This is a genomic window from Mesorhizobium sp. CO1-1-11 (assembly GCF_020164995.1).
GTDB lineage: Bacteria > Pseudomonadota > Alphaproteobacteria > Rhizobiales > Rhizobiaceae > Mesorhizobium > Mesorhizobium australicum.
Genome location: NZ_JAIUHE010000026.1, coordinates 1 through 53,842, shown reverse-complemented (window position 1 = coordinate 53,842; position 53,842 = coordinate 1). Strand labels below are relative to the sequence as shown.

The 53,842-nt window shown below is 63.1% G+C and carries 62 protein-coding genes and 1 other RNA gene (1 of these 63 cut by a window edge); 41 read left to right on the top strand and 22 right to left on the bottom strand.

Annotated features, from left to right (window positions below; genetic code table 11):
* Positions 1-657, bottom strand: the 5' portion of a protein-coding gene (locus tag LB554_RS25730; protein ID WP_051041241.1) for a GntR family transcriptional regulator. The gene continues 36 nt to the left of window position 1, outside the view; 657 of the gene's 693 nt are visible here — the first part of the coding sequence; its start codon is at positions 655-657; the stop codon falls past the left edge of the window.
* 69 nt (positions 658-726) lie between these two features.
* Between LB554_RS25730 and LB554_RS25725 the strand changes: the two genes are divergently transcribed.
* The 13 genes from LB554_RS25725 to LB554_RS25665 all read left to right on the top strand — a co-directional run bounded on the left by LB554_RS25725 (position 727) and on the right by LB554_RS25665 (position 15,617).
* Positions 727-1,620, top strand: coding sequence for a dihydrodipicolinate synthase family protein (locus LB554_RS25725; protein ID WP_224587600.1), 894 nt, complete (start codon positions 727-729; stop codon positions 1,618-1,620).
* Positions 1,621-1,639: 19 nt separating this feature from the next.
* Positions 1,640-2,977 (top strand): NAD(P)/FAD-dependent oxidoreductase, encoded by a 1,338-nt coding sequence (locus LB554_RS25720; RefSeq protein ID WP_224587599.1) that lies wholly within the window; start codon positions 1,640-1,642, stop codon positions 2,975-2,977.
* A gap of 14 nt (positions 2,978-2,991) precedes the next feature.
* Positions 2,992-3,993: a 4-hydroxyproline epimerase gene (locus LB554_RS25715; protein WP_224587598.1), complete on the top strand. Its 1,002-nt coding sequence runs from the start codon at positions 2,992-2,994 to the stop codon at positions 3,991-3,993.
* A 335-nt stretch (positions 3,994-4,328) separates the two neighbouring features.
* Complete coding sequence (locus tag LB554_RS25710) at positions 4,329-5,231, top strand: branched-chain amino acid ABC transporter permease (protein ID WP_015315217.1); 903 nt, start codon at positions 4,329-4,331, stop codon at positions 5,229-5,231.
* Positions 5,232-5,235: 4 nt separating this feature from the next.
* Positions 5,236-6,831, top strand: coding sequence for a high-affinity branched-chain amino acid ABC transporter permease LivM (gene livM / locus LB554_RS25705; RefSeq protein ID WP_015315218.1), 1,596 nt, complete (start codon positions 5,236-5,238; stop codon positions 6,829-6,831).
* Positions 6,831-8,312: an ATP-binding cassette domain-containing protein gene (locus LB554_RS25700; protein ID WP_224587596.1), complete on the top strand. Its 1,482-nt coding sequence runs from the start codon at positions 6,831-6,833 to the stop codon at positions 8,310-8,312. Before livM ends, LB554_RS25700 begins: the two co-directional genes overlap by 1 nt.
* The gene (locus LB554_RS25695; RefSeq protein WP_015315220.1) at positions 8,312-9,040 is read left to right on the top strand and encodes an ABC transporter ATP-binding protein; all 729 of its coding nucleotides are present in this window, start codon (positions 8,312-8,314) and stop codon (positions 9,038-9,040) included. Before LB554_RS25700 ends, LB554_RS25695 begins: the two co-directional genes overlap by 1 nt.
* Before the next feature lie 16 nt (positions 9,041-9,056).
* Positions 9,057-9,404 (top strand): DUF6867 family protein, encoded by a 348-nt coding sequence (locus LB554_RS25690; protein WP_013892487.1) that lies wholly within the window; start codon positions 9,057-9,059, stop codon positions 9,402-9,404.
* Between the two features lie 137 nt (positions 9,405-9,541).
* Entirely contained in the window at positions 9,542-10,660 is a 1,119-nt protein-coding gene (locus tag LB554_RS25685; RefSeq protein WP_015315221.1) for a branched-chain amino acid ABC transporter substrate-binding protein, read from the top strand.
* A 288-nt stretch (positions 10,661-10,948) separates the two neighbouring features.
* A complete protein-coding gene (gene pyc / locus LB554_RS25680) occupies positions 10,949-14,407 on the top strand; it encodes a pyruvate carboxylase (protein WP_015315222.1) in 3,459 nt (1,152 codons plus the stop codon).
* Between the two features lie 159 nt (positions 14,408-14,566).
* Positions 14,567-14,827: a DUF2312 domain-containing protein gene (locus tag LB554_RS25675; RefSeq protein WP_015315223.1), complete on the top strand. Its 261-nt coding sequence runs from the start codon at positions 14,567-14,569 to the stop codon at positions 14,825-14,827.
* 49 nt (positions 14,828-14,876) lie between these two features.
* The gene (locus LB554_RS25670; protein WP_140616613.1) at positions 14,877-15,317 is read left to right on the top strand and encodes a hypothetical protein; all 441 of its coding nucleotides are present in this window, start codon (positions 14,877-14,879) and stop codon (positions 15,315-15,317) included.
* Positions 15,318-15,617 (top strand): hypothetical protein, encoded by a 300-nt coding sequence (locus tag LB554_RS25665; RefSeq protein WP_224587594.1) that lies wholly within the window; start codon positions 15,318-15,320, stop codon positions 15,615-15,617.
* A gap of 64 nt (positions 15,618-15,681) precedes the next feature.
* Here LB554_RS25665 and msrB read toward each other — a convergent pair whose 3' ends face one another.
* From msrB to LB554_RS25645, 4 genes are all read right to left on the bottom strand, one after another.
* The gene (msrB, locus tag LB554_RS25660) at positions 15,682-16,086 is read right to left on the bottom strand and encodes a peptide-methionine (R)-S-oxide reductase MsrB (protein WP_140793055.1); all 405 of its coding nucleotides are present in this window, start codon (positions 16,084-16,086) and stop codon (positions 15,682-15,684) included.
* A 103-nt stretch (positions 16,087-16,189) separates the two neighbouring features.
* Entirely contained in the window at positions 16,190-17,380 is a 1,191-nt protein-coding gene (locus LB554_RS25655; RefSeq protein WP_224587592.1) for a vWA domain-containing protein, read from the bottom strand.
* 6 nt (positions 17,381-17,386) lie between these two features.
* On the bottom strand, positions 17,387-17,833 hold the full coding sequence (locus tag LB554_RS25650) for a GNAT family N-acetyltransferase (RefSeq protein WP_140712555.1): 447 nt from the start codon (positions 17,831-17,833) through the stop codon (positions 17,387-17,389).
* Positions 17,834-17,917: 84 nt separating this feature from the next.
* On the bottom strand, positions 17,918-18,757 hold the full coding sequence (locus LB554_RS25645) for an AAA family ATPase (RefSeq protein WP_140719974.1): 840 nt from the start codon (positions 18,755-18,757) through the stop codon (positions 17,918-17,920).
* A gap of 136 nt (positions 18,758-18,893) precedes the next feature.
* Here LB554_RS25645 and ssrS point away from each other — a divergent pair.
* From ssrS to LB554_RS25625, 4 genes are all read left to right on the top strand, one after another.
* Positions 18,894-19,049: non-coding RNA, 6S RNA (gene ssrS / locus LB554_RS25640), on the top strand.
* Positions 19,050-19,145: 96 nt separating this feature from the next.
* Positions 19,146-19,733: a 5-formyltetrahydrofolate cyclo-ligase gene (locus tag LB554_RS25635; protein ID WP_041163649.1), complete on the top strand. Its 588-nt coding sequence runs from the start codon at positions 19,146-19,148 to the stop codon at positions 19,731-19,733.
* Positions 19,734-19,796: 63 nt separating this feature from the next.
* Positions 19,797-20,621: a YmdB family metallophosphoesterase gene (locus LB554_RS25630; protein WP_224587591.1), complete on the top strand. Its 825-nt coding sequence runs from the start codon at positions 19,797-19,799 to the stop codon at positions 20,619-20,621.
* Positions 20,622-20,689: 68 nt separating this feature from the next.
* Positions 20,690-21,457: a TerC family protein gene (locus LB554_RS25625; RefSeq protein WP_140712561.1), complete on the top strand. Its 768-nt coding sequence runs from the start codon at positions 20,690-20,692 to the stop codon at positions 21,455-21,457.
* A 21-nt stretch (positions 21,458-21,478) separates the two neighbouring features.
* On the opposite strand, the gene LB554_RS25620 is transcribed toward LB554_RS25625, so the two are convergent.
* Genes LB554_RS25620 through LB554_RS25610 form a run of 3 tightly spaced genes read right to left on the bottom strand, consistent with a single transcriptional unit; the run spans position 21,479 to position 22,832 of the window.
* On the bottom strand, positions 21,479-21,946 hold the full coding sequence (locus tag LB554_RS25620; RefSeq protein ID WP_140662614.1) for an SRPBCC family protein: 468 nt from the start codon (positions 21,944-21,946) through the stop codon (positions 21,479-21,481).
* Positions 21,947-21,970: 24 nt separating this feature from the next.
* Entirely contained in the window at positions 21,971-22,333 is a 363-nt protein-coding gene (locus LB554_RS25615; protein ID WP_224587589.1) for a hypothetical protein, read from the bottom strand.
* Between the two features lie 16 nt (positions 22,334-22,349).
* The gene (locus tag LB554_RS25610) at positions 22,350-22,832 is read right to left on the bottom strand and encodes an SRPBCC domain-containing protein (RefSeq protein WP_224587587.1); all 483 of its coding nucleotides are present in this window, start codon (positions 22,830-22,832) and stop codon (positions 22,350-22,352) included.
* 51 nt (positions 22,833-22,883) lie between these two features.
* Here LB554_RS25610 and LB554_RS25605 point away from each other — a divergent pair, with 51 nt between their 5' ends.
* The 3 genes from LB554_RS25605 (at position 22,884) to LB554_RS25595 (ending at position 24,514) form a co-directional block, all read left to right on the top strand.
* The gene (locus LB554_RS25605) at positions 22,884-23,207 is read left to right on the top strand and encodes an ArsR/SmtB family transcription factor (RefSeq protein ID WP_224587584.1); all 324 of its coding nucleotides are present in this window, start codon (positions 22,884-22,886) and stop codon (positions 23,205-23,207) included.
* Positions 23,208-23,427: 220 nt separating this feature from the next.
* A complete protein-coding gene (locus LB554_RS25600; RefSeq protein WP_015315237.1) occupies positions 23,428-24,177 on the top strand; it encodes a YebC/PmpR family DNA-binding transcriptional regulator in 750 nt (249 codons plus the stop codon).
* A gap of 16 nt (positions 24,178-24,193) precedes the next feature.
* On the top strand, positions 24,194-24,514 hold the full coding sequence (locus LB554_RS25595; RefSeq protein WP_015315238.1) for a SelT/SelW/SelH family protein: 321 nt from the start codon (positions 24,194-24,196) through the stop codon (positions 24,512-24,514).
* Between the two features lie 30 nt (positions 24,515-24,544).
* Here LB554_RS25595 and LB554_RS25590 read toward each other — a convergent pair whose 3' ends face one another.
* The gene (locus LB554_RS25590; protein WP_224587583.1) at positions 24,545-25,021 is read right to left on the bottom strand and encodes a DUF1772 domain-containing protein; all 477 of its coding nucleotides are present in this window, start codon (positions 25,019-25,021) and stop codon (positions 24,545-24,547) included.
* A gap of 147 nt (positions 25,022-25,168) precedes the next feature.
* Between LB554_RS25590 and LB554_RS25585 the strand changes: the two genes are divergently transcribed.
* The gene (locus LB554_RS25585; RefSeq protein WP_224587581.1) at positions 25,169-25,798 is read left to right on the top strand and encodes a TetR/AcrR family transcriptional regulator; all 630 of its coding nucleotides are present in this window, start codon (positions 25,169-25,171) and stop codon (positions 25,796-25,798) included.
* 83 nt (positions 25,799-25,881) lie between these two features.
* Here LB554_RS25585 and rpmE read toward each other — a convergent pair whose 3' ends face one another.
* The gene (gene rpmE / locus LB554_RS25580) at positions 25,882-26,103 is read right to left on the bottom strand and encodes a 50S ribosomal protein L31 (RefSeq protein ID WP_010912060.1); all 222 of its coding nucleotides are present in this window, start codon (positions 26,101-26,103) and stop codon (positions 25,882-25,884) included.
* A gap of 205 nt (positions 26,104-26,308) precedes the next feature.
* On the opposite strand from rpmE, the gene LB554_RS25575 reads away from it, so the two are divergent.
* Positions 26,309-28,108, top strand: a complete 1,800-nt coding sequence (locus LB554_RS25575) for an ABC transporter transmembrane domain-containing protein (protein ID WP_224587578.1) — start codon at positions 26,309-26,311, stop codon at positions 28,106-28,108.
* Between the two features lie 50 nt (positions 28,109-28,158).
* Here the strand turns inward: LB554_RS25575 and LB554_RS25570 are convergent, their stop codons facing one another.
* Positions 28,159-29,643 (bottom strand): carboxypeptidase M32, encoded by a 1,485-nt coding sequence (locus LB554_RS25570; RefSeq protein ID WP_224587576.1) that lies wholly within the window; start codon positions 29,641-29,643, stop codon positions 28,159-28,161.
* Between the two features lie 142 nt (positions 29,644-29,785).
* Between LB554_RS25570 and LB554_RS25565 the strand changes: the two genes are divergently transcribed.
* Positions 29,786-30,139, top strand: coding sequence for a DUF1304 domain-containing protein (locus tag LB554_RS25565; protein ID WP_140719981.1), 354 nt, complete (start codon positions 29,786-29,788; stop codon positions 30,137-30,139).
* A gap of 103 nt (positions 30,140-30,242) precedes the next feature.
* Here LB554_RS25565 and LB554_RS25560 read toward each other — a convergent pair whose 3' ends face one another.
* From LB554_RS25560 to LB554_RS25520, 9 genes are all read right to left on the bottom strand, one after another.
* Entirely contained in the window at positions 30,243-30,668 is a 426-nt protein-coding gene (locus tag LB554_RS25560) for a hypothetical protein (protein ID WP_140719983.1), read from the bottom strand.
* Between the two features lie 251 nt (positions 30,669-30,919).
* Complete coding sequence (locus LB554_RS25555; protein WP_109664719.1) at positions 30,920-31,951, bottom strand: peptidoglycan -binding protein; 1,032 nt, start codon at positions 31,949-31,951, stop codon at positions 30,920-30,922.
* A gap of 1 nt (position 31,952) precedes the next feature.
* On the bottom strand, positions 31,953-32,978 hold the full coding sequence (locus LB554_RS25550) for a MotA/TolQ/ExbB proton channel family protein (protein ID WP_041163650.1): 1,026 nt from the start codon (positions 32,976-32,978) through the stop codon (positions 31,953-31,955).
* 120 nt (positions 32,979-33,098) lie between these two features.
* A complete protein-coding gene (gene trhA, locus LB554_RS25545) occupies positions 33,099-33,785 on the bottom strand; it encodes a PAQR family membrane homeostasis protein TrhA (protein ID WP_224587574.1) in 687 nt (228 codons plus the stop codon).
* 133 nt (positions 33,786-33,918) lie between these two features.
* Entirely contained in the window at positions 33,919-34,719 is an 801-nt protein-coding gene (locus tag LB554_RS25540) for an inositol monophosphatase family protein (protein ID WP_140874755.1), read from the bottom strand.
* Between the two features lie 89 nt (positions 34,720-34,808).
* Positions 34,809-35,375: an elongation factor P gene (efp, locus tag LB554_RS25535; RefSeq protein ID WP_015315249.1), complete on the bottom strand. Its 567-nt coding sequence runs from the start codon at positions 35,373-35,375 to the stop codon at positions 34,809-34,811.
* 154 nt (positions 35,376-35,529) lie between these two features.
* Positions 35,530-36,525, bottom strand: a complete 996-nt coding sequence (locus tag LB554_RS25530; protein WP_263486015.1) for a tetratricopeptide repeat protein — start codon at positions 36,523-36,525, stop codon at positions 35,530-35,532.
* 46 nt (positions 36,526-36,571) lie between these two features.
* Positions 36,572-37,219 (bottom strand): thiamine phosphate synthase, encoded by a 648-nt coding sequence (locus tag LB554_RS25525; protein ID WP_224587562.1) that lies wholly within the window; start codon positions 37,217-37,219, stop codon positions 36,572-36,574.
* A 133-nt stretch (positions 37,220-37,352) separates the two neighbouring features.
* The gene (locus tag LB554_RS25520; protein ID WP_224587560.1) at positions 37,353-38,258 is read right to left on the bottom strand and encodes a DMT family transporter; all 906 of its coding nucleotides are present in this window, start codon (positions 38,256-38,258) and stop codon (positions 37,353-37,355) included.
* Positions 38,259-38,390: 132 nt separating this feature from the next.
* Here LB554_RS25520 and LB554_RS25515 point away from each other — a divergent pair, with 132 nt between their 5' ends.
* The 3 genes from LB554_RS25515 (at position 38,391) to LB554_RS25505 (ending at position 40,538) form a co-directional block, all read left to right on the top strand.
* The gene (locus tag LB554_RS25515) at positions 38,391-38,843 is read left to right on the top strand and encodes an Lrp/AsnC family transcriptional regulator (RefSeq protein ID WP_015315253.1); all 453 of its coding nucleotides are present in this window, start codon (positions 38,391-38,393) and stop codon (positions 38,841-38,843) included.
* A gap of 90 nt (positions 38,844-38,933) precedes the next feature.
* Positions 38,934-39,662, top strand: coding sequence for a class I SAM-dependent methyltransferase (locus tag LB554_RS25510; RefSeq protein WP_224587558.1), 729 nt, complete (start codon positions 38,934-38,936; stop codon positions 39,660-39,662).
* Positions 39,663-39,767: 105 nt separating this feature from the next.
* On the top strand, positions 39,768-40,538 hold the full coding sequence (locus tag LB554_RS25505; protein ID WP_015315255.1) for a sulfite exporter TauE/SafE family protein: 771 nt from the start codon (positions 39,768-39,770) through the stop codon (positions 40,536-40,538).
* Between the two features lie 13 nt (positions 40,539-40,551).
* Here LB554_RS25505 and LB554_RS25500 read toward each other — a convergent pair whose 3' ends face one another.
* Complete coding sequence (locus LB554_RS25500) at positions 40,552-41,103, bottom strand: DUF2269 family protein (RefSeq protein WP_140616634.1); 552 nt, start codon at positions 41,101-41,103, stop codon at positions 40,552-40,554.
* A 327-nt stretch (positions 41,104-41,430) separates the two neighbouring features.
* On the opposite strand from LB554_RS25500, the gene LB554_RS25495 reads away from it, so the two are divergent.
* The 8 genes from LB554_RS25495 to LB554_RS25460 all read left to right on the top strand — a co-directional run bounded on the left by LB554_RS25495 (position 41,431) and on the right by LB554_RS25460 (position 46,887).
* Positions 41,431-41,823: a hypothetical protein gene (locus LB554_RS25495; protein ID WP_015315257.1), complete on the top strand. Its 393-nt coding sequence runs from the start codon at positions 41,431-41,433 to the stop codon at positions 41,821-41,823.
* Positions 41,824-42,196: 373 nt separating this feature from the next.
* The gene (locus tag LB554_RS25490; RefSeq protein WP_224587555.1) at positions 42,197-42,730 is read left to right on the top strand and encodes a DUF1465 family protein; all 534 of its coding nucleotides are present in this window, start codon (positions 42,197-42,199) and stop codon (positions 42,728-42,730) included.
* A gap of 88 nt (positions 42,731-42,818) precedes the next feature.
* The gene (gene ruvC, locus LB554_RS25485; RefSeq protein WP_140719994.1) at positions 42,819-43,328 is read left to right on the top strand and encodes a crossover junction endodeoxyribonuclease RuvC; all 510 of its coding nucleotides are present in this window, start codon (positions 42,819-42,821) and stop codon (positions 43,326-43,328) included.
* A 55-nt stretch (positions 43,329-43,383) separates the two neighbouring features.
* Positions 43,384-43,653 (top strand): AbrB/MazE/SpoVT family DNA-binding domain-containing protein, encoded by a 270-nt coding sequence (locus LB554_RS25480; RefSeq protein ID WP_015315260.1) that lies wholly within the window; start codon positions 43,384-43,386, stop codon positions 43,651-43,653.
* Positions 43,631-44,050, top strand: coding sequence for a type II toxin-antitoxin system VapC family toxin (locus LB554_RS25475; protein ID WP_140822584.1), 420 nt, complete (start codon positions 43,631-43,633; stop codon positions 44,048-44,050). The genes LB554_RS25480 and LB554_RS25475 overlap by 23 nt, the downstream gene beginning before the upstream one ends.
* Before the next feature lie 28 nt (positions 44,051-44,078).
* Positions 44,079-44,699: a Holliday junction branch migration protein RuvA gene (gene ruvA / locus LB554_RS25470; RefSeq protein ID WP_015315262.1), complete on the top strand. Its 621-nt coding sequence runs from the start codon at positions 44,079-44,081 to the stop codon at positions 44,697-44,699.
* A 43-nt stretch (positions 44,700-44,742) separates the two neighbouring features.
* Positions 44,743-45,780 (top strand): Holliday junction branch migration DNA helicase RuvB, encoded by a 1,038-nt coding sequence (ruvB, locus tag LB554_RS25465; RefSeq protein ID WP_015315263.1) that lies wholly within the window; start codon positions 44,743-44,745, stop codon positions 45,778-45,780.
* Positions 45,781-45,990: 210 nt separating this feature from the next.
* Entirely contained in the window at positions 45,991-46,887 is an 897-nt protein-coding gene (locus LB554_RS25460; RefSeq protein WP_140874763.1) for a metallophosphoesterase, read from the top strand.
* 8 nt (positions 46,888-46,895) lie between these two features.
* Here the strand turns inward: LB554_RS25460 and LB554_RS25455 are convergent, their stop codons facing one another.
* Complete coding sequence (locus tag LB554_RS25455; RefSeq protein ID WP_224587553.1) at positions 46,896-48,146, bottom strand: glycoside hydrolase family 5 protein; 1,251 nt, start codon at positions 48,144-48,146, stop codon at positions 46,896-46,898.
* A 54-nt stretch (positions 48,147-48,200) separates the two neighbouring features.
* On the opposite strand from LB554_RS25455, the gene ybgC reads away from it, so the two are divergent.
* From ybgC to pal, 7 genes are all read left to right on the top strand, one after another.
* Positions 48,201-48,680 carry a tol-pal system-associated acyl-CoA thioesterase gene (gene ybgC, locus LB554_RS25450; protein ID WP_224587551.1) on the top strand — a complete coding sequence of 160 codons (480 nt, stop codon included), beginning with the start codon at positions 48,201-48,203 and terminating at the stop codon, positions 48,678-48,680.
* Positions 48,681-48,950: 270 nt separating this feature from the next.
* Positions 48,951-49,661, top strand: coding sequence for a protein TolQ (tolQ, locus tag LB554_RS25445; RefSeq protein WP_015315267.1), 711 nt, complete (start codon positions 48,951-48,953; stop codon positions 49,659-49,661).
* A gap of 9 nt (positions 49,662-49,670) precedes the next feature.
* Positions 49,671-50,126, top strand: a complete 456-nt coding sequence (gene tolR, locus LB554_RS25440) for a protein TolR (RefSeq protein WP_140712589.1) — start codon at positions 49,671-49,673, stop codon at positions 50,124-50,126.
* A 7-nt stretch (positions 50,127-50,133) separates the two neighbouring features.
* A complete protein-coding gene (locus tag LB554_RS25435) occupies positions 50,134-51,291 on the top strand; it encodes a TonB family protein (protein WP_015315269.1) in 1,158 nt (385 codons plus the stop codon).
* Positions 51,292-51,369: 78 nt separating this feature from the next.
* Positions 51,370-52,641 carry a Tol-Pal system beta propeller repeat protein TolB gene (gene tolB, locus LB554_RS25430; RefSeq protein WP_224587625.1) on the top strand — a complete coding sequence of 424 codons (1,272 nt, stop codon included), beginning with the start codon at positions 51,370-51,372 and terminating at the stop codon, positions 52,639-52,641.
* 32 nt (positions 52,642-52,673) lie between these two features.
* Positions 52,674-53,051, top strand: coding sequence for a four helix bundle protein (locus tag LB554_RS25425; protein WP_140662648.1), 378 nt, complete (start codon positions 52,674-52,676; stop codon positions 53,049-53,051).
* A 258-nt stretch (positions 53,052-53,309) separates the two neighbouring features.
* Positions 53,310-53,816, top strand: coding sequence for a peptidoglycan-associated lipoprotein Pal (pal, locus tag LB554_RS25420; protein WP_015315272.1), 507 nt, complete (start codon positions 53,310-53,312; stop codon positions 53,814-53,816).
* Positions 53,817-53,842 lie beyond the last annotated feature (26 nt).

Below are 53,842 nucleotides of genomic sequence, written 5' to 3'. Positions count from 1 at the left end.
CAGTGCCATCAGTTTCTTGGCGTCCTTGGCGGCGCCTTCCTCATCGCCGTCCAGGATCGAGCGGATCAATGCAACATGGTGCTCGGCGGACTCCGCCAGCCCGGTGTCGGCCTTGTAGCGGAACCAGAAGCGGCGGCTGTGGGTCTGCAGGGGGGCGGCCAGCCGGGCGGCGAACGGGTTGTCGGCGGCCAGCGCCAGCGCCTCGTCAAGCGCCTTGTCGGCCTGGATGAAGGCGAGCACATTGCCTGATATCACTGCTTTCTGCATGGCGAGCGCCGCCTCGTGGAACAGGTCGGCGGCCTCGCGGGTGACGAAGCGTGCGGCCGAACGGGCGAGCACCACCTCGACGCCGCGCCTTGCGTCGAGCACGCGCAGCCAGTCGCCGGGGTGCAGTGGCGCGATCGCGATGCCGGCGCGGGGCCTGACGTCTAGCAATCCCTCCCAGGCCAGCCGCTGGATCGCCTCGCGCACCGGCGTGCGGCCGAGCGCCAGCCGCTCGATCAGGGACCCCTCGGTGACAAAACTCGCCGGGGCCAGTTCGAGCGTGACGATCATGTTTTCGAGGACGCGATAGGCCTTGGTCGCCGCGGGCTCCGACACGATGCTTGCTTCCATGGATATCAAAGGCTCTCTCCTGATATATCTAGAATATATCATAACAGGTTCCGCATTGACAGCAGCTTTCCTAGCAGATATACGTCTGATATATCAGATGGAGAGATAGCTATGTGGACCGGAGTTTTCCCCGCCGTCACGACCAAATTCACCGCCGACGACCGGCTCGATCACGCCGAGATGGAGCGCTGCTTCAGCCTGCAAATGGATGCCGGCTGCGATGGCATCATCGTCTGCGGCTCGCTGGGCGAGGGACCGATGCTGTCGCCTGACGAGAAGATCGAGGTGCTGAAGACCGCGCAGAAGATCGCTGGCAAGAAGCCGGTGCTGCTGACGGTCAACGAGGCCGGCACCCGCGAGGCCGCCAGTATCGCCAAGCGCGCCGCCAAGGAAGGCGCCAATGGCCTGATGGTGGTGCCGAGCCCGATCTACCACACCAACGCGGAAGAGACGGTGGCGGCGCTGCGCGCAGTGGCGGAAGCCGGCGACTTGCCGGTCATGATCTATTCCAACCGACTCGCCTACCGCGTCGATGTAAGCGTCGACCAAATGGAGGAGCTGGCGTCGGACAAGCGCTTCGTCGCCATCAAGGAATCCTCTGACGACATCCGCCGCTCGACCGAGATCATCAACCGCCTGGGCAGCCGCTACGACCTGTTCACCGGCGTCGACAACCTGGCCTTCGAGGCGCTCTCCGTGGGTGCCATCGGCTGGGTGGCCGGTCTGGTCACCGCCTTCCCGCGCGAGACCGTCGCCATCTACCAGCTTATGAAGCAGGGGCGCCGCGAAGAGGCGCTCGCCATCTACCGCTGGTTCCGGCCGCTGCTCGATCTCGATGTCTCGACCTATCTGGTGCAGAACATCAAGCTTGCCGAAGTGTTCGCAATCAACACCAATGACCGCGTGCGCATGCCGCGCATGCCGCTGTCGGGCGAACGCCGCAAGGCTGTCGAGAAGATCATCAAGGATGCGCTGGCGGCGCGGCCGACACTGCCGCAGTTCTAAAGAGGGTGGCGGCAGCCAGATGAGAGGCAGCGCCCAGGTGCAAGGAAAGTCCAAATCGACAGACAAGGGGCGGCGCTCCTCATCCGCCCTGCGGGCACCTTCTCCCCGTGAACGGGGAGAAGGGAGAGACATCGCCATCGTCGGTGGCGGCATCATCGGCATTTGCGCGGCTGCCTTCCTTGCCGAGGCGGGACTGGACGTCACGCTCTTCGACCGCACGGGCATCTGCGAGGAGACGAGCTCCGGCAACGCGGCCGCCTTTGCCTTCTCCGACGTGCTGCCGCTGGCGCACAAGGGCATGATCCGGCAGCTGCCAAAATGGCTCGCCGATCCACTCGGCCCGCTCAGCATTCCGCCCGCCTACCTGCCGAAGCTGCTACCCTGGCTGATCCGGTTCTGGCGCGCCGGCGCGCCTGGAAAATATGAGGCGAGCCTGACGGCGCAGGCCGGCATGATGAAGCTTGCCGAGGCCGAATGGATGGATCTGCTCGATCGTTCCGGCACCCGGCCGATGCTGCGCGAGGACGGTTCGCTCGAACTCTACGAAGGCGAGGCCGAGTTCCGCGCCTCGCTGTCGGGCTGGGCGGCGCGCGAGCGCTTCGGCATCGGCTTCCGCCATGTCGAGGGCGAGAACCTAGCGGACCTGCAGCCGGGGCTGTCACCGCGCTTCGTCAAGGGCACTTTCGTGCCTGGATGGAAGACCGTCGCCGATCCAAAACTGCTCGGCAAGGCGGTGTGGGCGTACGCGCAGTCCAAGGGCGCCCGCTTCGAGATGGCCCGCATCGACTACGTCGCGGCGGATCAGGATGGCGCGACACTGACGCTGGCCGACGGCACGACGAGGCAAGCCGGTCACATAGTCATTGCGGCGGGCGCCTGGTCGCATCTGCTGACGCGGCAACTCGGCGATCGCATTCCGCTGGAGACCGAACGCGGCTACAACACGACGCTGCCGACGAGCGCCTTCGACGTGAGGCGACAGTTGATCTTTTCCGGCCATGGCTTCGTCATCACCCCGCTCGAAACCGGCCTGCGTGTCGGCGGTGCCGTGGAACTCGGCGGCATCGAGCGGCCGCCCAATTTCAACAGGTCGAAAGCGCTCTTGCGGAAGGCGCGGGAATTCCTGCCGGGGCTCGATCCCTCGGGCGGGCGCGAATGGATGGGGTTCCGGCCCTCCCTGCCGGATTCGGTGCCCGTCGTCGGCAAGGCGGCGCGAAGCCAGTCCGTGATCTACGCCTTCGGCCACGGCCATCTCGGCCTGACGCAGGCCGCGGCAACCGGGCGGTTGATCAGGGAATTCGTTCTGGGGCAGACTTCATCCGTTGATCTGGCCCCCTTCAGTCCACAACGGTTTTGATCTCGAGGAGCGACATGGCCAAGAAATCCTTCTTCTGCATCGACGGCCACACTTGCGGCAACCCGGTGCGGCTGGTCGCCGGCGGCGGCCCGCTGCTGCAGGGCTCGACCATGATGGAGCGACGGGCGCATTTCCTGGCCGAATACGACTGGATCCGCACCGGCCTGATGTTCGAACCGCGCGGCCATGACGTGATGTCCGGCTCGATCCTCTACCCGCCGACCCGTGAGGATTGCGACATCGCCATCCTGTTCATCGAGACGTCCGGCTGCCTGCCGATGTGCGGTCACGGCACCATCGGCACGGTGACGATGGCGATCGAACATGGGCTGATCAAGCCGAAGACGCCGGGTGTGCTGCGGCTCGACACGCCCGCCGGCCTGGTCATCGCGGAATACAAGCAGGTCGGCGAGTATGTCGAGGAGGTGCGCATCACCAACGTGCCATCCTTCCTTTATGCCGAAGGACTGGCGGTAGAATGTCCGGGGCTCGGCGAGATCACCGTCGATGTCGCCTATGGCGGCAATTTCTACGCCATCGTGGAGCCGCAGGCGAACTATCGCGATATGGCCGACTATTCCGCCGGCGACCTCATCGCCTGGAGCCCAGTGGTGCGGCAGCGGCTCAACGAGAAGTATTCCTTCGTGCATCCGGAGAATCCCGGGATCACCGGGTTGTCGCACATGCTGTGGACCGGCAAGCCGACGGTCGAGGGAGCCGATGCCCGCAATGCCGTCTTCTACGGCGACAAGGCGATCGACCGCTCTCCATGCGGCACCGGCACCTCGGCGCGCATGGCGCAACTCCATGCCAAGGGCAAGCTCAAGGCGGGGGATGCGTTCGTCCATGAATCGATCATCGGCTCGCTGTTCAAGGGCAAGGTTGAAAAGGACGTCACCGTCGCCGGCAAGCCGGCCATCATCCCTTCGATCGGCGGCTGGGCCCGCATGACTGGACTGAACACGATCTTCATCGACGACCGCGATCCGTTCGCGCTGGGTTTCGTGGTCAAGTAGGAGAATCCTGACCCTGCGGAAAGGAGTGTGACGAAAAAACGAACCGTGTCAGGAACGCAACGATTCCTCTCATCACCTAATTTTGACGGTGATTTCTTCGAAACGAAGCGCATGATGCGGCTCAATCGTCAAAGACATTGCGTTATGCCAATGATAGGGTCCGCGATAGTCCAGGGGCTGGGTGCGAAAAACGGGCGATCGGGAAGACGTGACTTGCAAACACGCGGAGCGGTCAAAAAAATCACGTTGCAATCCGGGCTCGAAACTTTACGACTAGGGGAAATACGAAAAGGAATGCGTCTGCATGGGCGACATTCCAGGGGAGCCATGTACACATGCAGTACTTTGTCCAGCAGCTTATCAATGGGCTGACGCTGGGATCGATCTATGGGCTGATCGCGATCGGCTACACGATGGTCTACGGCATCATCGGCATGATCAATTTCGCCCATGGCGACATCTTCATGGTGGGCGCTTTCACGGCGCTGATCGTCTTCCTCATCCTCGGCGCGCTGTTTTATTCGGTGCCCGTGGTCATCGCGCTGCTGGTCATGATGATCGTGGCGATGCTGCTCACCAGCCTCTACAATTGGACGATCGAGAAAGTGGCCTACCGGCCGCTGCGCGGTTCCTTCCGGCTGGCGCCGCTGATCACCGCCATCGGCATGTCGATCGCGCTGTCGAACTTCGTCCAGGTGACGCAAGGCCCGCGCAACAAGCCGATCCCGCCGATGGTCAGCCAAGTTTACAACATCAACGGCGTCAGCGTTTCGCTGAAGCAGATCATCATCGTCATCGTCACGGCTTTGCTGTTGGCGCTGTTCTGGTACCTGGTCAACAAGACCTCGCTTGGCCGGGCGCAACGCGCCTGCGAGCAGGACCGCAAGATGGCCGCACTGCTGGGCATCGACGTCGACCGCACCATCTCGATCACGTTCATCATGGGCGCCGCTCTTGCCGCTGTCGCCGGCACGCTGTTCCTGATGTACTACGGCGTCATCGCCTTCTCGGACGGCTTTACCCCCGGGGTCAAAGCATTCACGGCGGCGGTTCTTGGCGGCATCGGCTCATTGCCAGGTGCGGTGCTGGGCGGCCTCCTGATCGGCTTCATCGAGAGCATGTGGTCGGCCTATTTCTCGATCGACTACAAGGACGTCGCCGCGTTCTCGATCCTGGCAATCGTGCTGATCTTCCTGCCTTCCGGCATATTGGGCCGGCCAGAAGTCGAAAAGGTCTGAGACCATGGCCGTGACCGTATCTCCAGAGCGCGACACCGTCGCCAGCCCCATGCAGCGCGCGCTGCGCGAGGGCTTCTATGCCGGCGCCATCTCGCTTGGCCTGTTCGTGCTGTTCATCGGCCTCAAGACAGACCAGAACATCTCCAATGAACTGGTCCTGGTGAAGCGCTGGGGCCTCTTGGCCGCCGTGGTGATCGCCACGGCTATCGGCCGTTTCCTTTATGTCGCCTATGGTCAACCCTTCATGGCCAACCAGAAGATCGCCGATGTCGCCACCGGCCTGTTGCCGGCCAGTGCGGCGTCGCGCTTCTTCCTGTTGCCGGCGTTTGTCGTGGCGATCATCGCGGTGGTGCTGCTGTTCGTGTTCAACGGCTCGCTTCCCGGATGGATAGGAGCAGAGGCGGCCGGCTATCTGCAGTTCCTGCGCGCGCTCGCAATCATCTATGCGCTGGCCTGCGTGATCTACTATTACCGCGGCTTCATCCACGCCAACTTCACCAAGCTCGGCATTGCCGCGCTGGTGCTCTATCCGATCCTTGTCATCGTCGTGCTGTCGCTGATGTCGTGGTCGGTCGCCACCGGATTGCAGGGCTCGCTGAAATGGGTCGACAATTTCGGCATCCAGATCCTGATCTACGTGATGCTGGCCTGGGGGCTGAACATCGTCGTCGGCCTCGCCGGCCTGCTCGATCTGGGCTACGTCGCCTTCTACGCCGTCGGGGCCTACGCCTATGCGCTGCTTGGCACAACCTACGGCCTGTCGTTCTGGATCCTGCTTCCGGCGGCCGGCGCCATGGCCGCGTTCTGGGGCGTGCTGCTCGGCTTTCCGGTGCTGCGCCTGCGCGGCGATTACCTGGCGATCGTCACCCTTGCCTTCGGGGAGATCATCCGCCTGGTGCTGATCAACTGGCGCGATGTGACCAACGGTTCGGCCGGTATCTCCGGCATTCCGAAAGTCACCTTTTTCGGCCTGATGACCTTCAACGTCTCGGACCCCAACTACATCGCCAAGGTCCTGCACCTCGCGACCTCGAGCGCCTACTACAAGATCTTCCTCTATTACCTGATCCTGGCGCTTTGCATGCTCACCGCCTTCGTCACCATCAGGCTGAGGCGCATGCCCGTCGGGCGTGCCTGGGAAGCGCTGCGCGAGGACGAGATCGCCTGCCGCTCGCTCGGCATCAACACCACCACGACCAAGCTGACGGCGTTTGCCACCGGTGCCATGTTCGGCGGTTTTGCCGGGGCATTCTTCGCCGCCAGGCAAGGCTTCGTCAGCCCGGAATCCTTCGTCTTCCTGGAATCGGCCATCATCCTGGCCATCGTCGTCCTTGGCGGCATGGGGTCGCTGGTCGGCATCGCCGTCGCCGCGATGGTGATGATCGGCGGCACCGAGGCGCTGCGCGAGCTCGACTTCCTCAAACAGGTCTTCGGGCAAGACTTCACCCCCGAACTCTACCGCATGCTTCTGTTCGGCATGGCCATGGTCATCGTCATGCTGTGGAAGCCGCGGGGCTTTGTCGGCAGTCGTGAACCGACAGCCTTCCTCAAGGAGCGAAGGGCTGTCTCAAGCTCCTTCACCAAGGAGGGTCACGGCTGATGAATGCGAACGCACAAATGAACGACGCCATCCTGCAGGTCGATCATCTGTCGATGAAGTTCGGCGGCCTGGTCGCCATCGGCGACCTGTCCTTCACTGCCAGGCGCGGCGAAATCACCGCGCTGATCGGCCCCAACGGCGCCGGCAAGACCACCGTGTTCAATTGCATCACCGGCTTCTACAAGCCGTCGGAAGGCATGATCACGCTCAACCGGGCCGACGGCTCCAGTTACCTGCTGGAACGGCTGCCCAACCATGAGATCCCGGCGCGCGCCAAGGTGGCGCGCACCTTCCAGAACATCCGCCTGTTCTCGGGCATGACGCTGCTGGAGAACCTGCTCGTCGCCCAGCACAACAAGCTGATGAAGGCGTCCGGGTATACGATCCTGGGCCTGTTCGGCTTCAGCGGCTACCGCAAGGCCTCGGCCGAATCGGTGGAGCTTGCCAAGCACTGGCTGGAAAAGGCCGATCTCGTCGATCGCGCCGACGATCCGGCCGGCGACTTGCCCTACGGCGCACAGCGGCGGCTCGAGATCGCGCGCGCCATGTGCACCGGTCCCGAGCTTCTGTGCCTCGACGAACCGGCGGCCGGCCTCAACCCGAAGGAATCGGCGGCTCTCAACGAACTGCTGATGGGGATCAAGCACACGACAGGCACCTCGATCCTCCTGATCGAGCACGACATGTCGGTGGTCATGCAGATCTCCGACCATGTCGTGGTGCTGGAATATGGCCGCAAGATCTCCGACGGCAATCCGCAGTCGGTGCGCACCGACCCGCGCGTCATCGCTGCCTATCTTGGCGTCGACGACGAGGAGGTCGAGACCGTACTTACCGAAGTCGGCGACGAGGACGTCATCGAACAGCTCGACATCGGCCCCGATTCCGCGCATGGCCCGGGGACATCGTCGTCGTATCTGGCCGGGCCGGTGAGCGACACCGTCGGCCATAGCCAAGGCGAACGCGTAACCGTGTCGAAAGGCGCCTCGAAGGCAGCGCAGGTCGATGCCCGCGCCGCCAGCGTGGCAAGCAGGCCTGTTGCCCCGACACCGGCGCCGGCCAAGCCCGCCGCGAAGAAAGCGGCACCACGGAAAACGGCCGCCAAGGCGCCTGCCGCGAAGGCCGAAGGCGTTTCGAACCGCCTCGCTGCCCCCCGTGGCGGCAAGGCCGACAATCTGACCCGCATCAAGGGCATCGGCACGGTCAACGAGAAGAAGCTCAACGAACACGGCATCTTCCACTTCGACCAGATCGGCGCCTGGAAGAAGGCAGACGTCGAGGCGGTCGAGGCCTATCTCGCCTTTGACGGACGCATCGCGCGCGAGGAGTGGGTCAAGCAGGCCAAGCTGCTCGGCCAAGGCAAGGATACGGAATTCTCGCGCCGCGTCGATGCAGGCAAGGTGACGACCAGTCACGTGTCCGGCAAAGCCAAGGCGAGCACAGCCAAGCCCGTTCAGGGCAAGCGTGGAGGGGGCAAGTGATGGCCACGACAACGCTGCTCGATATCAAGGGCGTGGAGACCTACTACGGCAATATCCGTGCGCTGAACGGCGTCAATGTCAGCGTCAAGCAAGGTGAGATCGTGGCGCTGATCGGCGCCAACGGCGCCGGCAAGTCGACGCTGATGATGACCATCTTCGGGGCTCCACGCGCCCGCACGGGCACCATCACCTTCAACGGGACCGATATCACCCAGTTGCCGACACACGAAATCGCGCGCATGCGCATTGCCCAGTCGCCCGAGGGCCGGCGCATCTTTCCGCGCATGACGGTGATGGAAAACCTGCAGATGGGCGCCAGCCTCGACAACCTCAAATATTATGGCGAGGACGTCGAGAAGGTGTTCACGCTGTTTCCCAGGCTGAAGGAGCGCATCGCCCAGCGTGGCGGGACGCTGTCGGGCGGCGAACAGCAGATGCTGTCGATCGGACGCGCACTGATGGCGCGGCCGAAACTGCTTCTGCTCGACGAGCCGTCGCTGGGCCTGGCGCCGCTGATCGTCAAGCAGATCTTCGATGCCATTCGTGAGTTGAACCGCACCCAAGGGCTGACCGTATTCCTAGTCGAGCAGAACGCGTTCGGCGCGCTCAAGCTCGCCACGCGCGGCTATGTCATGGTCAACGGCAATGTGACGATGAGCGGCACCGGCAAGGAGCTGCTCGCCAATCCGGAAGTGCGCGCCGCCTATCTCGAAGGCGGACATCACTGAGTTCAGGAGACTTCCCATGCAAGGCATTCTCTACGAGGAACCGTCGATCTGGCAGTTCTTCTTCGTCACCTGCCTGCTCGGCGGATGGGCGGCCTGGATGACCGGCAAGGCCAGTGCCCAGACATGGCGCAGCTTCATCCAGCTGTTTGCCTATCTGCTCGGGCTCGGCATTGGAATCCGCTTCATCCATCACGCGCTGTTCGACGGCACGATGTTCTCGCTGCATTACTATATCGTCGACACCATCGTGCTGATGATACTGGGCTTCGTCGGCTATCAATACACACGAACCAACCAGATGGTCACACAGTATAATTGGCTCTACGAAAGAGCTTCAATCTTGAGCTGGAAACCGAAAGGTTGACGTTCATCATTAACGCCGCGTCAGGGATGAATCGGCGTGACAAGTGCCTGAAAATCGGCAAACTATGCTTTCTGCGATAAGGGTGGGCATCGCATGAAAGCTTCATCCACGCCCACTCCGTTAATGGGAGCGTTTAAATGAAAAAGTCACTTTTGTCCGCCGTGGCCCTGACCGCGCTCGTCGCGTTCGGCGGCAACGCGTGGGCTGATGTAATGTTCGCCGTCGCCGGGCCGATCACCGGTCCGAACGCGGCCTTCGGCGCACAGCTGCAGAAGGGCGCCGAAGCGGCGGTCGCCGAGATCAATGCCAAGGGCGGCATCAATGGCGAGCAGATCAAGCTCGAAGTCGGCGACGATGTCTCCGATCCGAAGCAGGGCATCTCGGTCGCCAACAAGTTCGTCGGCGACGGCGTCAAGTTCGTGATCGGCCACTTCAACTCGGGCGTGTCGATCCCGGCCTCCGAAGTGTACGCCGAAAACAACATCGTCGAAATCACGCCGGCCGCAACCAACCCGAAGTTTACCGAGCGCGGCTTGTGGAATGTGTTCCGTACCTGCGGACGCGACGACCAGCAGGGCAGCATCGCTGGCGCCTATATCGCCGCGAACTTCAAGGATGCCAAAGTCGCCGTGATCCATGACAAGACCCCTTATGGCCAGGGCCTCGCGGACGAAACCAAGAAGGCGATGAACGCCGCCGGCATCAAGGAAGTGATGTATGAAGGCGTCAATGTCGGCGACAAGGACTTCTCGGCGCTGATCGCCAAGATGAAGGAAGCCGGCGTCACCCTGATCTACTGGGGTGGCCTGCATACCGAAGCCGGTCTGATCATCCGTCAATCGGCGGACCAGGGCCTCAAGGCCCCGATGATGTCGGGTGACGGCATCGTGACGGACGAACTCGCCGCCATCGCGGGCGACGCTGTCGCCGGCACCCTCAACACGTTCGGCCCCGACCCGCGCCTGATCCCAGCCAATAAGGAACTCGTCGAGAAGTTCCGCGCGCAGGGTTTCGAGCCGGAAGCCTACACGCTCTACGCCTATGCCGCCGTGCAGGTGGTCGCCGAGGCGGCCGCTGCCGCCAAGACGAACGATCCGCAGGCGGTCGCCAAGGCGATGCATGAAAGCGGACCGTTCCCGACCGTTCTGGGCGATCTCGCCTATGACGCCAAGGGCGATCCGAAGCTGCCGGGCTACATCATGTACGAATGGAAGAAGAAGGACGACGGGAAGTATTCCTGGTTCCCGAAGTCGTAATTCATTCGGATCCGAAACCAACGATGCCCGGCGCCTCGCGCCGGGCATTTTCTTTTGATGCGCGGCGGCAGCCGGGTCACGTCACGGTGAGCCCCCTTAGCCAGGAAGATCGCATCCAGGATCGAAATTGTCGCCATTGTTCCGTCCGTTCGAACCGATGCATGCGAGTGTTGGCCGGACAATCGATCTAAATCGGTTTAAATCAGCGTCGATTTTGTTTGCACTGCAGCATTTTCGCGCTAATCATTGCCCCGATTTCCCGTTCCTTCCGCTGCTGGAGCCCAGTCCTTGGCCATCACGAAGATCCTCGTCGCCAACCGGTCAGAAATCGCCATCCGCGTCTTTCGCGCGGCCAACGAGCTGGGCCTCAAAACCGTGGCGATCTGGGCCGAGGAAGACAAATACTCGCTGCACCGCTTCAAGGCCGATGAGAGCTACCAGGTCGGGCGCGGCCCGCATCTCGGCAAGGACATGGGTCCGATCGAGAGCTATCTGTCGATCGAGGAGGTGATCCGCGTCGCCAGACTTTCAGGCGCCGATGCCATCCACCCCGGCTACGGGCTGCTGTCGGAAAGCCCCGAATTCGCCGAGGCCTGCGCGCAAGCAGGCATCACGTTCATCGGTCCCAAGCCCGACACGATGCGCCGGCTGGGCAACAAGGTTGCCGCGCGCAATCTAGCCATCGAGGTCGGCGTGCCCGTGGTGCCGGCGACCGATCCGTTGCCGGACGATATGGAGGCGGTCAAGGAACTCGCGAAGACGGTCGGTTATCCGGTCATGCTGAAAGCCTCGTGGGGTGGCGGTGGCCGCGGCATGCGCGCCATTCGCTCCGAGGCCGACCTCGCCCGCGAGGTCATGGAAGGCAAGCGCGAGGCGAAGGCCGCCTTCGGAAAGGACGAGGTCTATCTCGAAAAGCTGATCGAGCGCGCCCGCCATGTCGAGGTGCAGGTGCTTGGCGACACACACGGCAATGCAGTGCACCTGTTCGAGCGCGACTGCTCGATCCAGCGCCGCAACCAGAAGGTCGTCGAGCGCGCGCCGGCGCCCTATCTTAGCGAGGACCTGCGCCAGGAACTTTGCGGCTACGCGCTGAAGATCGCGCGCGAGACCAGCTATATCGGCGCTGGCACCGTCGAATTCCTGCAGGACGCGGATACCGGCAAGTTCTACTTCATCGAGGTCAATCCGCGCATCCAGGTCGAGCACACCGTCACCGAAATGGTGACCGGCATCGACATTGTGAAGGCGCAGATCCACATCCTCGACGGTTTCGCCATCGGCACGCCGGAATCGGGTGTGCCGGCGCAGAGGGATATCCGGCTGAACGGCCATGCCTTGCAGTGCCGCATCACCACGGAAGATCCCGAACACAATTTCATTCCGGACTACGGCCGCATCACCGCCTATCGCGGCGCCACCGGCTTCGGCATCCGCCTCGATGGCGGCACGGCCTATTCCGGCGCGGTCATCACCCGCTTCTACGATCCGCTGCTGGAGAAGGTCACGGCGTGGGCGCCGACGCCGGCCGAGACGATCGCCCGCATGAACCGCGCTCTGCGCGAGTTCCGCATCCGCGGCGTCGCCACCAACCTCACCTTCCTCGAAGCGATCATCAATCACCCGAGCTTCGCCGACAATTCCTATACGACCAGGTTCATCGACACGACGCCGGAGCTGTTCCAGCAGGTCAAGCGCCAGGACCGCGCCACCAAGCTGCTCAACTACCTGGCCGACGTCAGCGTCAACGGCCATCCCGAGACGCGCGGTCGGCCGACGCCAAAGGCCGACGCGGCGCCGCCCGTGGTGCCCTATCTCAACGGCAATGTGCCGAGCGGCAGCAAGCAGAAGCTCGACGTGCTCGGGCCGGAAAAGTTCGCCGCCTGGATGCGCGAGCAGAAGGAAGTGCTGGTCACCGACACGACGATGCGCGACGGCCACCAGTCGCTGCTCGCCACCCGTGTGCGCACGCATGACATTGCCGGCATCGCCGGCACCTATGCGCGCGCCTTGCCGCAGTTGCTGTCGCTCGAATGCTGGGGTGGGGCCACTTTCGACGTCGCCATGCGCTTCCTCACCGAGGATCCATGGGAGCGGCTGTCGCTGGTGCGGGAAGCCGCCCCCAACCTGTTGCTGCAGATGCTGCTGCGCGGCGCCAACGGCGTCGGCTATACCAATTATCCCGACAATGTCGTGCAGCATTTCGTCAAGCAGGCGGCGTCGGGCGGCGTCGACCTGTTCCGCGTCTTCGACTGCCTGAACTGGGTCGAGAACATGCGCGTCGCCATGGACGCGGTCGGCGCCGAGGGCAAGCTGATCGAAGCGGCGATGTGCTATACCGGCGACATCCTCGATCCGGCGAGGGCCAAGTACGACCTGAAATACTATGTCGGGCTCGCCAGGGAATTGCAGGCCGCCGGCGCCCATATCATCGCCGTCAAGGACATGGCCGGCCTGTTGAAGCCGAGTGCGGCCCGCGTGCTGTTCAAGGCGCTGCGCGAGGCGACCGACCTGCCGATCCATTTTCACACCCACGACACATCGGGTCTGTCGGCGGCAACCGTGCTGGCGGCCGTGGAAAGCGGTGTCGACGCCATCGACGCGGCGATGGACGCCTTCTCCGGCAACACCTCGCAGCCGTGCCTGGGTTCAATCGTCGAAGCGCTGAAAGGCACCGAGCGCGATCCAGGCCTCGACCCGCAATGGATCCGAAAGATCTCGTTCTACTGGGAAGCCGTTCGCAATCAGTACGCTGCTTTCGAGAGCGACCTGAAAGGCCCGGCTTCCGAGGTCTACCTGCACGAAATGCCGGGCGGGCAGTTCACCAATTTGAAGGAACAGGCGCGTTCGCTGGGGCTGGAGACACGCTGGCACGAGGTGGCGCAGACCTATCACGACGTCAACCTGATGTTCGGCGACATCGTCAAGGTGACGCCGTCCTCCAAGGTCGTGGGCGACATGGCGTTGATGATGGTGAGCCAGGACCTGACCGTTGCCGATGTCGAGAACCCGGCCCGCGACATCGCCTTCCCGGACTCGGTGGTTTCGATGCTGCGCGGCGATCTTGGCCAATCCCCTGGCGGCTGGCCGCAGGCGTTGCAGAAGAAGGCACTCAAGGGCGACAAGCCGATCACGGCGCGGCCCGGCTCATTGCTCAAGCCGGCCGACCTCGAGAAGAGCCGCAAGGAGATCGAGGACAAGCTCGAGCGCAAGCTGTCGGAATACGAGTTCGCCTCGTGGCTGATGTATCCGAAGGTGTTTTCCGACTTCGTCGCCGCGCAGGAGACCTACGGCCCGGTCAGCGTTCTGCCGACGCCGACCTATTTCTACGGCATGAAATCGGAAGACGAGATTTTCGTCGATATCGAAAGGGGCAAGACCTTGGTCGTGCGCTGCCAGGCGTTCGGCGATGTCGACGACAAGGGCATGGTCACGGTGTTCTTCGAGCTCAACGGCCAGCCGCGGCGCGTGAAGGTGCCCGATCGCGCGCATGGCGCGTCGGCGGCCAAGGCGCGTCGCAAGGCGGAGCCCGGCAACGAGGCGCATGTCGGGGCGCCGATGCCGGGTGTGGTCTCCGCACTTTCGGTCGCCGCCGGCCAGGCGGTCAAGGCCGGCGACGTGCTGCTCTCCATCGAAGCGATGAAGATGGAGACGGCGCTGCACGCCGAGCGCGACGGGACGGTCGCCGAGGTGCTGGTGAAGGCCGGCGACCAGATCGATGCGAAGGATCTCCTGATCGCCTTCAACTGAGAGCTCGCAAGGAACGGGCAGGCTGTCGGCTCATGACGGCAGGCCTTGGCGAGCTGTTCGATAACGGCTTGACCCGCCGGCTCCGGTCGGGCATCGAACCGCTGAAATTCGTCGCGGCACGTTCCCCGAGTCGCGGCGCGGAACCGATTTGGAGAAAACATGGCCGACGATATCACCGAGACCAGCCAGACTGTTGCCGCCGGCCAGCTGCGTGCCTTGATCGAGCGCATCGAGCGGCTCGAGGAAGAAAAGAAGACGATCTCCGACGACATCAAGGAAGTCTTCGCCGAAGCCAAGGGCACCGGCTTCGACACCAAGGCAATCCGCACCATCATCCGTCTGCGCAAGAAGGACCAGGCCGAGCGCCAGGAGGAGGACGCCATCCTCGATCTGTACATGGCCGCCCTCGGCATGGTGTAAGACTAACCGGCCGGTGCCCGACGCGGTTGCCGGTGATACGGTTCGAACCATGAGCGAATTCGACTTCGGCGGCCGCCGCGCCTCGGAATTCCGCCATCGCGGCTTCTGGTCGCTGTTTGCCGAACGGCATCCGGAAGAAAGAGCCCGGCTGGCGCGACGCGGACCCTGGTTCTGGCAGCGCGGACTGCCCGATTTCGCTCTGGTACTTTCCATGTATGTCGCGCCGGCGCAGAACCATGTCGGTGTCTTCTTCGGCCGCAACGAGAAGTTCGGCGCCACGCAAAGCTGGTCGCGGCTGAAGCCGTTCCGACCAGCGATCGAAGACAGGCTGAAGCTCAGGCCGGAACAAAGCTGCGAAGGCCTTGGCATCAATTCGATGTGGCGCGTCAACTGCTTTGCCGAGGACAACTGGCCTGCCATGACTGACTGGCTGGTGACGGAATGCTCGCGGGTCGAGTGCGCCGTGACCGAAGTGCTGAGGCAGGGGTAAGTGATCGCGGATTTCTTACGCTCGCGTTGGCTTGGCGAGGTGCCGATCGACCGGCTGTTCTGGCGCGACGTGATGCTTGTCGGAACCGCGATCAATATTGGGTCGTCTGTCGCGGCGCTGATCCTGCTTGGCCTGAAGATGCCGCTCGGCCTCGTCCTTGCGGTGCATTTCGCACCGGTGCCCTACAGCATCTTCCTGGCTTTGGCGGTCTGGCGCACGGCTGACAAGGCCGGTGGTGCCAGGGCTTCGCTCTTCATGCTGGGATCAGCACTCTGGCTGATCGCCACGATCGTCGTCTGACGAAGCTGCCCGTACGAAAAAGGGCGGCCGGAGCCGCCCTTGGCAAGCATTCATGACGCGTTGTTCAGGCGGCCGGCTCGAATTTCAGCGCCACGCCATTGATGCAGTAGCGCAGGCCGGTCGGCGGCGGGCCGTCCTCGAAGACATGGCCGAGATGGCTGCCGCAACGGGCGCAATGGCATTCGGTGCGGACCATGCCGTAGCTGCGGTCGACGGTGTTCTCGACCGAGCCCGGCACGGGATCGTTGAAGCTCGGCCAGCCGGTGCCGCTCTCGAATTTCAGCGTGGATTGGAACAGCGGCTGGTCGCAGCCGACGCAGGAAAAAGTACCGGCGCGCTTCTCGTACAGCAGGGCACAGCTTCCCGGCCGCTCGGTGCCATGGTTGCGCATGACGGCGTATTGCTCCGGCGTCAGCCGGGCGCGCCATTCGGCGTCGGTGCGGGTGACGGGGTAAGTGTGCGTGTCCATTTGATCTCCTCAGCCTTGGCGGCTCGTTCTTGGTTGCAACCGGGTATTCGCAACAAGATAGGGGTTTGTTACAGACCTGCCCAGTCCGACCGCTCCGGATATCTCAATGTTTGCGCGACAATTGCCTCGTGGCGCCTTCCAGTCCGGCCAGAGTCAACGGGAACATGCGGCCGTCGAAGATGTCACGGATTATCGCGATCGAATGGGTAAAGCCCCAGTTCTTCTCGTTCTCGGGGTTAAGCCACACCGCGTTCGGCCATTGCCGCAGCAGCCGGCCGAGCCAGACGGCTCCGGCCTCGGGGTTCCAGTGTTCCACCGAGCCGCCTGGGTGAGCAATCTCGTATGGGCTCATCGAGGCGTCGCCGACGACGATGACCTTATAGTCGGCGCCATATTTATGAATGAGGTCGAGGGTCGAAATCGTCTCGGCATGGCGGCGGCGATTGTCCTTCCACACGCCTTCGTAGAGGCAGTTGTGGAAATAGAAATATTCGAGCTGTCGGAATTCGGCGCGGGCGGCCGAAAATAGCTCCTCGACGCTTTTGATATGATCGTCCATCGAGCCGCCGACATCGAAGAACATCAGGAGCTTTACCGCGTTGCGGCGCTCGGGCCGTGTCTTGACGTCGAGATAGCCGTGCTCGGCGGTGGCGTGGATGGTGCCGGGCAGGTCGAGCTCTTCCTCGGCGCCCTCACGCACCCAGCGGCGCAGGCGCTTCAGCGCGATCTTGACGTTGCGGGTGCCGAGTTCGACGGCATCGTCGAAATTCCGGAACTCGCGCTTGTCCCAGACTTTCACCGCGCGACGGTTGCGGCTTTCGTTCTGGCCGATGCGCACGCCTTCGGGGTTGTAGCCATAGGCGCCGAAGGGAGAGGTGCCGCCGGTGCCGATCCATTTCGAACCGCCCTGGTGGCGGCCCTTCTGTTCCTCGAGCCGCTGCTTCAGCGTCTCCATCAGCCTGTCGAAACCGCCCAGCGCCTCGACCAGCTTTTTCTCTTCCTCGGTCAGGTGCTTTTCGGCGAGCCGGCGCAGCCATTCCTCGGGAATATTGGCGACGTCGACCGCATCCGGCCCGCCCAGTGCCTCGACGCCCTTGAAGACATGCGCGAAGACCTGGTCGAAGCGGTCGATATGGCGTTCGTCCTTCACCAAAGCGGCACGGGCGAGATAATAAAAACCCTCGACGTCGTAATCGACCAGCCCGGCGGCCAGCCCCTCCAGCAGAGAGAGGTATTCCCTGAGCGAGACGGGAACGCGCGCTGCCTTCAGCTCGAGGAAGAAGGGGATGAACATGGCCGGTTACAGCAAATCATACTCGATAAAGCCCGTCCTGCGCGCGACATGGTCGTAGAGCTTGCGGGCGGTGGCATTGGTTTCGTGCGTCATCCAATAGACGTTCTTCACGCCGATTTTGCCGGCCTCCTGCTTCACCGCCTCGATGAGGGCCGCGCCGATGCCCTTTCCGCGCACATCCGGGTCGGCGAACAGATCCTGCAGGTAGCAGTTGTTTTTCTCCGACCAGCCGGAGCGGTGGTAGAGATAATGGGTGAGGCCCACGGCCTTGCCGTCCGATGTGGCGATAAAACCCTTCGGCTCGAACTCGCCTTCGGTGAATAACCGCTTCCAGGTGATGGCATAGACCTCTTCCGGCAGCTTGGTTTCGTAGAAGGTCAGATAATCGGTCCACAGGCGGTGCCAGTCGGCGTGGTCGGATTGCGCGAGCGGGCGGACAACGATCTCAGACATTCTTTTCTCCTCCGAAGGGTTCTGGCCGAAGCTGACCTTCTCTTCGGCCCGCGGCAACGGTCCACAGCCGGGGAAAGCGCTGCCCTATTGCTGTCTTCTCGCCATGAAGGCCAGCCGCTCGAACAGATGCACGTCCTGCTCGTTCTTCAACAGGGCGCCATGCAGTTTGGGCAATGCGTTCTTGGGGTCGGCGCGCAAATCCTCCGGCGCGATGTCGTCGGCGACCAGCAGGCGGATCCAGTCGAGCGCCTCGGAGGTTGATGGCTTTTTCTTCAAGCCTGGCACGTCGCGGATTTCATAGAACTGGGTGAGAGCCGCGCGCACCAGGTTCTGCTTGATGCCGGGATAGTGCACGTCGACGATTCTGTGCAGCGTGTCGACGTCGGGAAAGCGGATGTAGTGGAAGAAGCAGCGGCGCAGGAAAGCGTCCGGCAACTCCTTCTCGTTGTTGGAGGTGATGATGACGATCGGGCGAACGGCGGCGCGGATGGTCTCGCCGGTCTCGTAGACGAAGAACTCCATCCGATCGAGCTCCTGCAGCAGGTCGTTGGGGAATTCGATGTCGGCCTTGTCGATCTCATCGATCAGAAGCACGACCTTCTTGTCGGCCGCGAATGCCTCCCAAAGCTTGCCTCGCTTGATGTAGTTCTTGATGTCGTTGAACCTGACATCGCCGAGCTGGCTGTCGCGCAGCCGTGACACCGCATCGTATTCGTAGAGGCCTTGCTGCGCCCGCGTCGTCGATTTGACGTGCCACTCGATCAGGTCGAGGCCGAGTGCCGCCGCCACCTGGCGGGCGAGTTCCGTCTTGCCGGTGCCGGGCTCGCCCTTGACCAGCAAGGGCCGCTCCAGCGCGATCGCCGCGTTGACCGCCACCATCAGATCCTTGTCGGCGACATAGGCCGCCGTGCCTTCGAAACGCATTTTTGCTCCTTGGTTGGTCGTCGCGACCGTAAGGACGCCGCCGCGGCTGTGCAAGGGTTGCGCCGGATGGCGAATAAAGCCGCCGTGACTGCCTGCGTCACTGGCGCTTGAGCCACCAGCGGCCTATATTGGGCAGGACGGTCTGTGCTTCCCGGCAGGAGAACATTTTCCCCGGGGCCTTAACGATCCTTAGGGAGCTGTCCCTGGGAAGACCCGTGGGTTTTCTCACACGGCGCCCACCTACTTTGTAGGTTCCCGGGATCGCTCTCTCCACCGGTTGTGTGGATCGTCACTTGTCGCAACGTATCCACGCATCTTGGTGGATGATGCGGTGGAAAACGTCGCACTTGAGACCCCGCACAGCTCTGACCTTTTCTACCTTGGCCGCATGACCTCTCCCAAAGACTTGAAGAAAAAGCTGCGTCTCGAGGCACTCGCCCGCCGCGACGGTCTCGATGCATTCTGGCGGGTGGAGGCTGCGCTCGAAATGGCGGAGACGGCGCGCGACCATCTGGAGATCGGGCCCGGTCAGATCGTCTCCGGTTTCTGGCCGATGCGCTCGGAGGTCGATGTCAGGCCGCTGATGTTCGCCTTGCGAGAGAAGGGCGCACGGCTCTGCCTGCCTGCCATTCTCGACAAGACCACCATCGTCTTTCGCGAACTGGTTCGCGGCGCGCCGATGGTCGACATGGGCTTTGGCACGGTCGGGCCGCATGCTGAGGCCGAAGTTCTCGATCCTTCGGTCGTGCTGGTGCCGCTCGCCGCCTTCGACGCGCGCGGTCACCGCATCGGATATGGCGCTGGCTATTACGACCGGGCGATCGCGAAGCTCGTCGACAAGGGGCTCGCGCCCCGGCTGATCGGCATCGCCTTCGACTGCCAAGAAGTTTCGCAAGTTCCAGACGAACCCCATGACGTGGTCATCCCGGAAATACTCACCGAGAGCGGGTTGCGCCGCTTTGCGCCAAAATTGTAGATAGTTCTTTGAAACGCATGATCTTTGCCGAAAAGTCATGCAACTTTTCGGGATCAGGCATAGATGCGACTTCTTTTCCTCGGGGACATGGTCGGCAAGACGGGCCGCACCGCGGTATGGGAACAACTGCCTGGCCTGATCTCCGACTTCAAGCTCGATTTCGTCATCGTCAACGGCGAGAACGCGGCCGGCGGCTTCGGCATCACCGAAGAGATCTTGCGTGAGACGATCGCGGTGGGCTGCGATGTCGTGACCACCGGCAACCATGTTTGGGACCAGCGCGACGCTCTGGCCTTCGCGCCGCGCGAGCAGCGGTTCCTGCGGCCTTCCAATTTCCCCAAAGGCACGCCCGGGCGCGGCTCCGGTGTCTACATCGCCAAAAACGGCGCGCGCGTGCTGGTCGCCAACATTATGGGCCGGGTGTTCATGCACCCGGAACTCGACGATCCCTTCCAGGCCGGCGAACGCGAGCTTGCCGCCTGTCCGCTCGGCGAGCAGGCGGATGCGGTGGTGATCGACTTCCACGCCGAGGCAACCTCGGAAAAAATGTGCTTCGCGCATTTTGTCGATGGCCGCGCCAGTCTCGTCGTCGGCACTCACACGCACCAGCCCACCGCCGACCACCAGATCCTCAATGGCGGCACCGGGTACCTGTCGGATGCCGGCATGTGCGGTGACTATGATTCCTCGCTCGGCATGGACAAGGAAGAACCGCTCAACCGGTTCCTGTCGAAAGTGCCGAAAGGGCGTTTCGAGGCAGCGACGGGACCGGCGACGTTGTGCGGCGTCGGCGTCGATATTTCCGACCGCACGGGGCTGACCGAGAAGATCGCGCCGTTTCGTCGCGGGCCAAGGCTGGAAGAAACGGCTCCGTCCTTTTGGGCGTGACATTGATATAGGGGGTCGCAGTACCTAATTGCCGGCGACACTGCTCTAGATCGTAGGGGACGACCTCCATGCAGCTTATCGAATTCCTGGCGCCGCATTTTCAATTCGTTTCCGACCCGACCGCCTGGGTCGCGCTGCTGACGCTGGTGGTGCTCGAGATCGTGCTCGGCATCGACAACCTGATCTTCATCTCGATCCTCACCAACAAGCTGCCCGTGGAGCAGAGAGCTCGCGCGCGGCGTCTTGGCATCTCGGCGGCGCTGGTCATGCGCCTGGTGCTGCTCGCCACCATTTCCGTCATCGTCCAACTGACGACGCCGGTTTTCACGGCGTTCGGCCACGGCTTCTCCTGGCGCGACCTGATCCTGATCGCCGGCGGTCTGTTCCTGGTGTGGAAGGCGACCAAGGAGATCCACCACACGGTCGATCCCGACGACCACCAGGACACGATGCTGGGCGAAACGCTCAAGATCTCGCTTGCCGGCGCGATCTTCCAGATCCTGCTGCTCGACCTCGTCTTCTCCATCGATTCCATCATCACCGCCGTCGGCATGACCGACGAGATCGCCATCATGTATATCGCGGTCATCGCGGCCGTGACCGTGATGATGCTGGCGGCCGGACCGCTGGCGGACTTCATCGCCAAGAACCCCAGCATCGTCATGCTGGCGCTGGGCTTCCTGCTGATGATCGGCATGACGCTGATCGCCGACGGCATGGGCTATCATGTGCCCAAGGGCTACATCTATGCGGCGATGGGTTTTTCGGCGCTGGTCGAGGGGCTCAACATGCTGGCGCGGCGGCGCAAGAAAGCGAAAACCGGCGACGGCCACTGATACTGGTCGGCCGGGGCGAGCCTAGTGCCCCGGAACACCCTTCGGATGGCGGTCACCCATCAAGCCGAGCGTCAGGCCCTGTTCCAGCCAGGCCTTGGCGCCGGCGAGCACAAGCGCAAAGCCGTCGGTTGAGCCGACCGCTTGTTTCACCTGCTCGTCGCCATTGCCGGCAAAGCCGAAATTGTGGACCTCGAGGAATGTCGCTTCGCCAGGCATTTCGGTGAAGGTCCAGACCACCGTGGTCGGCGGATCGCTCCACGTCATGACGATCTTCTTGTCCCTGACGATCTCGCTGACCTCGACTGTCGTCGAGACCCCATACATGCGCCACTCCCACTGAACCGGTTTGCCGCCATCAAGCCGGCCGCTGCCATGGGTGAACCAGAATTTGGTCGTGATCGCCGGATCGACGACGGCTTCGAAAACCTCAGCGACCGGCCGCCGGATCAGCATGGCGGCTTCGGCTGTCGGTGTCTCACGGATTTCCATGGCGATCTCCTTTCGAACACGCCCTCACCAGGCGTCGGGTTCGCGCACCATATGGATGATGTTGGCCGGATTGGTGATCCAACCACCTCGGAAACCCGCGTCCAAGGGCTCGACGGCATCGCAACGCACAATTCCTGCCTTGGCCAGATGATCCGCGGCGCCCGGAAAATCCCGCGTGAAAAGCTCCAGCCAGATCTCGGCCTGGCTCATCGTCGGCGCCTCGTCGATCCAAAGCCTGTTGGGGCCGAGTTCGAAGCCGATGGCCGGCGCCTTGGCTGTGAACGGCTTGAGGCCGACGACATCGCGGTAGAAGGCGATCGTCGCTTCGTACTGGTGCGATGGCACCTTCATGGCGATGTTGATGCCGCCGGTGATCTTCGCGGTCATGACTGGGCTCCGTTTTTCAAATGTTGTTTTCGCTGGCGGGTTCGCCCTTCATCTCGCTGCGGTAATAGCCGTCGCGCAGATTGATGCCGTATTCGACATAGGCCTTCATGCAGGCCAGCATCTGCGACCAGCCTTCGCAATTCAGGTAGGACTTCTTCAGGCCGACCGCGCCTTCCTGCCAGCCGCTCTCGGCGATGGTGACGAAGGTGCCGCCATCGTCGAGCGGCTCGAAATTCATCTCGATGCGGGTCTTGTAGGCGGGCTTGCCGTTGGCATCGGTGGCATCCCAGCGCAGCACGATGCGGCTGTCCTTGACCACTTCGTCGACCTCGACCGGCACCTTGCCCCACCAGACGACACCCGAACCGGCGACCAATGGCGCGCTGGCACCGCCGATGGTGGTGAAATAGCCGCTCAGTTTCTTCAGGTTGACGACCGCGTCGAAGACTTCGGAGACCGGTTTGCCGATGCGCCCTGAAACGCTGAATCCAAGAGACATATCCACAGCTCCTTGCTTGAACGAGCCAACAATATGTTATATAAACATAACATGTCAAACCGATCGCAGGACGACAATGTTTTCAAGGCGCTGGCGCATCCGCGCCGGCGCGAAATGCTGGATTGGTTGAAAGACGAGCCAAAGACCACCGGCATGCTGTGCGAAGCCTTTCCCGACATCGACCGCTGCACGGTCATGCTGCATCTCAAGGTGCTGGAGGAGGCGGACCTGATCGTCGCGCGCCGCGACGGACGCGAGCGCTGGAACCATCTCAATGCGTTGCCAATCAAGCAGATTCACGACCGCTGGATCAGCCAGTATGCCGGCCATGCGCTCAGCATCATTGACCGGCTGAAGTCCGATCTGGAAGGGTAGGACAGCCTGCTTGCCGGGCCGCCGCATGCCGAGTGCCCCGGCAACGCGGCGCGGCTGGACGAATTGAGCCGATTTATCTATAAGCCGGCCATTCCGACACAGGGCGCCGTACGTTCACCCGGACGCATCGGGACGCTCTGAAATTGAGTTCGAGCCTTTTGCAAAGGCGAGATGACGCATCTCGCGGCAAGACGCTCTAGCCGAACACGACAGGGGTGCCATGGCTGGCCATTCACAGTTCAAGAACATCATGCACCGCAAGGGCCGTCAGGACGCGGTGCGGTCGAAAATGTTTTCCAAGCTGGCGCGCGAAATCACCGTCGCCGCCAAGAGCGGAACGCCGGACCCATCGATGAACCCGCGCCTGCGCCTGGCGATCCAGAACGCCAAGGCGGTGTCGATGCCCAAGGACAACATCCAGCGCGCCATCAACAAGGCCTCGATGGGCGACGCCGAAAACTACGAAGCGGTGCGCTACGAAGGGTATGGGCCTGGTGGCGTCGCCGTGATCGTCGAGGCGCTGACCGACAACCGCAACCGTTCGGCGTCCAATGTGCGCGCCGCCTTCACCAAGGCCGGCGGCGCGCTCGGCGAAACCGGATCGGTGTCGTTCATGTGGGACCGCGCCGGCGAAATCTACTATCCGGCCTCGGCCGGCAGCGCCGACAAGATCATGGATGCGGCGATCGAAGCCGGCGCCGACGATGTCGAATCGGACGAGGAAGGCCACACGATCTATTGCTCCTTCGAGACTCTCGGCGAGGTGTCTAAGGCGCTTGAAACCTCGCTCGGCGAGGCCGAATCGGTCAAGGCGATCTGGAAGCCGCAGAACAATGTCCCCGTCGACGAAGAGCGGGCGCAATCGCTGATGAAGCTGGTTGCCACGCTCGAGGATGATGACGACGTGCAAAGCGTCTACGCCAACTTCGAAGTCGACGACGAGACGATGGCGAAGCTCAGCGCGGCGTGAGCGAAGGTCGTCCGATATGAGCAAAGCTCAGTTGCCGGCCATCCGCATTACCTACTGCACGCAATGCCAGTGGCTGTTGCGTGCCGGCTGGATGGCGCAGGAGCTGCTGTCCACCTTCGGTACCGATCTCGGCGAGGTGACGCTGGTGCCGGGCACCGGCGGCATCTTCACCATCTCCTGTAACGATGTGCTGGTCTGGGACCGCAAGCGCGACGGCGGCTTCCCTGACGCGGCCAAACTCAAGCAGCTGGTCCGCGACGTGATCGATCCGGATCGGGATCTCGGTCACGCCGACCGCAAAGGCCACAAGGGTGACACGCAGAAAGACCTCGCCTGAGCGGAGTTTTTTGCGTCTCGTTAGACCTCTTCAGAGCAATGCGAAGATAAAGCACGCCATCGCCACGATGGCGGTGACGGTGCGGACGTGGTTCCACATCACCCATTGGCTCAGATGGTTCGCCCACACGGCAGCGCCGTTGCTGCTGGCCGGGTCGACGGCGGCGAGAGCATCGTTGAGCGGCACGTTGAAGACCATGGTGACGATAGGGTTGCCGACCAGATAGATCACCGCGCCGGCCAGTAACCAGTACGAGCCGGACTGGCTCCAGCCCAAGAGAGCGGCGGCAATGAGAACGAGGCAGATGAGGCCGGTGCCAAACAGCGCTGTCATGAAGGCCGGGGTGATCACCGTGACATTGATCGAATTCATCGCGGCGATGCCCGCCGGGACGGGCAGCCGGGCAAGGGCCGCCATGACGAAGTTGGAAAAGGCGAAGAATACGCCACCGACGACGCCCGCGCCGATCGCGGCAATGAAGGTGAGGGTTGGAAGAAGCTTGATCATCTCAGTTGCTCCAGACGCCGGTTGCGGCGGTTTGCTCTCTAAAAAAACATGAGCATGCCTCACATTTGCAAAACGTGATAAACCCTCGTATTTTGTAAGTCAAGTCGTTCCCGGCGATTTTGCCGGGCGCGTTTGTTGGAGACGGTCATGGAAGGCACGCAAACCAATGAGCGGATCGGTTCGCCGCGCCGGGCGCCAAGCCAGCAGCGCAGCCGCGAGCGGGTCGAGCGCATGCTGGCCGCCGCCTCGGCGCTGATTGCCGAACAAGGCAGCGACGCCATGCGCATGGGCGAGGTGGCGGAGCGGGCTGGGGTGTCGATCGGCTCGCTCTACCAGTTCTTTCCGGACAAGAGGGCGATCGTCTGGGCGCTGGCCGAACGCTACACAGCGGAAAGCCAGGCTTGTATCTCGGCCGCACTCAGGGATGTCAGCGACGCCAAAGGCCTGCGGCAGGCTTTCTCGGAGCTGGTCGATATTTACTACGAGCTGTTCCTGGCCGAGCCGGTGATGCGCGACATCTGGTCGGGCACGCAGGCCGACAAGGCGCTGCGCCAGCTCGAACTCGCTGACAGCCGGGCGAACGCGGAATTTCTGATCGCGGTACTCAAGCGCCTGCGGCCCGATGCCGATCCGGTGGCGCTCGACACGACGGCATTCTTGGTGTGGCAGATGGGCGAGGCGGCCATGCGGCTGGCGATCTCGGTCGACAGGCAGGAGGGCGACAGGCTGGTCGCTGCCTACAAGCGCATGGCACTCAGGGAATTGCTGGACGAATAAGGGGCCGAAGACCCAGCCTTCGGCCAAGCAACAAAAAACCCGCCACATGGGCGGGCTCTTGATCCGCGAAAAAGCTCTTCGCTTTAGAGGCCGAAGCCTTCGAAGCGCTTCTTGAATTTCGACAGGCGGCCGCCGCGGTCGAGCAGGGTCTGCTGGCCGCCGGTCCAGGCCGGGTGGGTGGTCGGGTCGATATCGAGGTTCATCGTATCGCCTTCCTTGCCCCAGGTCGAACGGGTCGTGTATTCGGTGCCGTCGGTCATGACGACCTTGATGGTGTGGTAGTCGGGATGGATTGCGCTCTTCATGGCTCTGTTCCTGGCTTGCCGGCGCGGCGGACGGGCATAAGCCTGCGTCGATGCGCCTCTTTTTAAAACTCGAAGCCGCAGCTATTGAGGAGCCACGGCTTCTAAAACGGTCGGCGTGCCTATACATCAGCCGGAATTGAATCACAAGGCCGCGGCAAGCGCATATTGAGGCGCAAAGGCTGAAGTGGCTAGAGGAAACACCGAGATGGCGCAATCAAGCAGCGCAGACGAGCGCCGACGCTCGCTCAAGCCGCTCAGGCGCCTGTTTCCGTATATCGCCGGATATCGCACGCTGGTCATCGGCGCCCTTATTTCACTGGCCATCGCCGCGGCAACGACATTGGCACTGCCGCTGGCCGTCCGGCGCATGATCGACCACGGTTTCTCGTCGGCCAGCACCACCTTCATCGCTGAATATTTCGGCGCCCTCGTGGCGATGGCCGCTGTGCTGGCCGCGGCGTCGGCCGGCCGTTACTATTTCGTCATCACGCTCGGCGAGCGCGTCGTCGCCGACATCAGGCGCGATGTCTTTGCCCATGTGACGACGCTGTCGCCTGCCTTCTTCGACACCGCCCAGTCGGGGGAAATCGTGTCACGGCTCGCCGCCGACACCACGCAGGTCAAGTCGGCGGTAGGCGCCACCGCTTCGGTGGCGCTGCGCAATGTCATCCTCGGCCTCGGCGCGGTGGGCATGATGGTCGTCACCAGCCCGAAACTCTCCGGCCTGGTCATCGGGGCGATCCCCGTGATCGTGCTGCCGCTGGTCGCCTTCGGCCGCTCGGTGCGGCGCAAGTCAAGGCAGGCCCAGGACACGCTTGCCGACGCGACGGCCTATGCCAGCGAGCAGATCGGCGCGGTGCGCACGCTGCAGGCCTTCACCAATGAGAGACTGGTCACCGGACGATTCTCGGGCGCGGTGGAAGCGGCCTTCGAGGCAGCGCGCGCTTCGATCTTCGCGCGCTCCTTCCTCACCTTCTTTGCCATCTTCACCATTTTCTCCTCGGTCGTGGCGGTGCTGTGGTTCGGCTCGCGCGACGTGCTCGACGGCACGATATCGCCTGGCACGCTTGGCCAATTCCTCCTTTATTCGGTGTTCGCCGCCGGCGCGCTCGGCGCGCTGTCGGAAGTCTGGGGCGAACTCGCGCAAGCCGCCGGCGCCGCCGAACGGCTGACCGAGATCCTGGCCGAGACGCCGGCAATCCAGGCGCCGGCCGATCCGAAGCCGCTGCCGGCGGTTGCCAAGGGCGCGATCGTCTTCGAGAATGTGTCCTTCTCCTATCCGGCGAGGCCCGATCGTGCCGCCGTCCACGACCTGAGTTTTCAAGTCATGCCCGGTGAGACGGTGGCCATCGTCGGTCCCTCGGGTGCCGGCAAGAGCACGGTGTTCTCGCTGATCCTGCGCTTCTACGATCCGGAAACCGGCAAGATCCTGATCGACGGCGTCGATGTGCGCGAGGCCGATCCCGTCGTGGTCAGGCAGCGCATCGCCATCGTGCCGCAGGACGTCACCATCTTCGCGGCGAGCGCGCGCGACAATATCGGCTTCGGCCGGCCAGGCGCCAGCGAGGGCGAGATCGAGGCCGCGGCCAGGGACGCACTGGCCGACGAGTTTATCCTCAGGCTCGAGAACGGCTATGACAGCCAGGTCGGCGAGCGTGGCGTGACCCTGTCCGGCGGCCAGCGCCAGCGTGTGGCGATTGCACGTGCCATCCTGCGCGACGCGCCGATCCTGCTGCTCGACGAGGCGACGTCGGCCCTCGACGCTGAAAGCGAGACGCTGGTGCAGACCGCGCTCGAGCGGCTGATGCGGGGGCGCACCACCATCGTCATCGCCCACCGGCTGGCGACGGTGCTGAAGGCCAACAGGATCCTGGTCATGGATGGCGGCCGCATCGTCGAGGAAGGCACGCATCAGAGCCTGGTCGCCAAGGGCGGCATCTATGCCAGGCTCGCCAAGCTGCAGTTCGAGACCGGCGCCAGCGCCTTCAGGGGCGCGGCGGAGTAGCAGGTTCAGTTCGCCTCGGCGTAAGGACAATTGTCGTCCCAGGCGGCATCTCAGCCGCCGTAGCGCTGCCTCAAATGGTTGACGAAATGCTTGGCGTTGAGCTTTTCGCCGGTGGCGCGCTCAAGCAGGTCCGGCGTCGACCAGCGCGACCCCTGCGACCAGATTTTCTCGCGGCGCCAACCGTTGATCGCCTCGAAATTCCCCTTTGCAAGGTCTTCGTCGGCTGAAGGATGCTCGCGCGTCAGCGCGGCCCATTGCTGCGCCGCCATCATCGCGCCCAGCGTATAGGACGGGAAATAACCGAAGGCGGCACCCGGCCAATGGACGTCCTGCATCGGCCCGTCGGCGGGGTTGTCGATGGTCGAGAGACCAAGATAGTCGCGCATCCTGGCATCCCAGGCTTCGGGCAAATCAGCCACTTCGAGGCTGCCCGAAACAAGCTCCTGCTCCAGTTCGTAGCGAAGGATGACGTGCAAGGGATAGGTCACCTCGTCGGCGTCGACGCGGATCAGGCCACGTTCGACACGATGCACATGCGGCAGGATATCGTCGATCGACCAGGCTTCGCCGAGATGCTTCTCCACCACCGGCAGCGCCCAGCGCCAGAAGGCAGGATTGCGCCCGATCTGCTTTTCGACGAACAGGCTCTGGCTCTCATGCACGGCCATGCCGCGGGCCTTGCCGAGCGGCCAGTGCGCCCACGCCTTGGGTAAGTTCTGTTCGTAGAGCGCATGACCGGTCTCGTGCAGCACGCCCATCAGCGCCGACAGGAAATCCGAGGTCTTGTAGCGCGTGGTGATGCGCACGTCGCTGGGCACGCCGCCGCAGAACGGATGGTGCGATACCGACAGTGAGCCGTGCGTCAGGTCGAAGCCGACCGCCGCCATCATGGCAAGGCCGAGTTCGCGCTGCCGGTCGATGGCATAGGTACCCGAAAGCGGCTTCAGCGGATGCTTGCGCAGCCGCGCTTCCTGGATCGCCAGCGCCTCCGGCACGAAGCCCTTGAGGAAGGCCTTGAGGTCGGCGAAGACGGGCGTGATGTCAGCCGTGCGATTGCCGGGATCGTATTGTTCCATCAGCGCGTCATAGGGGGCAAGGCCGAGCACGTCGGAGCGCAGGGCGGCCTCGTCGCGCACCAGCGCCACCACGCCTTCAAGCGCCGGCTGAAAACCCGCCCAATCGTTCTTGGCGCGCAGGGCGCGCCACAATTGCTCGCAGCGCATGCGCGCCGTCGTCTGGCGCTCGACGAATTCGACCGGCAGGCAGGTCAGGTTGGTGTATTGCCGCCGCAGCTCGGCGAGAGCCGCCCGCTGCTCATCGTCCAATGCCTCGCCTTCGGCCGCGGCGATCCAGTCCGATATTTCCGGCGCGGTCGCCCTGGTGTGATACATGCCGGCAAGGGCCGCCATCGCCTCGGCGCGCTTCTCGCCACCGCCGACGGCCATGTGGGTCGCCTCATCGGCGCCGAGGATGGCCAGCGCGTGCTCAAGCGCTTCGAGCTTGCGGCCGAGATCGTCGAGTTTGTGAAAGGACATGGCGGCTTCCGTGGTTGGGGACGGGGCGAAAAGACACCAACGCAAAAGCATTGGCAACCCTCGGATACCATCCGGCAGATGCAGCTTGCGCAAGCGAGGTTGGGCATGAAATGCTGCCGGCGATGGATGAAGGGGGAGCAGAATGATCGGCAACATCCTGGTCGGGCTGGTGGCCTTGATCCATGTCTACATCGTCTATCTCGAGATGGTGCTTTGGGACACGCCGCGCGGGCACAAGACATTCCGCCTGACGCCGGAATTCGCCGGCGCCTCCAAAGTGCTCGCCGCCAATCAGGGTCTCTATAACGGCTTTCTCGCCGCCGGCCTGATCTGGGGGCTTTACCTCGGCGCCGCCGGTTTCCAGGTCAAGGCCTTCTTCCTGTTGTGCGTGGCCATTGCCGGTCTCTATGGCGCGGCGACGGTCGGCCGCAAGATCCTGTACATCCAGACCGTGCCGGCGGTGGTCGCCCTGGTCGCGGCCTGGCTCGGTTGGTAGGCAAGATGGGCTGGTAAGGAAAGAAAAAGGACGCCAGCGGGATTGGGGACCCGAAGGCGTCAATGGGTCCTTCCCCGAGGACGTTTGCAGGCCGGAATAGCCCTCAGCCGTTCGGATAGTTCCCGCCGTCGGCACCATCACCCATCAGGAAACCGCTGCCGGTGTCGACCATCAGACGTTGATCCACATTGTCGAGCCGGCGCAGCAGGTCATGGTATTGCGCGGCCGGGATCCTGCCGTGATCCGACGCGGCTATCCTCTCGGCGACCTGACTGATGCGGGCGGTGCGCATTTCCAGGCGCTCCGCGACGGCCGGGGTGATGTGGTTGGCTTGCCTGGCGTCGACGATGCCCTGATGAACACCCTGGACCTGCTCTACGAGCGCCTCGACACGAGGACCTGCCATGTCGGTGGGGGCGGTCGCATCGAGAGCACCCTTGTGGTGGCCCGCGGCATAGGCGCCGGCGAGCGGGACGGCAATGAGAACTGCGGCAAGCGTTGCAGTCTTGAGAGATGCTGATGAGCGCATGGTGCGCTTCCTCCTGCTGGGAAGGGAGAGCGGCCGCGCCGCCTCGCCTTCCGGCCATTTTGGGTCGTCCAGTCCCGTCGCGTCGCGATGGGAGGCATCGCCGGCGGTTCTCGGCCCTGCGCGGCAAGCTAGGAGCGCTTCGGCGCGAAGTGTAATTAAAAAAAGATAATCTTTTCAGGCCTTGCCGGCGGATGCCTGCGCCCTAGAGTTGAGCCGGCGAACAATTTCGCGTGAGTTCGCGTGATGATGGATCAACGTTCGGTGAGCTTCAGTTCAATGCGGCGGTTCTTGTTGCGCGCCTCTTCGGTGTCGGCGGGATCGAGCGGCTGGAATTCCCCGAAGCCGGCGGCGACGAGCCGGTTGGCCGGCACGCCATTTTCGATCAGGAACTTGACCACCGAGGTCGAGCGCGCCGTCGACAGTTCCCAATTGTCGCGATAACGGCCGGTGCCGGACAGCGGCTTGTTGTCGGTGTGGCCGTCCACGCGCAGCACCCAGTTGATCTCCGGCGGGATCTCTTTCTGCAGTTCGATGATGGCGTCGGCGAGCTTCTTCATCTCGACCTTGCCGGCATCGTTGATCACTTCGGATCCGGTCGGGAACAGAACCTCCGACTGGAACACGAAGCGGTCGCCGACGATGCGGATGTTCTCGCGATCGGCCAGGATTTCGCGCAGACGTCCGAAGAAATCGGAGCGGTAGCGGTTCAGCTCCTGCACACGCTGCGCCAGCGCCACGTTCAGGCGACGGCCGAGATCGGCGATCTTGGTGTTGGAATCGCGGTCGCGCGTTTCGGAGACGTTGAGGGCATCCTCGAGCGCGCCGATCTGCTTGCGCAATGCCGCGATCTGCTGGTTGAGGATCTCGACCTGGCTCAGCGCCTGCTGGCTGATCTGGCGCTGGCTGTCCAGTTCGCCGCCCAGCGCCGCGGCTCGCTGGTTGGCGGCGTCGCCGGCACCCGCACCTTGCGCCAGCAACTGTTCGAGCCGGCTCTTCTCCGCCTCCGCCGCCGACAGCGACGCCTGCAGGTTGGCCAGCGAATCGTCCTTGTCCTGTGCCGTCGAGCGCTCCAGCGCCAGAAGCTGGGTCAGTTCGTTGATCTGCGAATTGAGGCGCGACAGCGCTGTGTCCTTGCCGGAGATTTCGCGCCCGAGCAGGAACTGCGCCAACACGAAGACGGTGAGCAGGAACATGATGGCGAGCAGCAGCGTCGACAGCGCGTCGACGAAGCCCGGCCAATAGTCGATGCGGCGATCGGTACGCCGGCCCCTGGCAAGCGCCATGCTAGTGCACCCCGGGCTTCTTCAGCGCGTCGGCGATCTTTTCCAGCGTGTTGCGCATCGCCTTTTGTTCGTCCGACTGGGCTTCGACCCAGTCGCGCATGATCTGCTGTTCGGAGCGCATGTTCTTGACCAAGCCGGAAATGCCATCGGCGAGATTGGCCATGGCGGTGGCGACGCGCGGGTTGGAGCCGCCGCCATTTTCCTGCATGCTGCGCAGCCGCTCCGAGAGGACGCGGATCTCGTCGGAAGAGTCGGCCTTGGCCGGGTCGGAAACGACGATGTCGGACGACAGATCCGTGACCGAGGACAGCCAGTTCTCGAGCTCGGTGTAGAAACGTGTCTGGGCGCGGCCGGCCTGCAAGTCGAGGAAGCCGAGCACGAGCGAGCCGGACAGGCCGAACAGCGAGGACGAGAAGGCGGTGCCCATGCCGGCCAGCGGCGCCGACAAGCCCTGTTTCAGCGAATCGAGCACCGCGGCGGCGTCACCCGTGCCGGGATCCAGCGATTCGATGGTCTCGCGGATCGAGCCGATCGTATTCAGCAGACCCCAGAAAGTGCCAAGCAGGCCGAGGAACACCAAAAGGCCCACAAGGTAGCGCGAGGTGTCGCGGCTTTCGTCGAGGCGGGTGGCGATGGAATCGAGCATTGTGCGCATCGATGAGGTCGAAAAGGCCATGGACGAGGAACGGCCGATCATCGCCTTCATCGGCGCCAGCAGCACCGGTTCGGTGGTTTCGGAGCCGGCCCGGAAAGAGTTGACCCAGCGGACCTCGCGAAACAGCCGCCCGACCTGCGTGAAGGCCAGCAGGATACCGACGACGAGCACGCCGACGATCAGGCCGTTAAGGCCGGGGTTGGTGACGAAAGCGGTGGTGACCTGGCGGGTCAGGATGGCGGCGATGAAAGCGACGATGGCCAGGAAGATGACCATGGTCAGCAGGAAGACCTGCGGACTGGACAGTTTATGCGGGTCGTAGATCAGCACGTCGGAGCGCCTGCCCATGCCGAAGGATCTGAGAAAAGCCATCCGTGCCCCGTTTCCGATGCCGCTGCCGCCGATCACGTAGTTGGCAACTCTAAACGGAATTATGACCAAATTGAATGGCGCTTGGCAATATTGCCACAGGCGGCCTTTGGAGCCGGCGCATCAGAGGCGGTTGATGATGAGGCAGTCGACCATGGCCGCCAGATGCAGGCCGGCGCCGGTGACGACGAAGCCGTGCCACAGTGCGTTGTGGAAGCGCAGCGCCTTCCAGGCGAAGAAAATCACGCCGCAGGAATAGACGACGCCACCGGCGACGATGAGCACGATCGACGTGGTCGGCAGCGTCTCGACGAGCGGCTTGACGAGAACGATGCCGCTCCAGCCGATGGCAAGATAGAAGACGATCGCCAGCCTGTCGAAACGGCCGGGGAAAAACACCTTGATGGCAATGCCCGTTGCGGCCGCGGCCCAGACCAGAACGATCATCCAGCGCGCCAGCGCAGAGTTTCCCAACTGGGCGAGAAAGGGTGTGTAGGTGGCGGCGATCAACAGATAGATCGCGGCATGATCGAAGCGCCGCAGGATCCATTTCGCGGGCGAGGTCACCGGCCACAGATTGTAGGTCAGCGATACCGAGAGCACGGTGAGCAGCGACACGACATAGAAGGCGGCGGCGATATATTCGCCGGGCCCGACCCGGAAGGCGGCGAGCGCCAGCAGCGCCGAACCGGCCGTGATCGCCAGCACGATCCCGACAGCATGGACGATCCCGTCGGCGATCATCTCGGCGCGCGAATAGTGCCAGCGTCCGATGAACGGAATCTCGATCTGTGGCGAGGTGTTGGTCATCTACCGTCCTGCATCACCCCATATCTGGGCAACCGACGGACAGTATTTCAAGCTTTGTTTGCGGTTTTACGACGACGCGCTTTGCCTTGACGCAATGCCGGATGCAAAACCGCGAACATTTTTCCGGATTGCTTCAGCGCGGCGAGAGCGGCTTTTTCACCGTCTTCAGCAATGCGCGCTGGATGATCTCGTTGCCGGCGACGACCGTGCCGGTGTCCAGCATGTCCTGTCCGCCATCCATGTCGGAGGCGAAGCCGCCCGCTTCGCGGATCAAGAGCAGGCCGGCGGCCATGTCCCAGGCCGACAGGCCCACTTCCCAGAAGCCGTCCATGCGGCCGGCGGCGACATAGGCAAGATCGAGCGAGGCGGAGCCCATGCGGCGGACGCCGGAGACCTCGGCCATGACGTTGCGCAGTTCGACCAGGAAATTGCCATGATGGCCGCGGCCGAGATGCGGCACGCCGCAGCCGATCACCGTGTCGACAAGCTTGGTGCGGCCGGCAACGCGCAGGCGGCGATCATTCATGAAGGCGCCGCCGCCGCGCTCGGTGGTGTAGAGCTCGTCCATGGCGGGATTGTAGACGACGCCCGCCACGATCTGGCCCTGGCGCTCCAGTGCGATCGAGACGGCGAAAAGCGGGATGCCGTGCAGGAAATTGGTGGTGCCGTCGAGCGGGTCGACGATCCAGCGGTGCTGGCTGTCATCGCCGGCGACGGCGCCGCGCTCTTCCATCAGGAAGCCGTAGCCAGGACGTGCCTTCGACAGTTCGGCGAAAACGATGTCCTCGGCCTTGCGGTCGGCCTGGCTGACATAGTCGCCGGGGCCCTTCATCGAGACTTGCAGGTTCTGGACCTCGCCGAAGTCGCGCGACAGCGAGCGGCCGGCCTTCATTGCGGCCTGGACCATGACGTTGAGGAGGGCTGAGCGTGCCATAGTGCTTCTTCCTGGTGCGGCGCTTTAAATTCTGTCTCGATGCATGCCGGCGACCCAAACCGGGGCCGCTTCCGGGCGACATGCATGCATCAGTCGGCGCGGCGCACGTAAGTGATTTCGTTGGTGTCGACGATGATGCGTTCGCCGGCACCGATGAAGGGTGGCACCAGCACGCGAATGCCATTTTCCAGCACCGCCGGCTTGTAGGAGGATGCCGCCGTCTGGCCCCTCACCACGGGATCCGCCTCGGTGATGGTCAGCGTCACGTAATCGGGCAGCGAAATGCCGATCGGCCGCTCCTCGTAGAGCTGAACCGTCACCATCATGCCGTCCTGCAGGAACGCGGCACGGTCGCCGACGAAATCCTTGTTCAGTTCGAGCTGCTCGTAGCTTTGGGTGTCCATGAACACCAGCGCGTCGTCCTGCTCATAGAGGAAGGAGAAGTCCTTCAGGTCCAGCCGGATCTGCTCGACCGTCTCGGCCGAGCGGAAGCGCTCGTTGAGCTTGGTGCCGTTGATGAGGTTCTTCAGCTCAACCTGGTTGTAGGCGCCGCCCTTGCCGGGCTTGACGGTGTTGGTCCTGACCGCCACCCAGAGGCCGCCATCGTGTTCGATGACGTAGCCGGGGCGGATTTCGTTGCCATTGATCTTGGCCATGATGATGGGATCCGGGATGCTGCCAACGGCCGGGCCATTGGTATGGGATGTTCGCCGTGACAGGCGATTTAAGGCTCCAAGACCACAAATCGCCCGGAGAGGCAAGGGAGGGCGGGTTGCGGCTGAGCAAGGGGGCCGGTTCCGCCTACCGCCATCAGGGCAGGCGGTTGGCCTTCTGCAGGGCCTGCTTGGTCTGGTCGTCGCTCAGCCCTTGCAGGAAATCGTCCATCTGCTGATCGATGAGGCCGGCGCGGCGGGCGACGATGTACCAGGCGCCGGCGAGCACGAGGTCGGGATCGGTGCCGATGCCTTGCATATAGAGTTTTGCCAGCCGGTTCTGGGCCGCGACATTGCCGCCTTCGGCGGCCTGCTTCGTCCAGCCGAAGGCCGATTTCAGGTCGCGCGCGCCGCCGCGGCCCTCGATCATCCAGGCGGCGAGATCGATCTGCGCGGTGTCGTAGTTCTGACGGGCGGCCTGCGCCAGTAGCCGCCGTGCCTGTGCATCGTCGCGCGGCTTGCCCCCGACGCCGTTGGCATAGATCTGCGACATGGCGTACTGCGCGTCGGCGAGACCGGTCGCGGCGGCACGCTCATAGTAGGAAACCGCCTTGGCCAGGCCGGCGTTGCCGGGATCCTGCTGGACCAGCATCTGCGCGAAATTGAACTGCGCCAGCTGGTTGCCGGCCTCGGCGGCAGCCTGCATCAGGGCATAGGCTTCCTTCGCGTCCTTCTTGACGTAGCGGCCGTCGAGCAGCATCAACGCATATTGGAACTGCGATTCCGGCACACCCTGCTCGGCGGCAAGCGCGTACCATTTCGCGGCCTCGGCCGCGTTCAACGGCACGCCCAACCCACGCGACAGGATCTCGGCCACCAGCGTCTGCGCCGCCGGATCGCCATTCTGCGCACGGACCAGCGCCAGATTATAGGCGGTCTTGTAAAGACCACGCTGGAAGGCACCATAGGCAGCGTCCGCCGGCTTGGCGCCAAAGCGGTCGGGATTGACGCTGTCGGCCGATGGCAACGGCGCGGGTTCGGATGTGGTGGCGGGCTGCGGCAGCTGCTTTTCGATCGGCTTGTCGGTGCGCACGCCGGTTTCAGGCTTGGGCTGCGGCAAGGGTATGGTTTCGGCGGCGGCGGCCTGGATCATCACTGCCGCAAGCAGGGCCTGAAGGGAAAGCCTTGCCAGGAACACGTCAGTCCTCGAGGCGCGGCGCTGTTTCGTCGAGCAGCGCATTGGCCCGGGCGATCGCCGCCTTCGGATCGATGCCGTCGGCGAACACGGCGCTCGACAGCGCGACGAATTCGGCGCCGGTGGCGGCCACGGTTTCGACAGAGGCAAGATCGGAACCGGCCTCGACGATGCAGGGGATCTGGATCATCTGCGCCCACCATTGCCCCAATGACAGGTTGCGCGGATGCGGCTCGGGCTTGTTGTCGTAGCCGAACCGGCCGAAGAAGATGTAGTCGGGCCGGGCTTCGCCGAGTTCGAGCGCGTCGTCACGCGTCTTGGCGCCGCCGGCGCCGACCGTCATTTTCGCCTGGAAATGTTCGATCGTCTCGGCGAGTTCGGCCTTGGAGACCTCGACATGGATGCCGTCGGCCTGGACGCGGCCCGCGATACGGGTGTCGCCAGCGATAATGACGGCCACTCCGGCGGCCTGCGCGGCCGGCACGATACGCTCGGCGAAGGCCTGGAAGGAGGCCTCGTCCATGCCGTTCTCGGGCAGGATCAGCGAGGCGACATCGCCGCCGTCGAATGCGGCCGTGATCCGATCCGCCGGTACGCCGGACGGCGCGATCAGCACGATGCGGCAGCGGTTGGGGGGCGTTGCGTCATTCATGGTTCTTCGATCCCGGGTTTCGCCTATGCCGGGCGAAGATGGTTGGATTGCGGCATAGAGCAAACTGCCCGCTTTGAACAGGCGGGCAGCCGGGATCGCGATTTTTGATCCGCCGGGCAGCCGGCGCGTCGCCTTACCTGATCGGCTCGGGGCTCGCGGCGGCCGGTCTCGGTTTCCGCAATGTCCAGCCGAGGTTCATGCCGGCGGCCGCGATCAGGATGGCGGCGGCGCCGGCGACCTGGCTGAGGTGCAGCCGGTGGCCGAAGGCGGTGACATCGACCAGGATGGCAACGACCGGATAAATGAAGGACAGCGACCCCTGCAGATGCGTCGGCAGCTTCTGGATGGCGCCGTACATGAGGATGTACATCAGGCCGGTGTGGACGATGCCGAGCGTTGCCAGCATGGCCCAGCTCCATGGATCGCCGGGGAGATGCGCGAGATTGGCGAAGGGCGCCAGCATGGCGACGCCGACGCAGACCTGAATCAGCGCGATCAGATGCGGCGGCGTGCCCTTGAGCTTCTTGGTGACGATTGCCGCGACGGCCCAGAAAAAGGCGGCGGCCAGGGCCATCAGGATCCCGGCGAAATAGTTCGTGCCGACATCAGCGGCATCGGGAGCAGCGGCGACGATCAGCAGCATGCCGGCGAAGGCGATTGCCAGCCATGTCAGCTTGGTCAATGTCAGCCGCTCGGCGAACAAGAGCGCGCCGAAGCCGACCAGCATGAAAGGCTGCGTGTTGTAGACGGCGGTGGCGATCGAGATCGACGCGCGCGAGAAGGCGCTGAACAAGAGCAGCCAGTTGATGACGATCGCCGCACCCCCAAGCGCGGCAAGGCCGATGACGCGCAACGACAGCCTGTTGCGCAGTAATCCAAGCGAAGCGCAGATGAAGAGCAGCGTCAGCGCGCCGAACGCGCAGCGCCAGAACACGACATCCATGATCGGCTGACCGGACATGATGACGAACCAGCCGATCGTTCCCAGGATCGCCATTGCGGCCGACATTTCGACCGTGCCTCGTACCGTATCGTTCATAATAAGCCTCTGAACCCGTTGAGGCGGCATAATCTCATGTGAGGTCTGGGCTATCCATCTCCTAGGAAAGGCAATATAATGATAGTGGCTAATTAAATTAGGCATCCGCTCGAAATCAACGAGAAATAGAAAATGCTGGATGATTTGGACCGAAATCTGCTGGAAATCCTGGTCAGGGATGCGCGAACCTCGCTGAAGGATTTGGCGGCCCAGGTCGGGCTATCGTCGCCGAGCGTTTCGGAGCGGCTGCGGCGCCTCGAGGAGCGCGGCGTCATCCGGGCGTTCACCGTCGAGATCGATCCGCTGGCGCTCGGCTATACGCTGCAGGCGATCGTGCGGATCAAGCCTCTGCCGGGCAAGCTGCACATCGTTCAGAAATTGATCGAGGAGATTGAGGCGTTTGGCGAATGCGACAAGGTGACCGGCGACGACTGCTTCGTCGCCCGGCTGTTCGTGCGCTCGATCGGCGACCTCGACGGCATTCTCGATCGCATCGCCGACAAGGCCGAGACCAGCACCGCCATTATCAAGGCACAGCCGATCCGGCGGCGACCGCCGCCACTGGGGTTGCCGGCGGCCTCGTAGGCTTGACACGGCATGGCAGTGGTGGAAAGGCGCGGCCAGTCCACCATATGTCAGTCTTCCGCCGGATGACCGTCCGAGGAGCCAAAAAAGATGGCGCAGAACATTTACGATCAACCCGATTTCTTTGCGGGCTACAGCCAGCTTGGCCGCTCCGTCGAAGGCCTGGATGGTGCCGCCGAGTGGCCAGCGTTGCGCGCGATGCTGCCCGATGTCGGTGGCCTGAGGGTCGTCGACCTCGGCTGCGGCTTTAGCTGGTTCTGCCGCTGGGCACATGAAAATGGAGCGAGGGAAGTCCTTGGGCTGGACCTGTCGGAGAAGATGCTGGCCCGTGCGAGAGCGGCCGGCCCGGACACCGGCATCACCTACGAGAGAGCCGACCTCGACCAGCTCAGCCTGCCGCAAGGCGGCTTCGACCTCGCCTACAGTTCGCTCGCCTTGCATTACGTCGAAGACATTGAGCGCCTGTTCGGGGCTGTGCACGAAGCCCTGTCGCCCGGCGGCGATTTCGTCTTCTCGACCGAGCATCCGATCTACATGGCGCCGACCAATCCGGGCTGGTCGATCGATGGGGAGGGGAAAAGGACCTGGCCTGTCGACCAGTATCTGGTGGAAGGGCCGCGCAAGACCAACTGGCTGGCCAAGAGGGTGGTGAAACATCACCGCACCATCGGCACCACGCTCAACGCCCTGATCCGCGCGGGTTTCACGATCGAGCATGTCGAGGAATTCCGTCCGACGGACGCGCAGATCGCGGCCAGACCGGACCTGGCGGAAGAACTCGAGCGGCCGATGTTCCTGCTGGTTTCGGCGTGCCGATAGAATAGGGGCATGGCGAGGCGCGCGGGTTGCTTTTGCTGTCGCTCGACTCAAGATTGTGGGCTATTCAGGCGTCGACGCGCTTTCCCTCCAGATCAGTTCCTCCTCATGTCAGGCCTGCTTCTCGATCCGTGGTTCTACGCGGCCGCCATTCCGGCGGTCATCCTGGTCGGCCTGTCCAAGGGCGGCTTCGGCGGCGCGGTTGGTTTCGTCGGCGTGCCGCTGATGGCGCTGACCATGCCGCCGGTTCAAGCGGCCGCCATCCTGCTGCCCATCCTGTGCCTGATGGACATCGTCTCGGTGTGGACATGGTGGGGCGTGTACGACCGCAAGATGCTGGTCGACATGATGCCGGGCGCCATCGTGGGCATCGGGCTTGGCTGGCTGACGGCGGCACTGGTCACCGAGGAAGCGGTGCGGCTCATCGTCGGCGCCGTTGCCATCATCTTCGTGCTGCGCTGGCTTTACCTGCAATTTCGTCATGGTTCCGACCATGCGGCCGCACCTAATCGCGTGGCCGCGGCCATATGGGGCACGGTCGCAGGCTTCACCAGCTTCGTCGCCCATGTCGGCGGCCCGCCCTTCCAGGTCTATGCCTTGCCGATCCGGCTCGACCCCAAGGTGTTGTCGGGCACGGCAGCGATCTTCTTCGCCGCTACCAACGCGCTGAAACTCATCCCCTATTTCGCGCTCGGCCAGTTCGACACCGCCAATCTGACGGCGTCCGCCGTGCTGATGCCGCTGGCGCCACTGTCGACCATCGCCGGTGCCTGGCTGGTGCGGCGGATGCGGCCAGAAATTTTTTATCCCTTCACCTATGCGACCGTGGCGGTCGTGGCAGTGAAGCTTCTGTGGGACGGGATCGCCGGCATCATGTAGCGCTCCAGCCGCGTCAGGCGGCGCTGGGCACCATGCGTCTTGGCCGGCTGAGCGCCATTGTGGCACCGGCGGCAAGGACCACCACCATGCCGGCGAGAATCCCGACGTCGTGCAGGGTAGGCTTCAGAACCATGTCGGTGATGATGATGAGCATGACCGCATAGTCGAAGCGCGCCGCCCGCAGGATGCGCTGTCCATAGCCAAGTGCCGCAGGCGTCACGCCATCCCTGGCGATCATCGCGCCCATGCGGTCGGCGGTCGGCTTGAAGACGAACATGCCAATGCAGAAGGTCGTGGCGTAGCCGGCAAGCCCGATCAGGACCCAGAGATCGGAGAAGCCGACCCAGAACGAGCACATGATCAATCCGAAGACCAATGTCAGCATCGACATCGGAGCGAAGAAGCGGTTGCCCAGTTCGCCAGTGGCGCGCATCGCCTGCAGCGTTCCCTGGATGTTGCCGGCGCGATCCGCCAGCGTCGCCAGCACCATCAGCGTGAAGCCGCCGCCGACCCAAAGCATCGCCGAAAGGATGTGCAGCAATTTGATGATGGAATACCAATCCATGGCTTTTTCCCCGATGTCCAATGGTTGCTGGCGAGGCCGCGCCATTGCCCGCCCGCCGCTTCGATGCCGCAGCGTTTAGCGCCGCGGCTGTTTCAGGACGATGTCGTGGAAAAACCGGCTGTGTTTCAGGCTGCCGGCTAACGAAAGGAGAGACTAATATGATGAACCCACCGCCCGGTTTTCTGCTATCGTCGGCAGCGTCGGGGAGCGACATCGTCCGGAAACACTGCCGATGCTAGTGCCGACGCCGGAAGTCCGGCGGCGACAGCGCTCGCCTGACGATCAACCCATTCCCAGCTTGGGAAAAAGGCAATTCGGGGGACTAATATGCAAGGGGTAGCACGGAATTTCTTCACGCTGGCGATCATCTACGCGTTGTGCGGCATGGCGCTCGGCATCCACATGGCGATCAGCGAAGACCACGGCCAGATGCCGACCCACGCCCACACGATGGTGGCCGGTTGGCTGATGTCGGCGGTTTTCGCGTTCTTTTACCACCTGTTTCCGGCTGCCGGGCAAAAGACGCTGGCCCTTGTCCATTTCTGGCTGACGGCAATCAGCGGCATCGGGCTGATGATCGGCCTTTATATACTGCTTGCCGGAAATCCGGGGATCGAGCCGTTGCTGGGGATATCTTCGATCGGCTTCTACGCAGGCATGCTGCTGTTTGCCTTCATCGCCTTGCCGGTGGTGTGGAAAAAAAGCCTGAGTGAAGGCTGAAAACCAGCCGGTGCGGCTGTGTTGTTACGGCACAGGAGCACGGTGTTGGGTAAAAAAACATCAGAGCCGTTAAGCGTTCATTAAGCTTTACAGGCGTTTACTATGTCTATCCAGTGATCTGGATTCTTACCGAGTGGTTGGAGCCACTTTGTTTGACGCCTCCCTGTTAAACTCCTGAGAGCCGCCTTATCCGCGGCTCTTTTTTTGTCCGCACCCAGGCGGCATTCCGCACGGCCGAACGCCGTTAACCTTCTGTTAAACATGTGCTTGCCTTCACCCCGGACGAAGCGCATTTTCAAGCTTCAGTTTTATAGGGTCACGGGTGTATCGGCAGAGAGCCGAATCGGCCGGTCGCAAGTGCAGGGGCGTATCAATGAACGAGCCTTCGAAGGGCATTGCGAAAACCGTCAAGCTGGCGGAACGACGGGTGTTTTCGCACTCCTTCAAACCGCTTTACCAGGAAGGCATGGGCCTGGTCGAACAGGCGGCGGAATATCTCGACGGCAAGGGCCGGGCAGAGGCCAAGAAACTGTCGCGGCTGGCGGCCACGCTCTACGCGGCCGAATCGATGCGGCTGACCACCAGGCTGATGCAGGTTGCCTCGTGGCTGCTTTTGCAGCGTGCGGCGAATTCCGGCGAGATGACGCGCGATCAGGTCGCTTCGGAAAAATCCAAGGTGCGTCTCGACACCGCTTCCGCCCATGACGAGGCGGCCGGCTGGGCCGAACTGCCGACCGATTTCCTCGATCTCGTCAACCGGTCGTTGCGCCTGCAGGCATTGGTGCGCCGCATGGACGAAGAGATCTATGGCGCAAGCGCCGTGGTCGACATGCAGCCCGTGGCCCGCCGGCCCAATCCGGTGTCGGACCAGATCAGCCTGCTCAACACGGCTTTCGCCCGCAACTGAGAAACGTCGAGGCCTCCCGGTTGGCTGAACGTTTCCGGTTTGTTCACTTTTCGCTGGCATCGCTGTCCGCCGGAGGTACACTCACGGCATGGGGGACGCGATTCGCATCATCGGGATCGATCCGGGGCTCAGGCGCACCGGCTGGGGCATCGTCGAGAGCCTCGGCAATTCCTTGCGCTTTGTTGCTGCGGGCACCGTCCGCTCGGAGGACAAGGCGGCGCTGGCGACGCGGCTCTGCCAGCTGCATGACGGGCTTGCCGAGATCCTGCATCGGGCGATGCCGCATGAAGCCGCGGTCGAACAGACCTTCGTCAACAAGGATGCCGTGGCGACGCTGAAGCTCGGCCAGGCGCGCGGCATCGCCATGCTGGTGCCGGCGCGCGCCGGCCTCGTCGTCGCCGAATATGCGCCGAACGCGGTGAAGAAAGCGGTGATCGGCGTCGGTCATGGCGACAAGAAGCAGATCCACATGATGGTGAAGGTGCTGTTGCCGAAAGCGATCTTCGACACCGAACATGCCGCCGACGCGCTGGCCATCGCGATTTGTCACGCGCATCACCGGCAAAGTGCCGCTTACCGGATGGCGCTTGCCGAATAGCAATGTTCTTGACTTGTTCACGCTGCGCGTGTAGTAATACCCTGGAAGTATTACCATGCGCGTGACCACCAAGGGCCAAGTCACAATCCCCAAGCCGATAAGGGACCATCTGGGCATCGGACCGGGCTCCGAGGTTGAGTTCGTGGCCACCGAGGAAGGGGCTCGGCTCGTTGCCGTCAATGAAAACCTGTCCGATGAAGAAGTCGCGCGCAGGTTCAGGAATATTCTCCACGGCATGGCGGGCACACTGGATCTGGGAGGCATGACCGCCGACGCTTACATGGAGTGGTTGAGAGGCCCGCGTGAAGATCTCGACGTTGATTGACACCAATGTCCTCATCGACGTTTGGGGGCCAACCGGGCCGCTGACGGAATGGTCAGCGTCTGCAATCGTTTCATGCCGTAGCGACGGCGCATTGGTCGTCAATACAATCGTCTGGTCTGAGCTCGCGCCGCTGATCCCGACGGAGACGGCGCTTCGAAGAGCCGTCGACATGCTCGAAATGGATCGCGAACTTGTACCTTGGGACGCGGCATTCCTTGCGGGCGTCACGCATTCCCGCTATCGCCGGGCCGGCGGCGTTCGGGAACGCATCTTGCCTGATTTCTTTATTGGTGCTCATGCGGCTGTTGCCGGACATCGTCTTTTGACCCGCGACGCCGCGCGCTATCGCAGTTATTTCCCCGATCTCGATATCATCTCTCCGGAAACGCACCCATGAGGGGCTTATCTCCCATGAAAGATCTGGCATGATCGGCAAGCTCAAGGGTACGCTCGACGAGGTCGACGAAGACCATTGTCTCGTCGATATCCACGGCGTCGGCTACGTCGCGTACTGCTCGACCCGCACGCTTGCCGCGCTGCCTTCGCCTGGCGAAGCGGTGGTGCTGTTCATCGAGACCTATGTGCGAGAGGACATGATCCGGCTCTATGGTTTCCAGTCGCAGCTCGAGCGCGAATGGTTTCGGCTGCTGATGAACAATGTGCCGGGTGTCGGCGCCAAGGTGGCGCTGGCCATCCTGTCGACGCTGGCGCCGGCTGACCTTGCCAATGCCATTGCACTGCGCGACATCGCCATGGTTTCCCGCGCGCCCGGCGTCGGCAAGAAGGTGGCCGAGCGCATCGTCACCGAATTGAAGGCCAAGGCGCCGGCCTATGCGGGCACCGCCACCGGCACCATTGGGCTCAAGCAGGAACTCGGCGAAGGCGTAGCGCCGGCGCCGATCACCGACGCCGTCTCCGCGCTGGTCAATCTCGGCTATTCCCGCGACACCGCCGCCAATGCGGTGTCAGCAGCGCTGAAGACGGCGGGCGAGGGCGCCGATGCGTCCAAACTGATCCGTTTTGGGTTGAAGGAACTGGCACGGTGAGCCATCGCTTGTCCGGGGCGCTGCCCTGTGCAAGGAAGGTCCCATGAGCCTTTCCCCCCGCCTCATTGCACCGGAAAAGCGCGGCGAGGATGCCGAGCAGACCCTGCGGCCGCAAACGCTTGACGATTTCGTCGGCCAAGCGGCGGTGCGGGCCAATCTCAAGGTCTTCATAGAGGCCGCCAAGGGCCGCAAGGAAGCGCTCGACCATGTGCTGTTCGTCGGACCGCCGGGGCTGGGCAAGACGACGCTGGCGCAGATCATGGCGCGCGAACTCGGTGTCAATTTCCGCTCGACCTCCGGTCCCGTCATCGCCAAGGCCGGCGATCTCGCGGCATTGCTTACCAATCTCGAAGAAGGCGACGTGCTGTTCATCGACGAGATCCACAGGCTCAACCCGGCGGTGGAGGAAATCCTCTATCCGGCGATGGAGGATTTCCAGCTCGACCTGATCATCGGCGAGGGTCCGGCGGCGCGTTCGGTGAAGATCGACCTAGCGCACTTCACGCTGGTCGCCGCCACCACGCGGCTCGGCCTGCTCACCAATCCGCTGCGCGACCGCTTCGGCATCCCGGTGCGGCTCAACTTCTACACCGTCGAGGAGTTGGAGCAGATCGTGCGGCGCGGCGCGCGCATCCTGCAGATGCCACTCGGCGACGACGGTGCGCTGGAAATCGCGCGGCGCGCGCGCGGCACGCCACGCATTGCCGGACGGCTGCTGCGGCGCGTGCGTGATTTCGCCTCGGTGGCCGGCGACGGCCATGTCGACCGCCTGATCGCCGACGAGGCCTTGACCCGGCTCGAAGTCGACGCGCTTGGCCTCGACGCCCTCGACCGCCGCTATCTCAGCATGATCGCCCGTAATTTCGGCGGCGGTCCGGTCGGCATCGAGACCATCGCCGCCGGCTTGTCCGAGCCGCGCGATGCCATCGAGGACATCATCGAGCCCTATCTGATCCAGCAGGGGTTCATCCAGCGCACGCCACGCGGACGCATGCTGACCGCCAATGCCTGGCGCCATCTCGGCCTCGATGCGCCGAAGGATTTGGCGCAGCAGCAGATCAATCTGTTCCAGGAAGAATAGCCACGCAAGCGATCAGGCGCGGGTTTCCCGGACCAGCGATCAAGCATCAGTGAACGGGCCTGCGCAAATTCTCCTCATCTTCGCCGGCTTACCGGCGTATTGCTGGATTGTATCGGGTTCGCTGCATCCATGCATGTCCTCCTCCCGACCGAGATCGCTTTTGGGCGACATGTAGCAGCGCATGCCGAAATGAGGTGCCGGAGCCACTTGATGATAACCAGACGCGGGTTCCTGCGCTTTATCGGCGGGTCGTTCCTGTCGGTCGCCTCCTTCAGCGCCTACGCCGTCGGTATCGAGCCGATGCTGCTGACGCATGTGAAGCGCTATGCGCTGACGCCACCGCATTGGCCGGCCGGATTGAAGCTGCGCGTCGTCGCGCTCGCCGACATCCATGCTTGCCGGCCGTGGATGACGCCGGAGCGGATCGCTTCGCTTGCCGAAGAGGCGAATGCCTTGCAGCCGGACCTGATCGTGCTGCTCGGCGACTACATAGCCGGCATGCGCCTGGTGTCGCAAAGGGTGACGCCGCCGGAATGGGCTGGCGCCCTGTCGGGCCTCAAGGCGCCGCTCGGCGTGCTGTCGATCCTCGGCAATCACGACTGGTGGGCCGACGGCTTCGCGCAGCGGGCCGAAGTCGGCCCGACGATCGCGCGCAAGGCTCTGGAGAAAGCCGGCATCCCGGTGCTGGAGAATGACGCCGTGCGTCTGGAAAAGGACGGACATGGCGTCTGGATCGCGGGCCTCGCCGATCAGTTGGCCCTGTTGCCGAAAAAGAAACACGAGCCTCCCAGGGGATTGGACGATCTCGACGGCACGCTGGCCAAGATCAGCGACGCCGCGCCCGTTATCCTGCTGGCGCACGAACCGGACATTTTTCCAAAAGTGCCGTGGCGTGTGTCGCTGACGCTATCGGGACACACCCATGGCGGGCAGGTGCGGCTGTTCGGCTATTCGCCGATCGTGCCATCCCAGTTCGGCAATCGCTACGCCTATGGCCATGTCGTCGAGAACGACCGCAACCTCATCGTCTCGGGCGGGCTTGGCTTCAGCAATTTGCCGATCCGTTTCGGAATGCGTCCGGAAATCCTGCAGATAGACCTCGGCTGACCAGCGCGTCATGGCAGGCTTCGGATTGCGTCCAGCACATCAGGCTCGGCCTTGTCGCCATTGAATGCGTCGACGATGCCGAAAGCCCCGCCATAGCTCCACACCGACCATGAGAAGCCATGCGCTTCGGCCCGAGCGATCATGTCCCTGACATAGGCGGCCCGATATTCGGCCGGCATCACGTAGGCATTGCCATACTCCTGGCGGATCATGCCGAACTCGCCCAGCGTGATGTCTTCCGGCTTGATGCCGTTGGCCTTCGCCCAAGCCTCGACAGCCTTGAACGGCGCATCCATCAGGCCAAGCAGCTTGTCGGCGCTGTCCATGCTGGCGACCTGCTCGTCGAGATAGGCAAGCAGGCCATTCTGCCGTGTCCACGGCGCCTCGGCCTTGATCCGGGCGCGGATGGTGTCCAGCGTCACATCAAGCTGCGCCTTCGGCACAGCGGTCAAAGGAAAGGGCAGGCCGGTCACATAGGGAATGAAGTCGCCGGCCCAGGTCGCGCCCTGATGGGTGAGCAGGAACGGGTCGTAGGAGTGGAAGGTCCAGATGACGTTGTCGTCGGGGATCGTCTTCGGGTCGATCTTTTCCAGAGACGAAGCAGCGGAATAGCAGGCTCCGGTCAGGATCAGCGTCAGTTTCGTCGCCGAGGCGCGCGCCGCCGCGAACAGCTTGCGCTGGCGGTCGGGCCACAGGCTGGTGCCGTCGCTGTCGCAATCGACGATCGGCTCGTTCATCGGTTCGAAAGCGACCTTTTCGGGATCTTCGGCGGCCAGCTTGCGCGCCATGCCGCGAACCACCTCGACATAGCGGTCGAAGGTCGCGGGGTCGTCCATCACCTCGCCCATGCCGATCTTGCGGCCGCCGCCGGCCGGGATCAGGTGCATGTCGACGATGACCTTCAGTCCGGCGCGATTGATCATGCGCGCCGAGTCCAGCACGCTGGCATAGAGTTGGTCACGAAGGTCCGTTGTCTTGTCCGAGAGAAAAGGCGACGGATCGACCGGCATGCGCAGGAAATCGAAGCCGGCATCCTTCAGCGCCTTGAGGTCGTCCTCGTTGAGGAATTTGCGCCATTCCGGGTAGGGCAGGATGGCCTTGCCATCACCCCACTGGTCCTCGCCGGGCCAGGTGACCCACTGGTCGAGATTGAGACCGCGCTTCATGGAGAAGGTCGCCGCCCCACCCGACAGTGTAGAAGCGGCCAGCGCCAGCACGACCGCCATCAAGCTCTTGATCATCGTCGTCAACAGTGCCATCGGGTTCATGCGCCGAAAAATACCTGCCGCGTCGGCATCTAAAAAGGAAGCGCAATGGGCGATCATGGTGAATCCGCGGCATTGCAGGCAGGGCTTTCCGGTGCGCTGACCGAGTTCGGCCACCGGCTGATGGCGCGGGTCTATTATGCCGATACCGATTTCTCGGGCGTCGTCTATCACGCGCGCTATCTGGAATTCCTCGAGCGCGGCCGCTCCGACTATCTCAGGCTCACCGGCGTGCATCACACCGAACTCGCCGACGGCAAGCACGGCGAGAAGATCGTGTGGGTGGTGCGCCGCATGGAGATCGACTTCCGCATCCCCGCCCGTATCGATGACATCCTGACCGTCGATACCCGCACCGAGACCATTTCCGGCGCGCGCATCTTCATGGCGCAGCAGCTCAAGCGCGGCGACGAGGTGCTGGTCGAGGCCAAGGTCGAGGCGGCGATCATCGGCGAGAATGGCCGGCCGAGGCGTTTTCCCAGGGAATGGGTGGCGGCGTTCATGCCCAAGGTCTTTCCCCAGGACTGATTGGAGGGATAGCGTGCCGACTTCGCCGGCGGCGGTGCCGGGGCGCGGCAATGCGCCGCGCCTTATGGACTAACCCATCCTTAACCATAACGGTTCATGAAGAGATTGGGGAAGATTGGCGTTATCGAGCGCCTTCCTTTCACCAATATTTGCCCCGAAAAGGCCGCTAACGGCACGGTTTGGGGTGTCCGGTAGCTTCGTGCGAACCGACCACAAGGGATGCCATGGGCCAGCCGCCAGCTTCGCCCGGAAAATCTTAAGGACGTAACGATGGAAAATATCGCACTCGCCGAACCGGGCGCGCAATTGTCGATTTGGGCCTTGTTCATGCAGGCCAGCTGGGTGGTCAAGCTGGTCATGATCGGGCTGCTCTGCGCTTCGGTGTGGACCTGGGCGATCATCGTCGACAAGCTGGTTGCCTACGGCCGCATGCGCTTGGCGCTGAACCGCTTCGAGCAGGTTTTCTGGTCGGGGCAGTCGCTGGAGGAACTCTACCGCACTCTTGCCGACCGCAAGACGACAGGCATGGGCGCCATCTTCGTCGCCGCCATGCGCGAATGGAAGAAGAGTTTCGAGAAAGGCGCCAAGTCGCCGCTCGGCCTGCAGACCCGCATCGACAAGGCCATGGACCTGGCGCTGACCCGTGAGATGGAAAAGCTGGAGGGCCGCCTCGGCTTTCTCGCCACCACCGGCTCGGCGGCACCTTTCATCGGCCTGTTCGGCACTGTGATCGGCATCATGACCTCGTTCCAGGCCATCGCGGGCTCAAAGAACACCAGTCTCGCGGTGGTCGCGCCCGGCATCGCCGAGGCGCTGCTGGCGACGGCCATCGGCCTGCTCGCCGCCATTCCGGCGGTCATCGCCTATAACAAGCTGTCATCGGATGCGAGCAAGATCGCCGTGCGCATGGAGGGGTTCTCCGACGAGTTCTCCGCCATACTCTCGCGCCAAATCGATGAAAAAGTCGCGCCGAAGGCCTGAGGGACGATCATGGGAATGTCTGTAGGCATGGGCGGAGGACGCGGCGGGCGCGGCCACAGGCGGCGCGGCCGTCATCACGCGTTGATGTCGGAAATCAACGTCACGCCGATGGTCGACGTGATGCTGGTGCTGCTGATCATCTTCATGGTCGCGGCGCCAATGCTGACGGTCGGCGTGCCGATCGACCTGCCCGACACGCAGGCCAAGGCGATGAATGCCGACACCCAGCCGATCACCGTCTCGATCGATGCGACCGGCAAGATCTTCCTGCAGGAAACCGAGATTCCGATCGAGGAGCTGGTGGCCAAGCTGCAGGCGATCTCGAAGACCGGCTATGAAGAGCGCATCTTCATCCGCGGCGACAAGTCGACCGACTACGGCACGGCGATGAAGGTGATGGCCCGCATTTCGGCCGCTGGCTACAAGAACATCGGCTTGGTTTCACTGCAGGAACAGGATCAATAGACACACGATGAGGACCGGCCTCACCACATCGGTGATCTTGCATACGGCGGTGCTGGCCTTCGGCCTGTTCACGCTGTCGGCGCCGGCCGCGCTTCCGTCCGCCGATGTCGAGTCCGTCGCGGTCGATATCGTGCCGATGGAAGCCATTGCGCAGACCCTGCAGGGCGACAAGAAGGCCGTGATGCATGAAAAGCCGGCGCCGTTGCCGACGCAGCGTCCCGATATCGTGCCGAATGCACAGAAGGTCGGCGAAAACAGCGTCGACACCGACAAGCCGATAACGCCTGAAGCCAAGCCGAAACCCGTCGACACGACCTCGGCTCCGGCGCCCGCGCCGACCCCGAAGGAAATCCCGAAGACCGAGGACGTGCCGAAGCCGCAGGAAAAGCCCAAGCCCATTCCGGCGACGGAAGTGGCGCCAGCGCCGACGCCCAAGGAAGAGGTCAAGCCTGAGCCGGTCAAGCAGACCGAGCCGAAGCCCACTCCGGCAAAGCCCGCGCCGACACCGCCGCCGCAGGACAAGACCGCCGCCATCGATCCGACGCCCGAGGTCAAGCCCGACGCCGTCGCCGAGGCCATAGCCAAGGACCCGCCCACCGAGGAGACGCAGTTGCCGAATTCGGCGCCCGCGCCGGAGGCCCGGCCGAAGCCGCAGCCGGCACAGGCCGAAAGCGCCAAGGCGCCTGAACGCAAGGATGCCGACAAGCCGGTCAAGGAAGCCTCGTCCAAGCCAAAGTCGGACGACAAGCAGTTCAACGCCAACGAGATTTCGGCGCTGCTCGACAAGCAGAAGCCGTCCGGCGGCGGCGCCAAGCGCTCGACGCAGCAAGCGTCGCTCGGCGGCGACAAGGATCAGGGCCAGAAGCTGTCGAAGTCGGAGCAGGGCGCCCTGGAAAGCCAGCTCGGCGGTTGCTGGACCTTGCCGGCCGGGCTTGAAGGTTCGGAGAATTTCGTCGTCGTCGTCCGTTTCAACCTGAACAACTCCGGCAAGCTCGACGGCCGTCCTTCCGTTGAAACGTCGAGCGGCAACAGGCAGTTCGACGAGAGCGCGGTGCGCGCGGTTCAGAAATGCGACATGGCCGGCCTGCAGGTTCCCGCCGGCAAGCAGGACATCTGGAACGACATCCGGGTCACATTCGACCCAAGGGAGATGCTCGGCCTCTAGGCCCTGATATCCGAAGATCAGTATGAGAAGCGAGAAGACATGAAATCAATCCTCAAGCCGCTCCTGACGATTGCAGCCATGGCGCTGGGCATGACGGCCATCGTTCCGATGCCTGCGTGGGCGCTGGTCGAACTCAACGTCAACAAGGGCAATGTCGAGCCGTTGCCGATCGCCATCACGGATTTCCAGGGTGGCGATGCGCTTGGCGCGCAGATTTCCCAGATCGTCACCGCCGATTTGAAGCGCTCCGGCCTGTTCGCGCCGATCGACAAGAGCGCCTTCATCGAGAAGATCGCCAATCCGGACGCAACCCCCCGCTTCGACGACTGGAAGGTGATCAATGCGCAGGCTCTGGTCACCGGCAGCGTCAGCAAGGAAGCGGACGGCCGCATCCGCGCCCAGTACCGGCTATGGGACACATTCGCGGGCCAGCAGATGGCCGGCGAGCAGTTCTTCGCCAACGACGCCAATCAGCGCCGCGTCGCCCACATCATCGCCGACGCCATCTATGAACGGCTGACTGGCGAGAAGGGTTATTTCGACACGCGCGTCGTCTTCATCGACGAGTCCGGCGCCAAGAACGCGCGCAAGAAGCGCCTCGCCATCATGGACCAGGATGGCGCCAACGTCCGCTACCTTTCGGACGGCAGGTCGATCGTGCTGACGCCGCGCTTCTCGCCGAACCGGCAGGAAATCACCTACATGTCCTATGAGAGCGGCCAGCCCAGGGTCTATCTCCTGCAGATCGAGACCGGGCAGCGTGAGCTGGTCGGCAATTTTCCAGGCATGACCTTTGCGCCGCGCTTCTCGCCCGACGGCCAGAAGGTGATCATGAGCCTGCTGCGCGACGACGGCAATTCCAACATCTTCGCCATGGACCTGCGCAGCCGTTCGACGACGCGGCTGACCAACTCGACCGCCATCGACACCTCGCCTTCCTACTCGCCCGACGGCAGCAAGGTGGTGTTCACCTCCGACCGTGGCGGTCGCGCGCAGATCTACGTCATGGGCGCCGACGGATCGGGCCAGACCCGCATCTCGTTCGGCGACGGCGTCTATTCGACGCCGGTTTGGGCGCCGCGCGGCGACCTCATCGCCTTCACCAAGCAGAGCGGCGGCGAATTCCAGATCGGCGTCATGAAGACCGACGGCTCGGGCGAGCGCATCCTGTCGTCCGGCTTCCAGCAGGAAGGCCCGACCTGGGCGCCGAACGGCCGCGTGCTGATGTTCTTCCGCGACGCCAATGGCGGCCCGAAACTGGTTTCCGTCGATCTCACCGGCCGCAACGAGCAGCCGATCCCGACGACGAACTTTGCTTCGGATCCGGCCTGGTCGCCGCTGCTGGAATAGAACGGGAATTGGCGAACTGAAGAATTGAAGAGATGGTGAAAGCAGAGGGCTACGTTAAGCGAGCAAAGGATCTAGAGGTCTACAAGCGCGCTTACGTGGTCTCTCTGGCGGTTCACAAGGCCACCCTCGCTTTTCCCAAGATAGAGCAATACGCGCTGGCCGATCAGTTGCGGCGTTCCAGCAAAGGGATTTGCGCCAATCTGGCCGAGGGATTTGCCAAACAGACCCACTCCAAAGCTGAATTTGCCCGGTTCATTTCGATGGCCATAGGATCGTGCAGTGAAGTGGAGACGTGGATTTCATACGCGTTCGATCTCGAATACATCTCGCAGGCGCAACGGGACGAGTGGCTACAATCGTATGGCCAGGTGTACGGAATGCTGGTGAACCTCAGAGTGAAGCTAGGGTGAACATCCTTCTTCAATTCTTCAGTTCTCCAACTCTTCAATTCCCCCTTACATTCCCCTTTTCCATGCCTTCGTCGCGTTTTGGCCGCATTTCCGCCTAGGGTCCGCGCCAACTGTGGCCTATGACAAAACAGCTGCGGACGGGCAGCCTAAACCAAATTTTAACCGTGTTTCTTGAATGCCGGTTAACCCAAACGTGGTTACTGGGTGATCAACGAAATCACTCGAAACATGATCACTCGAATACGAAGGAGAGGCGGCATGGGCCGTATCGCAGCACTGACCAGAAACCCGGCCATGATCGCGCTGGTGGCGATGCTCGCCATCACCGGTTGCGCTTCGAAGAAGACCCCGAACAGCGCTGCTGACCTTGGCCTCAATGGCGCGGGTGCCGCAACACCCGGCTCGGCACAGGACTTTACCGTCAACATCGGCGACCGCATCTTCTTCGATACGGACTCGACCTCGATCCGTGCCGACGCACAGACGACCCTGTCGCGCCAGGCACAGTGGCTCAACCAGTACAAGCAGTATGCCATCGTCGTCGAAGGCCATGCCGACGAACGCGGCACGCGCGAATACAATCTGGCGCTCGGTGCCCGCCGTGCCGCCGCCACGCGCGACTTCCTGGTTTCCAAGGGCGTTTCGGCGAGCCGTCTCAAGACGATTTCCTACGGCAAGGAACGTCCGGTCGCCGTATGCGACGACATCTCCTGTTGGTCGCAGAACCGCCGCGCCGTCACCACGCTCAGCGGCGCTGGTTCCTGAGGCGTCGCGCGCCGAAAGGCGCGCAC

Excerpts from the sequence above, each read along its gene's own strand:
- LB554_RS25480 (WP_015315260.1), top strand. The coding sequence starts at position 43,384 with ATGCGCGTGACCACCAAGGGCCAAGTCACAATCCCCAAGCCGATAAGG.
- pal (WP_015315272.1), top strand. The coding sequence starts at position 53,310 with ATGGGCCGTATCGCAGCACTGACCAGAAACCCGGCCATGATCGCGCTG.
- LB554_RS25525 (WP_224587562.1), bottom strand. The coding sequence starts at position 37,219 with ATGAATGACGCAACGCCCCCCAACCGCTGCCGCATCGTGCTGATCGCG.
- LB554_RS25505 (WP_015315255.1), top strand. The coding sequence starts at position 39,768 with ATGTCAGGCCTGCTTCTCGATCCGTGGTTCTACGCGGCCGCCATTCCG.
- LB554_RS25530 (WP_263486015.1), bottom strand. The coding sequence starts at position 36,525 with ATGATCCAGGCCGCCGCCGCCGAAACCATACCCTTGCCGCAGCCCAAG.
- LB554_RS25565 (WP_140719981.1), top strand. The coding sequence starts at position 29,786 with ATGATCGGCAACATCCTGGTCGGGCTGGTGGCCTTGATCCATGTCTAC.
- livM (WP_015315218.1), top strand. The coding sequence starts at position 5,236 with ATGGCCGTGACCGTATCTCCAGAGCGCGACACCGTCGCCAGCCCCATG.
- LB554_RS25605 (WP_224587584.1), top strand. The coding sequence starts at position 22,884 with ATGTCAAACCGATCGCAGGACGACAATGTTTTCAAGGCGCTGGCGCAT.
- rpmE (WP_010912060.1), bottom strand. The coding sequence starts at position 26,103 with ATGAAGAGCGCAATCCATCCCGACTACCACACCATCAAGGTCGTCATG.
- LB554_RS25515 (WP_015315253.1), top strand. The coding sequence starts at position 38,391 with ATGCTGGATGATTTGGACCGAAATCTGCTGGAAATCCTGGTCAGGGAT.
- LB554_RS25655 (WP_224587592.1), bottom strand. The coding sequence starts at position 17,380 with ATGTTCATCCCCTTCTTCCTCGAGCTGAAGGCAGCGCGCGTTCCCGTC.
- LB554_RS25650 (WP_140712555.1), bottom strand. The coding sequence starts at position 17,833 with ATGTCTGAGATCGTTGTCCGCCCGCTCGCGCAATCCGACCACGCCGAC.
- LB554_RS25435 (WP_015315269.1), top strand. The coding sequence starts at position 50,134 with ATGAGGACCGGCCTCACCACATCGGTGATCTTGCATACGGCGGTGCTG.
- LB554_RS25495 (WP_015315257.1), top strand. The coding sequence starts at position 41,431 with ATGCAAGGGGTAGCACGGAATTTCTTCACGCTGGCGATCATCTACGCG.
- LB554_RS25710 (WP_015315217.1), top strand. The coding sequence starts at position 4,329 with ATGCAGTACTTTGTCCAGCAGCTTATCAATGGGCTGACGCTGGGATCG.
- LB554_RS25455 (WP_224587553.1), bottom strand. The coding sequence starts at position 48,146 with ATGGCACTGTTGACGACGATGATCAAGAGCTTGATGGCGGTCGTGCTG.
- tolQ (WP_015315267.1), top strand. The coding sequence starts at position 48,951 with ATGGAAAATATCGCACTCGCCGAACCGGGCGCGCAATTGTCGATTTGG.
- LB554_RS25540 (WP_140874755.1), bottom strand. The coding sequence starts at position 34,719 with ATGGCACGCTCAGCCCTCCTCAACGTCATGGTCCAGGCCGCAATGAAG.
- LB554_RS25520 (WP_224587560.1), bottom strand. The coding sequence starts at position 38,258 with ATGAACGATACGGTACGAGGCACGGTCGAAATGTCGGCCGCAATGGCG.
- LB554_RS25590 (WP_224587583.1), bottom strand. The coding sequence starts at position 25,021 with ATGATCAAGCTTCTTCCAACCCTCACCTTCATTGCCGCGATCGGCGCG.
- LB554_RS25585 (WP_224587581.1), top strand. The coding sequence starts at position 25,169 with ATGGAAGGCACGCAAACCAATGAGCGGATCGGTTCGCCGCGCCGGGCG.
- LB554_RS25555 (WP_109664719.1), bottom strand. The coding sequence starts at position 31,951 with ATGGCGCTTGCCAGGGGCCGGCGTACCGATCGCCGCATCGACTATTGG.
- trhA (WP_224587574.1), bottom strand. The coding sequence starts at position 33,785 with ATGACCAACACCTCGCCACAGATCGAGATTCCGTTCATCGGACGCTGG.
- tolR (WP_140712589.1), top strand. The coding sequence starts at position 49,671 with ATGGGAATGTCTGTAGGCATGGGCGGAGGACGCGGCGGGCGCGGCCAC.
- LB554_RS25690 (WP_013892487.1), top strand. The coding sequence starts at position 9,057 with ATGCAAGGCATTCTCTACGAGGAACCGTCGATCTGGCAGTTCTTCTTC.
- LB554_RS25460 (WP_140874763.1), top strand. The coding sequence starts at position 45,991 with ATGATAACCAGACGCGGGTTCCTGCGCTTTATCGGCGGGTCGTTCCTG.
- LB554_RS25695 (WP_015315220.1), top strand. The coding sequence starts at position 8,312 with ATGGCCACGACAACGCTGCTCGATATCAAGGGCGTGGAGACCTACTAC.
- LB554_RS25575 (WP_224587578.1), top strand. The coding sequence starts at position 26,309 with ATGGCGCAATCAAGCAGCGCAGACGAGCGCCGACGCTCGCTCAAGCCG.
- LB554_RS25600 (WP_015315237.1), top strand. The coding sequence starts at position 23,428 with ATGGCTGGCCATTCACAGTTCAAGAACATCATGCACCGCAAGGGCCGT.
- LB554_RS25675 (WP_015315223.1), top strand. The coding sequence starts at position 14,567 with ATGGCCGACGATATCACCGAGACCAGCCAGACTGTTGCCGCCGGCCAG.
- LB554_RS25510 (WP_224587558.1), top strand. The coding sequence starts at position 38,934 with ATGGCGCAGAACATTTACGATCAACCCGATTTCTTTGCGGGCTACAGC.
- ybgC (WP_224587551.1), top strand. The coding sequence starts at position 48,201 with ATGGGCGATCATGGTGAATCCGCGGCATTGCAGGCAGGGCTTTCCGGT.
- LB554_RS25670 (WP_140616613.1), top strand. The coding sequence starts at position 14,877 with ATGAGCGAATTCGACTTCGGCGGCCGCCGCGCCTCGGAATTCCGCCAT.
- LB554_RS25425 (WP_140662648.1), top strand. The coding sequence starts at position 52,674 with ATGGTGAAAGCAGAGGGCTACGTTAAGCGAGCAAAGGATCTAGAGGTC.
- LB554_RS25720 (WP_224587599.1), top strand. The coding sequence starts at position 1,640 with ATGAGAGGCAGCGCCCAGGTGCAAGGAAAGTCCAAATCGACAGACAAG.
- LB554_RS25685 (WP_015315221.1), top strand. The coding sequence starts at position 9,542 with ATGAAAAAGTCACTTTTGTCCGCCGTGGCCCTGACCGCGCTCGTCGCG.
- tolB (WP_224587625.1), top strand. The coding sequence starts at position 51,370 with ATGGCGCTGGGCATGACGGCCATCGTTCCGATGCCTGCGTGGGCGCTG.
- LB554_RS25615 (WP_224587589.1), bottom strand. The coding sequence starts at position 22,333 with ATGACCGCGAAGATCACCGGCGGCATCAACATCGCCATGAAGGTGCCA.
- LB554_RS25560 (WP_140719983.1), bottom strand. The coding sequence starts at position 30,668 with ATGCGCTCATCAGCATCTCTCAAGACTGCAACGCTTGCCGCAGTTCTC.
- LB554_RS25645 (WP_140719974.1), bottom strand. The coding sequence starts at position 18,757 with ATGCGTTTCGAAGGCACGGCGGCCTATGTCGCCGACAAGGATCTGATG.
- msrB (WP_140793055.1), bottom strand. The coding sequence starts at position 16,086 with ATGGACACGCACACTTACCCCGTCACCCGCACCGACGCCGAATGGCGC.
- LB554_RS25635 (WP_041163649.1), top strand. The coding sequence starts at position 19,146 with ATGACCTCTCCCAAAGACTTGAAGAAAAAGCTGCGTCTCGAGGCACTC.
- LB554_RS25715 (WP_224587598.1), top strand. The coding sequence starts at position 2,992 with ATGGCCAAGAAATCCTTCTTCTGCATCGACGGCCACACTTGCGGCAAC.
- efp (WP_015315249.1), bottom strand. The coding sequence starts at position 35,375 with ATGGCCAAGATCAATGGCAACGAAATCCGCCCCGGCTACGTCATCGAA.
- LB554_RS25490 (WP_224587555.1), top strand. The coding sequence starts at position 42,197 with ATGAACGAGCCTTCGAAGGGCATTGCGAAAACCGTCAAGCTGGCGGAA.
- LB554_RS25630 (WP_224587591.1), top strand. The coding sequence starts at position 19,797 with ATGCGACTTCTTTTCCTCGGGGACATGGTCGGCAAGACGGGCCGCACC.
- ruvB (WP_015315263.1), top strand. The coding sequence starts at position 44,743 with ATGAGCCTTTCCCCCCGCCTCATTGCACCGGAAAAGCGCGGCGAGGAT.
- LB554_RS25570 (WP_224587576.1), bottom strand. The coding sequence starts at position 29,643 with ATGTCCTTTCACAAACTCGACGATCTCGGCCGCAAGCTCGAAGCGCTT.
- LB554_RS25500 (WP_140616634.1), bottom strand. The coding sequence starts at position 41,103 with ATGGATTGGTATTCCATCATCAAATTGCTGCACATCCTTTCGGCGATG.
- ruvA (WP_015315262.1), top strand. The coding sequence starts at position 44,079 with ATGATCGGCAAGCTCAAGGGTACGCTCGACGAGGTCGACGAAGACCAT.
- LB554_RS25610 (WP_224587587.1), bottom strand. The coding sequence starts at position 22,832 with ATGTCTCTTGGATTCAGCGTTTCAGGGCGCATCGGCAAACCGGTCTCC.
- LB554_RS25595 (WP_015315238.1), top strand. The coding sequence starts at position 24,194 with ATGAGCAAAGCTCAGTTGCCGGCCATCCGCATTACCTACTGCACGCAA.
- LB554_RS25550 (WP_041163650.1), bottom strand. The coding sequence starts at position 32,978 with ATGGCTTTTCTCAGATCCTTCGGCATGGGCAGGCGCTCCGACGTGCTG.
- LB554_RS25625 (WP_140712561.1), top strand. The coding sequence starts at position 20,690 with ATGCAGCTTATCGAATTCCTGGCGCCGCATTTTCAATTCGTTTCCGAC.
- LB554_RS25620 (WP_140662614.1), bottom strand. The coding sequence starts at position 21,946 with ATGGAAATCCGTGAGACACCGACAGCCGAAGCCGCCATGCTGATCCGG.
- ruvC (WP_140719994.1), top strand. The coding sequence starts at position 42,819 with ATGGGGGACGCGATTCGCATCATCGGGATCGATCCGGGGCTCAGGCGC.
- LB554_RS25700 (WP_224587596.1), top strand. The coding sequence starts at position 6,831 with ATGAATGCGAACGCACAAATGAACGACGCCATCCTGCAGGTCGATCAT.
- LB554_RS25725 (WP_224587600.1), top strand. The coding sequence starts at position 727 with ATGTGGACCGGAGTTTTCCCCGCCGTCACGACCAAATTCACCGCCGAC.